The sequence below is a fragment of the Enterobacter sp. PI-10 genome, from assembly GCF_027947695.1.
Classification (GTDB): domain Bacteria; phylum Pseudomonadota; class Gammaproteobacteria; order Enterobacterales; family Enterobacteriaceae; genus Enterobacter; species Enterobacter vonholyi.
In genome coordinates this window covers 167806-225476 of record NZ_JAJNOG010000006.1, presented here as the reverse complement: position 1 = coordinate 225476, position 57671 = coordinate 167806, and the positions used below count along the sequence as shown (strand labels likewise).

The window sequence follows — 57671 nt, the reverse complement described above, 5'->3', positions numbered from 1 at the left end:
ACCTCACTGCGTTCAAAAGGCATGATGGCGGTCATTGCCGCGCAGTTCCTCTCTGCGTTCGGTGATAATGCGCTGCTGTTCGCCACGCTGGCGCTGCTGAAAGCCGAGTTTTATCCCGACTGGAGTCAGCCGATCCTGCAGATGGTGTTTGTGGGCGCTTACATTATCTTTGCTCCGTTCGTCGGGCAGGTAGCGGACAGCTTCCCGAAAGGCCGGGTGATGATGTTTGCCAACGGTCTCAAGCTGCTGGGTGCCGCCAGCATTTGCTTTGGCTTCAATCCGTTTATTGGCTACACGCTGGTGGGCATTGGCGCTGCCGCCTACTCCCCGGCAAAGTATGGCATCCTCGGCGAGCTGACCACGGGCGATAAGCTGGTGAAAGCCAACGGCCTGATGGAGTCGTCAACCATTGCCGCTATTCTGCTCGGATCCGTCGCGGGCGGCGTACTGGCCGACTGGCATGTCCTGGCGGCACTGGGCATCTGCGCGGTGGTGTATGGCGGGGCGGTCGTGGCAAACCTCTTTATTCCGAAGCTGCCAGTGGCTCGCCCGGGGCAATCCTGGCGCTTCAAACCGATGACCGGCAGTTTCTTCAACGCGTGCCGCGTGCTGTGGCGTAACGGGGAAACGCGTTTCTCCCTGATGGGGACCAGTATGTTCTGGGGGGCGGGCGTCACGCTGCGCTTCCTGCTGGTCCTGTGGGTGCCGGTGGCGCTGGGCATTACGGACAATGCGACGCCGACCTATCTTAATGCGATGGTGGCCATCGGCATTGTGGTTGGGGCGGGTGCAGCGGCGAAGCTGGTGACGCTCGAGACGGTCGCACGCTGCATGCCCGCAGGGATCCTGATTGGCGTCGTGGTACTTATCTTCTCGCTGCAGCATGCGTTATTGCCCGCGTATGTCCTCCTCATCCTGATTGGTATTCTGGGGGGCTTCTTCGTGGTGCCGCTGAACGCGTTGCTGCAGGAACGGGGTAAGCAGACCGTCGGGGCAGGCAATGCCATTGCGGTACAAAACCTGGGTGAAAACCTGGCAATGCTGTTAATGCTGGGGCTCTACTCGCTGGCGGTAAAAGTGGGTGTGCCGGTGGTGGGGATCGGCGTCGGGTTTGGTGGGCTGTTTGCGATTGCGATCGCGGGCTTGTGGATTTGGCAGCGTCGCCGTTGATATCTAGCCGGGTGTTGGCTTCGCCTTACCGGGCCTACGTTTGAGCACCTGTAGGCCCGGTAAGCGTAGCGCCACCGGGCAAAAGCGTCAGGCTATGGTGCAGGATAAGTATAAACCTGATGCACCGCTTCAATCTCTGCTAACACGTCTTCACTCAGGTTCAGGTGGAAACTCTCAATATTGGTTTTCAGCTGTTCCATCGTGGTCGCGCCCAGCAGGGTGCTGGCAACAAACGGCTGACGACGCACGAAGGCCAGCGCCATCTGAGCAGGGTCAAGACCGTGACGCTTTGCGATATTCACATAGGCAGCAACGGCTTTCTGCGTCTGCTCACCGCTGTAGCGGGTGAAGCGGCTAAAGAGGGTGTTTCGCGCCCCCGCCGGCTTCGCGCCGTTCAGGTATTTCCCCGTCAGCGTGCCGAAGCCGAGACAGGAATAGGCGAGCAGTTCCACTTCTTCATACTGCGTCACTTCGGCCAGACCCACCTCATAGCTGCGGTTAAGCAAGCTGTACGGGTTCTGGATAGTCACAATACGCGGAAGATCGTGCTTATCCGCCAGGTGTAGATAGCGCATGACCCCAAAGGCCGTTTCGTTAGATACGCCAATGTAGCGGATTTTTCCCGCGCGCTGGCACTCGGTCAGCGCTTCCAGCGTTTCCAGCAGCGTCACGGCGGGGGCGCTCTCATTCCAGCTGTATCCGAGCTTGCCAAAGCAGTTGGTTGGTCGCTGCGGCCAGTGCACCTGGTAGAGGTCGAGATAGTCGGTTTGCAGGCGCTTCAGGCTGGCATCCAGTGCGGCGCGGATATTCTTGCGATCGAGGATCTGGTTCGGACGGATCCCGGTATCGTTATTGCGCGCGGGGCCACTGACTTTTGAGGCAATCACCAGCTTTTCACGGTTGCCGCGCTTTGCCAGCCAGTTACCGACGTAAGTTTCGGTAAGTCCCTGCGTTTCAGGGCGTGGCGGAACTGGGTACATCTCTGCAACATCAATCAGGTTAATGCCCTGGCTGACGGCGTAATCGAGTTGTGCATGGGCATCGGCTTCGCTGTTTTGTTCACCAAATGTCATCGTGCCCAACCCCAGTTGGCTTATTTCCAGAGCGCTGTGGGGGATACGGTGATAATGCATAGCCGGCTTCCTCAGTAGACTTATAGACCGCGTCAGGGCGTGCCCGACAAAGGAATATAAACATGGCAGAGGGGAAGCAAAAGGGGAAGAAAAAAATCAAAAAGGCCAGCAAGCGACTGACCTCTCTCTGATTATCGCTCGATAATTTGCGATACTTCGTCGCGATTGATCTGCATTTTATTGCCTTCCTGGTCGCGGTAGCTGACCAGACCGGTATCATCGTCGACTTCGGGTTTGCCATCGGTCAGGATCATTCGACCATCTTTTGTCGCCATGACGTAATCGCTGCTACAGCCCGATACGGCAAACGCTAAACCGACTGCTGACACTAATACTGCCCATTTTTTCATCGTTATCGTCCTCATCTGGCTTGTATCAAATCATAATCTAGTATTAACCCGATAAGGCGACTTGAGGAAGCGGTAAAATCTTAAAAAGCAGTCGATTATGTTTGAGAGCTCGCAAAATAAGTAAAAAACTATGTTTTTAACAGGAAATGACGTGCCAGGAGTGCGCCGGTGAAATTCTTTTTGAGATAAAAACCGCGCGGCAACGTCAGTATCGGTTCACCCTGCGCGCCGATTGCCTCGGTAAGTGCTTTACTGTTGGCCGCTTTCGGACGCAGCTGTAACACTTCTCCGTGTCGGGCGGTGATGCGCTCTACCTGCCCAAGCACAATCATGTCCATCAGCTCTTCCCAGTCCAGGCGCAGTTGATGCTCTTCATCCTCGTCCGGGCTCCAGAGCAGCGGTGCGCCAACGCGACGGTCAGCCAGGGGGATCTGACGCTCACCTTCAACCGGTACCCATAATACGCGCTTCAGCTTGTGGCGAACGTGACTGGTTTCCCACGTCACGCCGGTATTGCCGGTTAATGGCGCAACGCAGACAAAAGTGGTCTCAAGCGGCTTGCCCTGGCTGTCTACAGGGATAGTTTTTAACTCCACGCCAAGTGCAGCAAAATCCTGCTCGGGTTTGCTCCCTGCGCTGGCACCCAGCCATAGTTCAAGCAGCATGCCGATCCAGCCTTTATCCCGCTTAAGATCCTTCGGGATCTGAAGCCCTGCCATTGCCGCCAGCTCGCCAAGCGAAAAGCCTGCAAGACGCTGTGCCTGCTGTAGCAACTGGCCCTCGCTGGACGGCGGTGAGAGCAAGGGTGTAAGCGGATGCATGATGGTAACCTTTTGATTAAAAAATAAACGAAGAAATTGTCCCCTGTGGATAGAGTTTAACTATTTCTGTACGAATATTCCATGTGCATGATTTATATGTTTTTTTACTGGTTTGAAATCGTTTCACCAGAGTTGGAAAACCGGTTGTTCAAATCTGGTCACTGACAATGAACAGGATCTTACACCATGTTATCCACAGAAAAATGGGATAACTGGGCATAACCCTGACTACTGTTTCAATTTACAGCCTTGACGTGCGAGGAAAATCGAAATTTCAAACAAATTGTGACTAACTTATTGGCACAATCTGTGGATAAAACCGACGCTGTTCGATCTTTCATCAGCACGATGATCCCTGATGTGACGATCGTCACGCTATTCTGTTTTGTGTTCATGAAAATACATTTAACTATATGAAAATAATTGCATTATTGAATTAAGCTAAAAAAGGGGGGACGGCATTGTTTGAGGTTGTTCATCGGTAATTAGACACTTCTTCACAACTATATCCACAGAAAAGGTGAATAAAATTCCTTTTAATGGCTCTCATCTGTTTATAACTCATCACTTATTTGTGAGTTATTCAAATGTTATTAGGTTGCAGCCCTGTAAGAGAGTGGTTTACCGCCTCCCTGTAGTGTGAAACAATCATTCATATATAAGGTTTAGTTTGGGGTAGTCCGGTGATTGATGACGATGGCTACCGCCCGAACGTAGGAATAGTAATTTGTAATCGTCAGGGCCAGGTAATGTGGGCCCGGCGATATGGTCAGCACTCCTGGCAGTTCCCGCAAGGCGGGATCAATCCGGGAGAGTCCCCAGAACAAGCGATGTACCGGGAGCTTTTTGAAGAGGTCGGTTTGAGCCGGAAAGATGTTCGCATCCTGGCTTCGACCCGCAACTGGTTGCGTTACAAGTTACCGAAACGTTTGGTGCGTTGGGACACAAAGCCGGTTTGTATCGGCCAGAAACAGAAGTGGTTTCTGTTGCAGTTGGTGGGCAACGATTCAGACATCAATATGCAAACCAGCAGTACGCCGGAGTTCGATGGCTGGCGCTGGGTGAGCTATTGGTATCCTGTTCGTCAGGTCGTGTCATTTAAACGCGATGTTTACCGTAGGGTGATGAAAGAGTTTGCAAGTGTGGTCATGCAGCTTCAGGAGATCCCGCCTAAGCCGCAGAGCGCACCTGCCTGGCGACGTAAAAGAGGTTAAGCTACGCAAATCATGCTCACCCGCTTGCGAGAAATAGTCGAGAAGGTGGCTAGCGCTCCGCGTCTGAACGAGGCGCTGAATATTCTGGTCACCGACATCTGTCTTGCGATGGAGACCGAGGTCTGTTCGGTATATCTGGCCGACCACGATCGGCGCTGCTATTACCTGATGGCGACCCGTGGTTTGAAGAAGCCACGTGGACGCACCGTAACGCTCGCATTTGATGAGGGTATCGTCGGTCTGGTTGGGCGGCTGGCTGAACCCATCAACCTTGCTGACGCGCAAAAACACCCCAGCTTTAAATACATCCCTTCCGTAAAAGAAGAGCGCTTCCGCGCTTTCCTTGGCGTACCGATTATCCAGCGTCGCCAGCTGCTCGGCGTACTGGTCGTCCAGCAGCGTGAGCTACGTCAGTATGACGAAAGCGAGGAGTCTTTCCTCGTCACGCTGGCCACGCAGATGGCGGCGATCCTCTCTCAGTCTCAGCTTGCCGCGCTCTTTGGCCAGTATCGCCATACGCGCATTCGTGCCCTTCCGGCATCGCCAGGCGTAGCGATTGCTGAAGGCTGGATGGACGCCACGCTGCCGTTAATGGAGCAGGTTTACGAAGCCTCAACGCTTGATGAAGCGCTTGAGCGCGAGCGTCTTACCGCCGCGCTGGAAGAGGCGGCGAATGAATTTCGTCGTTACAGCAAACGTTTTGCCGCAGGTGCGCAAAAAGAGACGGCGGCCATTTTCGACCTCTATTCGCACCTGCTTTCCGATGCGCGTCTGCGTCGTGAGCTTTTTGCTGAAGTGGATAAAGGCTCGGTCGCGGAGTGGGCCGTTAAGAAGGTTATCGAGAAATTTGCCGACCAATTTGCGGCATTGACCGACGGTTACCTGAAAGAGCGGGCTGGAGATCTCCGGGCCCTGGGACAACGCCTGCTGTTCCATCTTGATGACACCATTCAGGGGCCGAATGCCTGGCCTCAACGGTTTGTTCTGGTCGCCGATGAACTGTCGGCAACCACGCTGGCTGAACTGCCGCAGGACAGGCTGGCCGGTGTCGTGGTGCGCGATGGTGCCGCCAACTCACACGCCGCCATTATGGTGCGCGCGCTGGGTATCCCTACCGTTATGGGGGCGGACATTCAGCCGTCGGTACTGCACCGCCGTACGCTGGTGGTCGACGGCTATCGCGGTGAGCTGCTGGTCGATCCTGAGCCGGTTCTGCTCCAGGAATACCAGCGTCTTATCAGCGAAGAGAATGAATTAAGCAAGCTGGCGGAAGATGACGTTAACCTGCCCGCACAGCTTAAGAGCGGTGAGCGGATCAAAGTCATGCTCAACGCCGGTTTAAGCCCTGAGCATGAAGAAAAGCTTGGCAGCCGCATCGACGGCATTGGCCTATACCGTACTGAAATCCCGTTCATGCTGCAGAGCGGTTTCCCCTCCGAAGAGGAGCAGGTGGCGCAGTATCAGGGGATGCTGCAGATGTTTAACGACAAACCTGTCACCCTGCGAACCCTGGATGTCGGGGCGGATAAACAGCTCCCCTACATGCCGATCAGCGAAGAAAACCCGTGCCTGGGCTGGCGTGGGATCCGCATTACGCTCGATCAGCCGGAGATCTTCCTGATCCAGGTGCGCGCGATGCTGCGCGCCAACGCGGCGACGGGCAATCTCAGCATCCTGCTGCCGATGGTCACAAGCATTGATGAGATCGACGAGTCGCGGCGGCTGATCGAACGTGCCGGGCGTGAAGTGGAAGAGATGATCGGCTATGCGATCCCGAAACCGCGGATCGGCGTGATGCTAGAAGTGCCGTCCATGGTCTTTATGCTGCCGCAGCTGGCAAGCCGTGTTGATTTTATCTCTGTCGGCACCAACGACCTGACGCAATATATTCTGGCCGTCGACCGCAACAATACCCGCGTCGCCAGTATCTACGACAGCCTGCATCCGGCGATCATTCGCGCGTTAGCGATGATTGCCCGTGAAGCTGAGCAGTACGGCATTGATTTACGCCTGTGCGGTGAAATGGCCGGGGATTCCATGTGCGTTGCGATCCTTATTGGTCTGGGATACCGCCATCTGTCGATGAACGGTCGCGCTGTCGCCCGCGTGAAATACCTGCTGCGACATATCGACATCAATGATGCTCGCGAACTCGCAGAACGCAGCCTTGAGGCGCAGCTGGCTGCTGAGGTCCGTCACCAGGTCGCGGCGTTTATGGAACGACGCGGTATGGGCGGCCTGATCCGCGGCGGCCGCTAATCGTCTTTCTCCCTCTCCCGGTGGGAGAGGGCACCAGAGGGCATAACACCCTATACACATCTTTTACATCTCGGGCGCATCCTCCGCGCCCGCCTTATGCTATGATTCGCAACTTTGGAGCCTCTGCTTACGGCAGAATCGCATTTCTACCGCTGTCCACTTTCAGCGGAATAACAACATCTTGTGGTGACAGATGAACAGTGGTTATCTGCATTTTCCGGAATTTGATCCGGTCATTTTCTCAGTAGGACCTGTTTCGCTTCACTGGTACGGTCTGATGTACCTGGTGGGCTTCATTTTTGCCATGTGGCTCGCTGGCCGTCGCGCCAGTCGTCCCGGCAGCGGCTGGACGAAAAACGAAGTTGAAAACCTGCTCTATGCGGGCTTCCTCGGCGTGTTCCTCGGTGGCCGTATTGGGTACGTGCTGTTCTATAACTTCCCTGTATTCCTGAACGATCCCCTCTACCTGTTCCGCGTCTGGGACGGCGGCATGTCCTTCCACGGCGGCCTGATTGGGGTGATCCTGGTGATGGTGATTTTTGCCAAACGCACCAAACGCAACTTCTTCCAGGTTTCGGATTTTATCGCGCCGCTGATCCCGTTTGGTCTGGGTGCCGGTCGTCTGGGTAACTTTATCAACGGTGAGCTGTGGGGCCGCGTCGACCCGAGCGTGCCTTATACGATGCTGTTCCCGGGCTCCCGCGCGGAAGATATCGCGCTGCTGCCATCACATCCGGAGTGGCAGTCCATTTTCGATACCTACGGCGTTCTGCCGCGCCATATGTCTCAGCTGTACGAGCTGGCGCTGGAAGGCGTTGTGCTGTTTATCATTCTCAACCTGTTTATCCGCAAACCGCGTCCGATGGGCGCTGTCTCCGGCCTGTTCCTTATTGGCTACGGCGCATTCCGTATTATCGTCGAGTTCTTCCGTCAGCCAGACGCACAGTTTACCGGCGAATGGGTACAGTACATCAGCATGGGGCAGATCCTCTCCATACCGATGATTGTCGCGGGTACCATTATGATGATTTGGGCTTATCGTCGTCGTCCACAGCAACAAATTTCCTGAGGAACCATGAAACAGTATCTTGAATTGATGAAAAAAGTGCTCGACGAGGGCACGCCGAAAAACGACCGCACCGGCACCGGTACGCTCTCCATTTTTGGCCACCAGATGCGCTTCAACCTGCAAGAAGGCTTCCCTCTGGTGACGACAAAGCGCTGCCACCTGCGCTCGATCATTCATGAACTGCTCTGGTTCCTGCAAGGCGATACCAACATAGCGTATCTGCACGAAAATAACGTCTCAATCTGGGACGAATGGGCAGATGAAAATGGCAACCTGGGCCCGGTTTACGGCAAGCAGTGGCGCGCATGGCCAACGCCTGATGGCCGCCATATTGACCAGATCACCACCGTGATGAACCAGCTGAAAAACGATCCGGACTCGCGCCGCATCATCGTTTCCGCCTGGAACGTCGGCGAGCTGGATAAAATGGCGCTGGCACCGTGCCATGCGTTCTTCCAGTTCTATGTGGCGGATGGGAAGCTCTCCTGCCAGCTCTACCAGCGCTCCTGTGACGTGTTCCTCGGCCTGCCGTTTAACATTGCCAGCTATGCGCTGTTGGTCCACATGATGGCGCAGCAGTGCGATCTGGAAGTGGGGGATTTTGTCTGGACCGGAGGGGATACCCATCTTTACAGCAACCATATGGAACAGACGCATCTCCAGCTGACGCGCGAACCGCGTGCGCTGCCGAAGCTGGTTATCAAGCGCAAACCGGCATCAATCTTCGATTACCGCTTTGATGATTTCGAAATTGAGGGCTACGACCCACATCCGGGCATCAAAGCGCCCGTCGCTATCTGATGCGATAAAGCGTGACACAACCGGTGCTGTTTAGCGCCGGTTTTTTTTCGCCTATATCCCGTTTCCCGAAGCGCTATCCAGAAAGCGTGCAACGCGCTGCAACTCTTCCAATTCTCCGGATAACGCCTCGTAAAACGATATTTCGATGCTCGTCATGTTCACGGTGCTTCGCCACACTCCCGGTATGAAAAAAGAGAACGGTTTTACGCTTATCGAAACGCTGGTCGCCATATCGCTTGTCGTTATTCTTAGTGCCTCAGGGCTGTACGGATGGGACAGCTGGCAGCGGCAGCAGCGGCTGTGGCAAACCGCCAGTCAGGTGCGAGATTACCTGCTTTTTCTACGCAATCATGCCAACCGCTACAACCGCGACCATCAAATTACCCATCAGCGGGTGGGAGGCCGGGACTGTCTGGTGAGCTCTGCCGCCCAAGGCTGTGAGAAGGGCAGTCCCTTTGTGCTGATACCACTCTGGCCTGAAGTCGCGATCGGCGAGGTAACGCCGTCGCTCGCGTTCTATGGATTAAGGGATACGGCGTGGGCAGGGCGGATACGCGTTCAAAGCCGTGCAGGAGAGTGGTTGATTATTGTCTCAAATGGAGGACGCATCAGGATGTGTAAGGTCATTGGGGGAGGTTCATGTCGATGAGGCAGCGTGGTTTCTCGCTGACTGAAGTTCTGATTGCTACGGCGATTAGCAGCCTTTTGCTGATAAGCGCATCGCGATTTTTACCCGGCTTGCAGCGAGCGGTCTTAGTGCAATCCGGCCAGAGAGAACTAGAGGAAGAGGTCTGGCATCATCTGTTTTCCGTGGGCAAACAGCTTCAGCGTGCGGGGTACTGCGCGGGAAACTGTCAGGGGCAGGCGCTGGTGACCGCGAGGCTTGGAAGTTGCGTCATTGTGCGGTCGGACGCCAACAGTAACGGCAGCTGGGATAACAGCGCATCAGAAAATGACAGCACCGGTTTTCGTCTGGAGTCGGGGGCGCTGGAAACCCTGCGTGGAGCGACCTCATGTGAAGGAAAAGGATGGGAAAAGCTTACTGACCCGAGCAGGCTTACGATCGCGCATTTTGTGGTAAGAACAGTGGAGCATGCCGGTTTTGCGCCTGAGGTGAATATCGAAATGGCGGCGATTCGCAAAGGCGAGAAGGGGGAGCCCTGGCAGGCGTGGTATACGGTCACGGGATACAACCTTTGAATCGTCAACGCGGCATATCTTCGCTGGCGCTGGTTCTGCTTTTACTGGTGCTCGGGACACTGATCCTCACGGGTCTCAATCAGCAGCTCATAACGTTTAGCGCGCTCGTTGGCGGCGAGAGCCGCTCGCTTCAGCAGCAGGCGACGGTACAGTCAGCGCTTGAGTGGGGACGGGTTCAGAGCTGGTCGTCAGAGCCCCAGATTCAGTGCAAAAAGACACCTGCGTGGCGAGTGTGTTTGCGCCAGCTGAGTGAGGGGCGCGCGTTACTGATTGCCGGAGACAGCGGCCTGCTGCTCTGGCGCGCAGCAGAGATTGTCGACGGGGAAGTTCGCTTTTTGCCTCACGGCTGGAGTGATTTTTGTCCCCTTAAGGAGAGCGCGTTATGCCAGCTGCCGTGAGCAAAGAAAAAGGGTTTAGCATGGTGGAAGTCCTGCTGGCGATGATGCTGCTGGTGATCGTCGTGACGGCTTTGTCGGGTTATCACCGGGCGCTGGCGGCGCGGTTTACCCTGTTTAACCAGTATCGCCAGCTCTGGCACCATGCCTGGAATCAGTCTCAGCTCTCAACAAATGTTCTCCCTGCAGGCTGGCAGGCCAGTCGGGGGCAGACAACGCACGCAGGATGTGTCAGCATCACGGTTACACTTATTTCTCCTCTGGGGCGGCGCGGTGAGTTAACGCGTCTGCATTGCCCGGTTAGCCAGTAGTCGGGAGCGTCTATGTTAAGGGTCTACCACTCAAATCGTCTGGATGTGCTGGAAGCGCTGATGGAGTTTATCGTTGAGCGCGAGCGGCTTGACGATCCTTTTGAGCCTGAAATGGTGCTGGTGCAGAGCACCGGTATGGCACAGTGGCTGCAAATGTCGCTTTCCCGTAAATTTGGCATAGCCGCAAATATTGATTTCCCGCTGCCCGCGAGCTTTATCTGGGAGATGTTTGTACGCGTGTTGCCGGACATACCGGAGCAGAGCGCCTTCAACAAGCAGGCCATGAGCTGGAAGCTCATGGCGCTGCTGCCGGAAATGCTGCAGCATGATGAATTCGCCATGCTGCGCCACTACCTCAATGACGATACCGACAAGCGCAAGCTATTCCAGCTGGCGTCGCGTACTGCCGATCTCTACGACCAATACCTTGTTTACCGTTCTGACTGGTTAATTCGTTGGGAAGCGGGCGAGCTGGTTGAAGGTCTGCCGGAGGCGCAAATATGGCAGGCACCGCTGTGGAAAGCGCTGGTAGAGCATACGGAGAAACTTGGGCAGCCTAAGTGGCACCGTGCCAACCTGTACGATCGGTTTATTTCAATACTCGAAAATGCGACAGAGCGTCCAGCAAGACTACCGTCACGCGTTTTTATCTGCGGAATATCCGCATTACCCCCTGTCTATCTAAAGGCGTTGAATGCGCTGGGTAGACATATTGATATTCATATTTTGTTCACCAACCCTTGCCGACAGTATTGGGGGGATATCCTCGATGAACGCTGGCTTGCGCGTCTGGTAACTCGCCAACGAAAGCGCCTTTTTGAAGAACGGTCCGTCCCGCTGTTTAAGGACGGCTCGACTGCCGGGCAGCTTTTTGACGAAGATGGTATCCAGAACCTGCCCAATCCGCTGCTTGCCTCATGGGGGAAGCTGGGGCGTGACTACATTCACATGCTTTCAGACATCACTTCCTCAGGCGAAGGTGACGTGGATGCCTTTGTCGAGATCGCTCCGGACAGCCTGCTGCATAATATTCAGTTAGATATTCTGGATCTGGAAAACCGTGCCGTCATGGGCGTGACGGCGAACGAGTTCGAACGCAGCGACAGCAAGCGTAAGCTGGACGCTGACGATCGCAGCATCACGATCCATGTTTGCCATAGCCCTCAGCGTGAGGTCGAAGTGCTTCACGACCAGCTGCTGGCGATGCTGCAGGACGATCCCGAACTGACGCCACGTGATATCGTGGTAATGGTGGCGGATATCGACAGCTACAGTCCCTTTATTCAGGCCGTCTTTGGCAGCGCGACGGGCGAGCGATATCTTCCTTATGCTATTTCTGACCGTCGTGCCCGTCAGTCGCATCCGGCATTGCAGGCGTTTATCACTTTACTCTCACTGCCGGATAGCCGCTTTATCTCCGAAGATGTCCTGGCGTTACTGGATGTCCCCGTTCTGTCTGAACGCTTCAACATCAATGAAGAGGGGCTTCGCTACCTTCGCCAGTGGGTGAATGAGTCTGGCGTTCGCTGGGGTATCGATGACGATAACGTTCAGGAGTTCGAACTTCCTCCAACCGGGCAGCACACCTGGCGATTTGGCCTGACGCGTATGCTGCTGGGCTACGCCATGGAGAGCAGTCAGGGCGAGTGGAATGAGGTGCTGCCTTACGATGAGTCCAGCGGGTTAATTGCTGAACTGGTGGGGCATTTAGCATCGCTCCTGATGCAGCTTAACCGCTGGCGACACGAGCTGCTACAGCCGCGTCCACTTGAAGAATGGCTCCCGGTTTGCAGAGCGTTGCTTAATGATTTCTTCCTGCCGGACAATGACACCGAAGCGGCGATGGCGCTCATTGAAACGCAGTGGCAGGCTATCATCGACGAAGGCGTCAATTCCCACTATCAGGAGGCCATTCCGCTGTCGCTGTTGAGGGATGAGTTGACGCAGCGGCTTGACCAGGAGCGAATCAGCCAGCGTTTCCTGGCAGGCCCCATCAATATTTGCACCCTGATGCCAATGCGTTCTATCCCGTTTAAAGTGGTCTGTTTACTTGGCATGAACGACGGCGTTTATCCTCGCGCGCTCGCGCCGTTGGGGTTCGATTTGATGAGCGCAAATCCAAAACGGGGCGACCGTAGCCGCCGTGATGATGACCGATATCTCTTCCTTGAGGCGCTTATTTCCGCCCAGAGTAAGCTCTATATCAGCTATATCGGCCGTTCGATTCAGGACAACAGCGAGCGTTTCCCCTCCGTTCTGGTGCAGGAACTGGTGGATTATATCGGTCAGAGCCACTACCTGCCGGGGGATGAAGAGCGCAACTGCGATGAAAGCGAGAAGAGGGTGAAAGACCATATCACCTGTTTCCACAGCCGCATGCCGTTTGACCCGGTGAACTATACGGCCAGCGAGCGCCAGAGCTATGCGCAGGAGTGGCTGCCAGCGGCGAAAAAAGAGGGGAATGCGCATACCGATTTTATTCAGGAACTCGACCCTCGCCCTGTCGACACCCTGACCTTCGAGCAGCTTCAGCGGTTTTGGGCGCATCCGGTGCGCGCTTTCTTCCAGCAGCGACTACAGGTCAATTTCCGTTCTGAAGAGAGTGAAATTCCTGATGCAGAGCCGTTTACGCTGGAAGGTCTGGAGCGCTACCAGTTAAACCTGCAGCTGTTGAATGCGCTGGTTGAAGAGGAAGATGCTGAAAAACTTTACCGCCGCTACCGCGCTGCGGGACAGTTGCCTTATGGGGCGTTCGGGGAGATCGTCTGGGAGGCGCAGTGTCAGGAGATGACCGCTCTGGCAGAGCGCGTAAGAGCGTGCCGACAGCCAGGGAATAGTATTGAAATCGATCTCAACTGCAACGGGGTACAGCTCACAGGCTGGTTAACCCAGGTTCAGCAGGATGGGCTGCTTCGCTGGCGGCCTTCAATGCTTAGCGTTTCACAGGGTTTGCAACTCTGGCTGGAACATCTTGTCTACAGTGCGGGTGGGCATAAAGGCGAAAGCCGCATTTTCGTGCGCAAAGAGGGCGAATGGCGCTTCCCGCCAATGGAGTCTGATCAGGCGTTACGGTATCTGTCTTTGTACATTGATGGCTACCGCCAGGGAATGAACAAACCCCTCCTGCTACTGCCGGAAAGTGGCGGCGCCTGGATAAAAGCCTGTTATGACGCGCAGAATGATGCGATGTTAACGGATGAGGCTTCGCTGCAGAAAGCCCGCAGTAAGTTTATGCAGGCCTACGAAGGTAACATGATGGTGCGTGGCGAAGGTGAAGATGTCTGGTATCAGCGCTTATGGCGAACGCTTGAGCCAGAGTACTTTGAGGCTATTACGGAAGAGGCGCAGCGCTACCTGCTGCCGTTGTTTAAATTTAATCAGTCCTGAGCGCTGTATAAAAATTGCGCAGCTAAGGGTGTTCATTTATGATGCACTTCTTATCACGGACTGATGTACCCAAAGAAAGAGATGTTGGCGTGTCCAGCACGCAGTTTGTTAATGATGTAGCCGTGATAAAGAGGTCGTAATGCCAGGCAGCACCTTGTTTAAAGCGTTTGTTTTGTTTATTGCCCTTTGGGCGCCCGTCACTCACGCAGACTACGGTTGGCAACCCGTTCAGGAAACTATCCGTAAGAGCGAAAAAGATACCCGTCAATATCAGGCTATTCGTCTTGATAACGGCATGACCGTGCTGCTGGTTTCCGACCCGCAGGCGGTGAAATCCCTGTCGGCATTAGTGGTGCCGGTTGGGTCGCTGGAAGATCCTGACGCTCATCCTGGACTTGCACACTATCTGGAACATATGACGCTGATGGGGTCAAAAAAATACCCACAGCCAGATAGCCTGTCCGAATTTCTCAAGATGCATGGCGGTAGCCACAATGCCAGTACGGCACCGTACCGCACGGCCTTTTATCTCGAAGTCGAAAATGATGCGCTGGAAGGGGCAGTCGACCGTCTGGCTGATTCCATCGCCGCGCCGTTGCTGGATAAAAAATACGCCGATCGTGAACGCAATGCGGTGAATGCCGAGCTGACCATGGCCCGCACGCGAGACGGTATGCGCATGGCGCAGGTCAGCGCCGAGACCATCAACCCGGCGCACCCGGGTTCGCGCTTCTCCGGCGGTAACCTCGAAACCTTGAGCGACAAACCGAATAGCCCGGTGCTGGATGCCCTGCACGCGTTTCGCGATAAATACTACTCCGCCAACCTGATGAAAGCGGTCATCTACAGCAATAAACCTTTGCCTGAGCTGGCAGACATGGCGGCCAAAACGTTTGGCCGGGTGCCGAATAAAAATATCGACCTGCCGCAAATAACCGTTCCGGTGGTCACGGACGCGCAAAAAGGTATCGTGATCCACTACGTTCCTGCCATGCCGCGCAAAGTGCTGCGCGTCGAATTCCGCATTGATAACAACACGGCTCAGTTTCGCAGTAAAACCGATGAGCTGGTGACCTACCTGATAGGTAACCGTAGCCTGGGTACGCTGTCTGACTGGCTGCAAAAGCAGGGGCTGGCGGAAGGTATTCGCGCCGATTCCGATCCGGTAGTGAACGGTAATAGCGGCGTACTGGCGATCTCCGCCACCCTGACCGACAAAGGGCTGGCCAACCGCGATGAAGTCGTGGCGGCTATCTTTAGCTACCTCGCTTTGCTGCGCGAGAGAGGCGTCGATAAGCGCTATTTTGATGAACTCGCGCACGTGCTGGATCTCGACTTCCGCTACCCATCCATAACCCGCGACATGGACTATGTGGAGTGGCTGGCGGATACCATGATCCGCGTGCCGGTGGAACATACCCTCGACGCGGTAAATATTGCCGACCAGTATGATGCCGGGGCGGTAAAAGCCCGCCTGGCGATGATGACGCCGGAGAATGCCCGCATCTGGTACATCAGCCCGAACGAACCGCATAACAAGACGGCGTACTTTGTCGATGCCCCTTATCAGGTGGATAAAGTCAGCGCCCAGACCTTCGCCGACTGGCAGAAGAAGGCCGGGGAGATTGCGTTGAAGCTGCCGGAGCTGAACCCCTATATTCCGGATGATTTTTCGCTTATCAAAACGACGAAAGATTATCCGCATCCAGAACTCATCATTGATGAGCCAACGCTGCGCGTTGTGTATACCCCAAGCCGCTATTTTGCCAGTGAGCCAAAAGCCGATGTCAGCGTGGTGCTGCGTAACCCGAAAGCAATGAACAGCGCCAAAAATCAGGTGATGTTCGCACTCAATGACTATCTCGCCGGTATCGCTCTCGATCAGCTCAGCAACCAGGCCGCCGTGGGCGGGATCAGCTTCTCCACCAACGCCAATAACGGTTTGATGCTTAATGCAAACGGCTATACCCAGCGCTTGCCTCAGCTGTTCCAGGCCTTGCTGGAGGGCTACTTCAGCTACACGCCGACGGAAGAGCAGCTTGAGCAGGCTAAATCCTGGTATGCCCAGATGATGGATTCTGCCGAGAAGGGCAAGGCCTACGATCTTGCGCTTATGCCGGCGCAAATGCTGTCGCAGGTTCCTTATTTCCAGCGAGAGGAGCGCCGCGCGCTGCTGCCTTCCATCTCCTTAAAAGACGTGCTGGCGTACCGTGACGCGCTGAAAACCAACACGCGTCCGGAGTTCCTGATTATCGGCAACATGAGTGAGGAGCAGGCTAAAACCCTGGCGCAGAATGTTCGCACTCAGCTCGGCTCTAAAGGTGACGAATGGTGCCGCAACCAGGACGTGCTGGTTGAGAAAAAGCAAAATGTGATTTTTGAAAAGGCGGGTAACAGCACGGACTCCGCGCTGGCCGCGGTATTTGTGCCAACGGGCTATGATGAATTCGCCAGCTCGGCGCAGAGTGCCGTGCTGGGACAGATTATTCAGCCGTGGTTCTATAACCAGTTACGCACCGAGGAGCAGCTTGGCTACGCGGTATTTGCCTTCTCCATGAACGTCGGTCGTCAGTGGGGGCTGGGTTTCCTGCTGCAAAGCAGTGATAAACAACCGGCGTATCTCTGGCAGCGTTACCAGGCCTTCTTCCCGCAGGTGGAAGCAAAACTGCGTGCCATGAAGCCGGAAGAGTTTGCTCAGATCCAGCAGGCCGTCATCGCGCAGGTGATGCAGCCGCCGCAGACGCTGGGTGAAGAAGCCTCTCAGCTGAGCAAAGATTTCGATCGCGGTAATCTGAAATTTGATTCGCGTGATAAAGTAGTGGCCGAGATAAAACAGCTGACGCCGCAGAGGGTTGCCGACTTCTTCCATCAGGCGGTCATTAAGCCGCAGGGAATCACCATCCTGTCTCAGGTTTCCGGTAGCCAGAACGGGAAAACGGAGTACGTGAACCCGAAAGGCTGGAAAGTCTGGAATAGCGTCAGCGCGCTGCAGCAATCTATGCCCTGGAGTAAGAAAGAATGACCGATACCGCTGAGTCCCTTGATCCCTTACGTTTACCTCTGCAGGGTGAACGATTGATTGAAGCCTCAGCGGGAACGGGAAAAACCTTCACCATTGCCGCCCTCTATCTGCGCCTGCTGTTAGGGCTTGGCGGCAACGCAGCTTTTCCACGCCCTTTGAGCGTGGAAGAGCTGCTGGTGGTCACCTTCACCGAGGCCGCTACCGCGGAGCTGCGGGGCCGTATTCGTACCAATATCCACGAGCTGCGCATCGCCTGTCTGCGTCAGAGCACGGATAACCCTCTCTACGCCAGCCTTCTGGAAGAGATTGCCGATAAGCAGCAGGCAGCCCAGTGGCTGCTGCTCGCTGAACGGCAGATGGACGAAGCGTCCGTCTTTACCATTCACGGTTTTTGTCAGCGCATGCTGAGCCTGAATGCGTTCGAGTCCGGAATGCTGTTCGAACAGCAGCTCATTGAAGATGAATCCGTGCTTCGCTATCAGGCCTGCGCGGATTTCTGGCGTCGCCACTGCTATCCCTTACAGCGTGATATTGCCGAAGCGGTACACGCGCTCTGGAAAGGCCCGGAAGCGCTGCTGCGCGCGATCGATCGTTATCTGCAGGGCGAAGCGCCGGTAATCAAATCCCCGCCGCCGGCAGATGAAACCCTGGCCTCGCGGCATGAAAAAATTATCGCGAAAATTGCGGATATCAAGCAAAAATGGATGGAGTCAGTCGGTGAGATTGACGCCATCATCGAAAATTCCGGCATCGATCGTCGCAAGTTCAACCGCGGCAATCAGGGGAAATGGATCGACAAGATCAGCGTCTGGGCGCAAGAAGAGACGCGGGGCTATCAGCTCCCGGACGCGCTGGAGAAATTCTCCCAGCGTTTCCTGGCTGAGCGGACCAAAGCCGACGGCATTGTGCCTGAGCATACCCTGTTTGTGGCAATAGAAACCCTGCTGGCGGATAACCTTACGCTCAACGATCTGATGATCGCTCGCGCCATGACCGAAATTCGCGAAGCCGTGGCGCGCGAGAAACGCCGCCGGGGTGAACTGGGTTTCGACGATATGCTGAGCCGCCTTGATGCGGCGCTGTGCAGTGAAAACGGCGAAGCGCTTGCCGCCGCGATTCGCACCCGCTTCCCGGTTGCGATGATAGACGAATTTCAGGACACCGACCCTCAGCAGTACCGCATTTTCCGCCGTATCTGGCGCCAGCAGCCCGGCACCGCGCTACTGTTAATCGGCGATCCGAAACAGGCCATTTACGCCTTCCGCGGGGCGGATATTTTCACCTATATGAAAGCCCGCAGCGAGGTTGACGCGCACTACACGCTCGATACTAACTGGCGATCCTCTCCAGGCATGGTGGAGAGCGTCAACGCGCTCTTTAGCCGCATGGATATGGCGTTTATGTTCCGGGAGATCCCGTTTCAGCCGGTAAAATTTGCCCCGAAAAATGCCTCGCTGCGCTTCGAGTTTAACGGCGTGACGCAGCCTGCCATGAACTTCTGGCTGCTGAATGGGGAAGGCTGCGGCGTTGCCGACTATCAAAATGCCATGGCCCAGCACTGTGCTGCGCAAATCCGTGACTGGCTCAGTGCCGGGGCGAGGGGCGAGGCGCTGCTGTGGAAGGGGGATAACCCCACCCCGGTAAAGGCATCGGATATTACGGTGCTGGTGCGCAGCCGTCAGGAGGCCGCATTAATCCGAGACGCCCTGACGTTACTGAATATTCCCTCCGTCTATCTATCGAACCGTGACAGCGTCTTTGAAACGCTTGAGGCGCAAGAGATGTTATGGCTGCTCCAGGCCGTGCTGGCCCCGGAGCGGGAAAGTACATTGCGTAGCGCATTAGCCAGCGCGATGCTCGGACTGAACGCGCGGGATATAGATGCGCTCAACAATGACGAAGCCGCGTGGGATGCTGTGGTAGAGGAGTTTGTGCGCTACCGCGAAAAATGGCAGAAGCGTGGAGTTATGGCGATGGTGCGCGAGCTCATGGCACAGCGCCACATTGCGGAGAATATGCTGGCTACCGCAGGCGGCGAGCGCCGTTTGACCGATATTTTGCACATCAGCGAACTCTTGCAGGAAGCGGGTACGCAGCTGGAGAGCGAGCACGCCCTGGTGCGCTGGCTGGCGCAGCAGATTGCCGATCCGAACAGCAATTCATCCAGCCAGCAGATGCGCCTCGAGAGTGATAAACATCTGGTGCAGATCGTCACCATTCACAAGTCGAAAGGCCTGGAATATCCGCTGGTCTGGCTGCCGTTTATCGCCAATTACCGCGTGCAGGATCAGGCTTTTTACCACGATCGCGAGTCATTCGAGGCGGTGCTCGATCTCAGCAACGCGGAGTCCAGCGTTGAGCTGGCCGAAGCCGAGCGTCTGGCGGAAGACCTGCGCCTGCTTTACGTGGCGCTGACCCGTTCGGTATGGCACTGCAGCCTGGGCGTTGCGCCGCTGTTCCGTCGCCGTGGCGAAAAGACCGGGGAGAGCGATTTTCATCTGAGCGCGCTGGGGCGGCTTATTCAACAGGGTGAGCCCAAAGACGCGGCGGGCCTGCGCCAGTGCATCGAATCGCTTTGCACTGAGCATGTTGCCCTGCATATTCCATCGCTGCCCGATAACAGCCGCTGGCACATGCCGGATCCGCACGAGTCAGATCTCCATGCCCGTCAGGTGGTACGTACCATTGCCGACGACTGGCGCGTTACCAGCTACTCCGGCTTACAGCAGCACGGGCAGAGTATTGCGCAGGATCTGATGCCAAAACTGGACGTGGATGCCGCAGGCGCCGGTAGCGTGCCGGCTGAGCCTGTGTTGACGCCGCACCAGTTCCCTCGCGGCGCTTCTCCGGGCACGTTTTTGCACAGCCTGTTTGAAGAGCTGGATTTCACCCAGCCGGTTTCCGAAGAGTGGGTGCTGAAGATGTTACAGAGCGGTGGTTACGACGCACAGTGGCAGCCGGTTCTCACCGACTGGATCCGCGCGGTTCTGCACGCGCCGCTCACGACGCAGGGTATTTCGCTGAATCAGTTGACCGCCAAAGATAAGCAGGTGGAGATGGAGTTTTATCTCCCCATCGCCAGCCCGCTCAGGGCCGAGGCGCTTGATGCGCTGATCCGCGAGTACGATCCGCTATCTGTCGGATGCCCGCCGCTGAATTTCCGCCAGGTGCAGGGGATGCTCAAAGGCTTTATCGACCTGGTTTTCCGCCACGAAGGACGCTACTACCTGCTGGATTACAAATCGAACTGGCTCGGTGACAGCAGCGAAGCCTATACCCAACAGGCGATGGCGTCGGCAATGCAACTGCATCGCTACGATCTGCAGTACCAGCTTTACACCCTGGCGCTGCACCGTTACCTGCGCCATCGCATGGCCAATTACCGTTACGAAGCGCATTTTGGCGGCGTGATTTACCTGTTCCTGCGCGGCGTGGATGCTAACGACCCGCGTTCCGGCATCTTTAGCACGCGTCCGGCTGAGGAACTGATTGAAAAAATGGATAACCTGTTTGCTGCGAGCACGGAGGAGGTGGCATGACGATGCAGGCGCTACTGCTGGACGCGGTTGAACAACGATTACTGCGCCACCTGGACGTGCAGTTTGCCATGATGGTGGCAGGTGAGGAGCCTGCCGTCATGCTTGCCGCAGCCATTCTTAGCAAAGACGCGGGGGAAGGGCACGTGTGCCTGCCGCTGTCGCGTCTGGCGGTGGATGAGAAAATGCCGCCAGCTTTACAGGCGTGTTTCGCGCAGCTCGGTGACGCCGTTGACTGGCAGGAGATATTACTCGGCTCGCCTGCCGTAAGCGGAGCCGATACCGGGACGCCGATGATCCTTGTCGGCGAACGTTTGTATCTTAACCGGCTGTGGCGTAACGAACTGACGGTGGCGCGCTTCTTCAGCGAGAGCAACGCGCCGCTTCCCTGCGATGAAACGCAGCTCCGGCAAACGCTGGATACGCTGTTTATATCTGACGATGCGACAGACTGGCAGAAAGTGGCAGCTGCCGTGGCGTTAACGCGTCGGATCTCGGTCATTTCTGGCGGTCCGGGCACCGGGAAAACGACCACCGTGGCAAAACTGCTCGCCGCGCTGATTCAGTTATCGGGGGAGCAAAAGTGCCGTATTCGCCTGGCGGCCCCAACCGGTAAAGCCGCTGCGCGTCTTACGGAGTCGTTAGGCGGCGCGCTGCAAAAGCTGCCGCTTACCGGGGAGCAGCTTGCGCTTTTTCCCAATGAAGCCAGCACGCTGCACCGTTTGCTTGGCGCACAGCCTGGCAGCCAGCGTCTGCGCTACCATGCCGGTAACCCGCTGCACCTGGATGTGCTGGTGGTGGATGAAGCCTCAATGATTGATCTGACGATGATGTCGCGTTTGATTGATGCGCTACCGCCGCACGCGCGCGTCATTTTCCTCGGCGATCGTGACCAGCTTGCCTCCGTAGAGGCGGGGGCAGTGCTGGGCGATATTTGCACCTATGCCAGCCTGGGATATACCGCTGAACGCGCTCAGGAGTTAGCCCGTCTTACCGGATGTACGCTCACCTCTGAAAGCCACTCTCTTGCAGGCGCGCTGCGCGACAGCCTGTGTCTGCTGCAGAAAAGCTACCGTTTCGGCAGCGATTCCGGAATCGGCCAGCTTGCGGCGGCCGTAAACCGGGGAGACAGACACGCCACCTCAGCGGTGTTTGCCGGAACCTTTACGGATATTGAGAAAAAATCGCTGCAAAACGGGGAAGAGTATCAGGCGATGCTGGACGACGCTCTGCAGGGGTATCAGCACTTTCTGACAAGCGTACAAAAGCAAAGTGCGCCTGAGCAGATCATTGCCGCGTTTGGCGAATACCAGCTGCTCTGTGCGCTGAGGGAAGGCCCCTTTGGCGTCCGGGGTCTCAACGACAGGCTGGAACAGCTGCTGGCGCAAAAACGCAAAATTAACCGTACCCCGCATTCGCGCTGGTATGAAGGGCGACCGGTGATGATCTCCCGTAACGACAGCGCGCTGGGGTTGTTTAACGGGGATATCGGGATTGCGCTCGACTGCGGTCAGGGACTACGCGTCTGGTTCCAGATGCCGGACGGGAGCGTGAAGTCCTTCCAGCCGAGCCGTTTGCCCGAGCATGAAACCGCCTGGGCGATGACGGTGCATAAATCCCAGGGCTCCGAATTTAACCATGCGGCGCTGATCCTGCCTACGCAGCTTTCACCCGTTATTACCCGCGAACTGATCTATACCGCCATTACGCGCGCGCGTCAGCGCCTGTCGCTTTATGCCGATGAACGGGTGCTGGTGCAGGCGATCGCCACCCGTACGGAACGCCGAAGCGGGCTGAGCGCGATATTTGAGTCCCTCTGAACGAAAGCCCTCGCCGGACGGTGAGGGCGTAGTATCATCCAAGGTCCGCCATCAGCACTTTTGAACGACGCTGATAGTTGTACATTTCTTTCTTTGTTTCCGGCAGGGAATCAATATCCACCGGCGTGAAGCCGCGCTCCTGGAACCAGTGAATGCTGCGCGTCGTCAGGACGAACAGCTTGCTCAGCCCCATCTGGCGCGCCTGTGCCGCCACGCGCTCAAGCAGCATTTCACCGCGTGAAGAGCTACGGTAATCAGGATGCACCGCCACGCAGGCCATTTCACCGATCTTCTCTTCCGGGAACGGATAGAGCGCGGCGCAGGCGATGGTCAGGTTATCGCGCTGAATAATGGTGAATTTGTCGATCTCCATCTCCAGCTGCTCGCGTGAACGACGCACCAGGATACCCTGCTGTTCCAGCGGGCGGATCAGCTCCAGAATGCCGCCGATGTCGTTGATGGTGGCGCGGCGGATCTGCTCCGCACTCTCCATCACAATCTGTGTACCAATACCGTCGCGGGAGAACAGCTCCTGCAGCAGGGCCCCGTCTTCCTGATAGCTGATAAGGTGGCTGCGGCGCACGCCGCTGCGGCAGGCCTTCACGGCGCCACGCAGGAACCGGACGGTGCCGGAGTGATAATCGCCTTCAGCTTCCAGCGCTTCCACGCGAGCCTGGGCTTCGTTCGGGAAGAGTTCCGGCACGATCGTTCCCTCATCGTTCACGACGCCCTGGGAGGAGCAGAACCCAATCATTTTTTCCGCCTTCAGCTTGATTGCCAGCTGCGTGGCAATCTCCTCGGACGTCAGGTTAAAGCTTTCGCCAGTCACGGAAACGGCGACCGGGCCCATCAGGACGATGGCTCCGCTGTCCAGCTGGCGGTGAATAGCTTCTTCATCAATACGACGAATGCGACCGCTGTGGCAGTAATCCACGCCATCGTCCACGCCGAGCGGCTGGGCAATGATAAAGTTGCCGCTCACGACGTTGATATGCGCGCCCTGCAGCGGCGTGTTGTTCAGGCTCATGGACAGGCGAGCGGTAATATCCAGCTGCAGCAGACCTGCCGCCTGTTTCACCAGCTCAAGGGTTTTGGCATCCGTGACGCGGGTATGTTTGTGGTAAATCGGCTCGTGGTGATGAGCGGCCAGGTTGGCGTCGATCTGCGGACGGGCGCCATAAACCACCACCAGGCGGATCCCGAGGCTGTGCAGCAGGCCAATGTCATTGACGATGCTGGAAAAATTTTCATGCTCAATGGCTTCGCCGCCAAGCATGATGACAAACGTTTTTCCCCGATGGGCGTTGATATAGGGAACAGAATGGCGGAATCCCTGGACCAGTTCGGTTCTACGTTCCTTCACCATGGCACAACCCTTAATGAATGTTTATTCGTAATTTATGTATTTTTATTCGATTGTGACCGCGTGTGCAAGCGCAAATTTTCCACGACCCACAGAATTTGGTAAGTAATCCGTGCGTTAGCGTATGATTGTTTACCCTTTTATAGATGACAGTTTATGCGTCATTCGTTAAAGTTTTCGGTCAATCTGGACATTTTGTATATCAGTCAGTGTTCTTGCTCGGGAGAAGCATGTCGGGATCCAATTCAGCAATAAGCCGCCGCCGTTTGTTAAAAGGGGCCGGGGCAATGTGGTTGCTTAGCGTCAGTCAGGTCGGTCTTGCCGCAACCAGTCAGGTGGTAGCGGTGCGCGTCTGGCCATCGTCGACCTATACGCGCGTGACGGTCGAATCCAATCGCGTGCTGAAATATAAGCAATTTGCCCTCAGCAACCCGGAACGCGTGGTGGTGGATCTCGAAGGCGTTAACCTCAACTCCGTGCTGAAAGGGATGGCGGCGCAGATCCGCGGCGACGATCCGTTTATTAAATCGGCGCGCGTCGGGCAGTTCGATCCGCAAACCGTGCGCATGGTGTTTGAGCTTAAGCAGAACGTGAAGCCGCAGCTGTTCGCCCTGGCGCCCGTCGCGACGTTTAAAGAGCGACTGGTCATGGATCTCTACCCGGCCAATGCGACGGATATTCAGGATCCGCTTCTCGCCCTGCTGGAGGATTACAACAAAGGCGATCTTCAGCGTCAGGTGCCGCCCGCGCAAAGTGGTCCGCAGCCGGGGAAAGCAGGGCGCGATCGTCCGATTGTGATCATGCTCGATCCTGGCCACGGCGGCGAAGACTCCGGCGCGGTGGGAAAATACCGTACGCGTGAAAAAGACGTGGTGCTGCAAATTGCCCGTCGCCTGAAGGCGTTGATTGATAAAGAAGGCAATATGCGCGCCTATATGACGCGCAATGAAGATATCTTTATTCCGCTGAAGGTCCGGGTGGCGAAAGCACAGAAGCAGCGCGCAGATTTGTTCGTGTCGATCCATGCGGATGCGTTTACCAGCCGCCAGCCAAGCGGTTCGTCCGTGTTCGCGCTCTCAACCAAAGGCGCGACCAGTACCGCCGCGAGATACCTTGCGGACACCCAGAACGCCTCGGACCTGATTGGTGGCGTAAGCAAAAGCGGCGATCGCTACGTCGACCACACCATGTTCGATATGGTGCAGTCGCTGACCATTAACGACAGCCTGAAGTTTGGTAAAGCGGTGCTGGGCAAGCTGGGGAACATCAATAAGCTGCATAAGAACAGCGTTGAACAGGCCGGATTTGCGGTACTCAAGGCGCCGGATATTCCGTCCATCCTGGTTGAAACCGCGTTTATCAGTAACGTGGAAGAGGAGCGTAAGCTCAAGACGGCAAAATTCCAGCAGGAGGTTGCAGAGTCGATTCTGGCAGGGATCCGTGCGTATTTCTCTGACGGGGCGACGCTGGCGCGGCGCGGATAACGCTTTCAGCCGGGTACACGCCCGGCAAATTCACAAACGACAGATACAAAAAAACACCCTTCAGGGTGTTTATTGTTTTAGAAGTGTTGGTTGCGGGGGCCGGATTTGAACCGACGACCTTCGGGTTATGAGCCCGACGAGCTACCAGGCTGCTCCACCCCGCGTCCGTCTTTCTACTCTTGTAGAAACTTACTTCTTCAAATTTGATTGGTTGCGGGGGCCGGATTTGAACCGACGACCTTCGGGTTATGAGCCCGACGAGCTACCAGGCTGCTCCACCCCGCGTCCGTCTTTCTACTGGTCGTAGAAGATACTTCATCAAATTTTAATTGGTTGCGGGGGCCGGATTTGAACCGACGACCTTCGGGTTATGAGCCCGACGAGCTACCAGGCTGCTCCACCCCGCGTCCGTGGATGCGCACTATACTCGGATAGACTTGTGATGCAACCCCTTTTTCACATTTATCATGATTTTGTATGTAAATTGAACGACATGGCGTTGTTTGGACTATTTTTTGCGCAAAATTTGCCAAAGGGCATGCGATCGCATTTCATTAGCCCTGGCGGTTTGTTATCTTCATCACGCGGAAATGGGCAACTTAAAGACGAGATATAATGAAAGGACGTTGGGCGAAGTATCTGATGACGGGCGCAATGGTAGCGATTCTTGCGGCCTGTTCTTCCAAACCGACCGATCGCGGTCAACAGTATAAAGACGGGAAGTTATCCCAGCCTTTCTCTTTAGTTAATCAGCCTGATGCTGTCGGCGCACCGATTAATGCCGGTGATTTCTCCGAGCAGGTCTACCAGATCCGCAACGCGTCGCCGCGTCTGTATGGCGCCCAGAGTAGCGTATATAACGCGGTCCAGGACTGGCTGAAAGCAGGCGGCGATACGCGCAATATGCGCCAGTTTGGTATCGACGCCTGGCAGATGGAAGGGGCCGATAACTACGGCAACGTCCAGTTTACCGGCTATTACACCCCAGTTATCCAGGCACGACACTCGCGTCAGGGCGAGTTCCAGTATCCTATCTACCGTATGCCGCCAAAACGCGGTCGCCTCCCGTCGCGCGCCGAGATCTACGCCGGTGCGCTGAGCGAAAACTACGTTCTGGCCTACAGCAACTCCCTGATGGATAACTTCATCATGGACGTTCAGGGCAGCGGCTACATTGATTTTGGCGACGGTTCGCCACTTAACTTCTTCAGCTATTCCGGTAAAAACGGCCATGCCTATCGCAGTATCGGCAAGGTGCTGATCGACCGCGGCGAAGTGAAGAAAGAAGATATGTCGATGCAGGCGATCCGCGAGTGGGGCGAGAAGCACAGCGAAGCCGAGGTGCGCGAGCTGCTTGAGCAGAACCCGTCGTTCGTCTTCTTTAAACCGCAAAACTTCGCGCCGGTGAAAGGGGCGAGCGCAGTTCCGCTGATTGGCCGCGCGTCGGTAGCATCCGATCGTTCGATTATTCCTGCAGGCACCACGCTGCTTGCTGAGGTCCCGCTGCTGGACAACAACGGCAAGTTCAACGGCCAGTATGAGCTGCGTCTGATGGTGGCGCTGGACGTCGGCGGGGCGATTAAAGGCCAGCACTTCGACATCTATCAGGGTATTGGCCCTGACGCAGGTCATCGCGCGGGCTGGTATAATCACTACGGACGCGTGTGGGTACTGAAGGCGGCGCCAGGTGCCGGAAACGTATTCAGCGGCTGATTGTGGTATTCTGAGCGCAATACGGATTACTGTTCAGGGTGAGGATAACCTCACCCTTTTTACATCTGAGGTTTTATGTCTGTGGTAATCAGCGACGCCTGGCGCCAGCGTTTTGGCGGGACGGCACGTTTATATGGTGAAAAAGCCCTGCAGCTGTTTGCGGATGCGCATGTCTGCGTCGTGGGCATTGGTGGTGTGGGGTCGTGGGCGGCAGAAGCGCTGGCAAGAACCGGTATTGGCGCAATCACCCTGATTGACATGGATGACGTTTGCGTCACCAACACCAACCGTCAAATCCACGCCCTGCTCGATAACGTCGGTCTGGCGAAGTCTGAGGTCATGGCGGAGCGTATCCGCCTGATCAACCCGGAATGTCAGGTTACGGTGATCGACGACTTTGTGACGGCAGATAACGTCGCGGAGTATATGAGCAAAGGCTACAGCTATGTGATTGACGCCATCGACAGCGTGCGGCCAAAAGCGGCGCTGATCGCCTACTGTCGTCGTTACAAGGTTCCCCTGGTGACGACGGGCGGCGCGGGCGGGCAAATCGACCCTACGCAGATCCAGGTAGCCGATCTGGCGAAAACCATTCAGGATCCGCTGGCGGCTAAGCTGCGTGAGCGCCTGAAGAGCGACTTTAACGTGGTGAAGAACAGCAAAGGCAAGCTGGGCGTTGACTGCGTGTTCTCGACCGAAGCGCTGGTCTACCCGCAGGCGGACGGCTCCGTGTGCGCGATGAAAAGCACGGCGGAAGGCCCAAAGAGAATGGATTGCGCCTCAGGCTTTGGCGCGGCCACGATGGTGACCGCTTCCTTTGGCTTTGTGGCGGTGTCACACGCCCTGAAGAAGATGATGGCGAAAGCGGAGCGTCAGGCCTGAGCCTGGCGTGCGGCGTCCTGCACGGCTTCGCTTAGCGCGATCAGCCCCTGACCGCGCGAGGCGCTGAGCTGCGCGCGCAGTCCCAGCTCATCAAATAATGCCAGCGGCGAATGGGCCAGCAGTTCCGCCGCGCTTTTTCCTTCAACAGCGGTCAACAATACGGCCAGCAGGCCCCGGACAATCCGGCCCTCGCTGTCGCCGAAGAAGTGCAGCTTTTCGCCGGAGACGCTCACGCCCAGCCAGACTCGGTTCTCACAGCCCGCAATCTCTTTCGCCTGCGCTTTGAGATCGTCTGAAAGGGCAGGGAGCTGTTTACCCAGCAGGATCAGCTGTCGATATTTATCTTCCCACTGCTGGAGCGGGGCGAAGGTCTGTTTCAAGGTCTCTTCTGTGATGACGGTGCCAAACGGATGTCCGGCTAAAGCAGCGCTAGTCATTAATCCACCAGTATTTCAAGGGCACGGTCAACGGCGGCAACCAGCGCGTCGACATCGCTTTGGGTATTATACGGCGCAAACGAGGCGCGCAGCGTACCGTTAACGCCAAGCGCCGCCAGCAGCGGCTGGGCGCAGTGCTGTCCGGCACGCAGGGCAATGCCATACCCGGCCAGCAGCGTCACCATGTCGCTGTGATGTACGCCCGCAAAATCAAAGGCGAGCAGGCTTGAGTCCTGAACGCGGAACGAGCGGAAGCCCGGGCGCTTTTTGAGTTCTTCCTCTGCCAGCGTCGCCAGCCCCCGGCTCCAGCTTTCAGCCTGAACAATGTCGATTTCAGCCAGCCACTCCAGCGCCGCGCTTAAGCCAATCACCCCCGCCACGTTCGGCGTACCGGCTTCCAGACGATAGGGGACGTCCTGCGTTTTGAAGCCCTCGAACGACACTTCGGTAATCATTTTGCCGCCACCAAGCCACGGCGTCATTTTTGCCAGCAGTTCTGGCTTGCCGTACAGCGCCCCAATACCGGTTGGCCCATAAAGTTTATGTGCTGAGAAGGCATAGAAGTCGATATCCAGCGCCTGCACGTCGGCGGGGAAGTGCACCACGCCCTGAGCGCCGTCGACCATCACCACCATCCCGCTGGCATGGGCTATGCGAATGGCCTGAGCCAGATCCGGGCAACCTCCCGTGACGTTCGACATCTGTCCGAGCGCCAGAATGCGGCTGCGGGAGGTAATCAGCTCGGGGAGGCGGGCCACATTTGGCAGAAGGTTTGCCCCCAGCGGAAGCTTCACCACGCGTGCGCCCGTCTGCTCGGCCACCATCAGCCACGGCACCAGGTTGGCGTGATGTTCCGCCTCGCTGACGACGATCTCATCGCCCGGCTGAAGCAGCGGGCGCGCGTAGCACTGGGCCACCATGTTGATGGCCTCGGTCGTGCCGCGTGTCCAGACGATGTTTTTCCCGCTTTCGGCATTGATCAGGCGAGCGACCTGATCGCGTGCCGCTTCATAGCGCGCGGTTAACCGCTGCGCTTCGGCAAACTGGCTGCGATGCACGTTCCCGGCGCTCAGGCTGTAGAACTGCTGCGTGGCCTCAATCACCGCCTGGGGCTTAAGGGCGGTGGCGGCGCTATCCAGATAAATACCGGCATCGGCCAGGGCCGGAAACTGTGCGCGGAACTGCGCAGGGCTGAAAGCGTTCATGGGATTCCTCATTTCAATATAGCGATCGTCGCGCAATTTCAGCTGCAGGGCAAGGAGGTTGATATCTATCAGAATTGTCTGCTTATCCTGATGACCCTAAAAAAGCAGGTTATGCTAAATAGTGTTAGGCGGATGTTTTAGCCTGTTATAAATCGAGGTTTGAATAGCATTAATTGCTAAAGGAGAATAATCATGAATAAGACAGCTGCAATCATTTCTGCCTGTGCGTTTACTTTTGCCCTGAGCGCCTGTTCTGGTAATAACTACGTGATGCACACCAACGATGGTCGTTCTATCGTTTCGGAAGGGAAACCGACTACCGATAATGATACCGGGATGATTTCGTACAAAGATGCTAACGGGAACAAGCAGCAGATCAACCGCACGGACGTGAAAGAGATGAAAGAGATCGAGCATTAACAGATCGCAAGCGAAAAAAAAGCACCGCAAATTGGCGGTGCTACATTAATCACTATGGACAGACAGGGTAAATGTACAGGAAGTGAAAAATTGGTAGCGTTGCTACCGTGGTCTGAATCGCAGACCAATTGCAAACACAACAACACAACATCACAACCGTAAGCCAAAAGCCCTTCAGAACACGCATTCCGAAAAAAGCTCTTCGTTCCGGCTCAGGAAGTGCCGCCACTATAGGTATTTGCTGGTAGTTCCTCAACGGACAAATTATAATGGCTCAGATAAAAAAAACTAATAGGTTAAACGTTGTTTCCTGTTTGTTAAAATCCGTTAACATCTAAGCCAGATAACCATGTCAAAGCGATTGCCACCTCTTAATGCATTACGTGTTTTTGATGCAGCAGCACGTCACCTGAGCTTTACCCGCGCAGCAGATGAGCTTTTTGTGACACAGGCCGCAGTAAGTCACCAAATCAAGTCTCTGGAGGATTTTCTGGGCCTTAAGCTGTTTCGTCGACGCAACCGTTCGTTGCTGTTGACCGAAGAGGGGCAGAGCTATTTTCAGGATATTAAAGAGATTTTTTCCCAGCTTACGGAAGCCACGCGTAAGCTGCAGGCTCGCAGTGCAAAAGGTGCCCTGACTGTCAGTTTATTGCCCAGTTTTGCGATCCAATGGCTGGTGCCCAGACTCTCAAGCTTTAACTCAGCTTATCCGGGGATCGACGTTCGAATCCAGGCGGTAGATCGTCAGGAGGACAAGCTGGCCGATGACGTGGATGTCGCCATTTTTTATGGTCGCGGTAACTGGCCGGGCTTGCGTGTTGAGAAATTATACGCAGAATATCTCCTGCCGGTCTGTTCTCCCCTGCTGTTAACGGGCGACAAGGCGCTGAAGTCTCCCGCTGATCTGGCGCAGCATACGCTTTTGCATGATGCCTCTCGCCGCGACTGGCAAACTTATACCCGTCAATTAGGTCTTACTCATATAAACGTGCAGCAGGGACCCATCTTTAGCCACAGTGCGATGGTGTTACAGGCTGCCATTCACGGACAAGGCGTGGCGTTGGCGAACAACGTCATGGCGCAGTCTGAAATTGAGGCAGGCCGCCTGGTCTGCCCTTTTAATGATGTACTGGTCAGCAAGAATGCGTTTTATCTGGTTTGTCATGACAGTCAGGCAGAACTGGGTAAAATAGCCGCCTTCCGGCAGTGGATACTGGCGAAAGCGGCAACCGAGCAAGAAAAATTCCGCTTCAGGTATGAACAATAACGTTTGTGTGCCGGGCACGCATCAACTCAGGACTTAAACATGACCAGCCGATTCATGCTGATTTTTGCCGCGGTGAGTGGCTTTATTTTTGTTGCACTGGGCGCCTTTGGCGCACATGTATTAAGCAAGTCTTTGGGCGCTGTAGAGATGGGCTGGATCCAGACCGGCCTTGAATATCAGGCATTCCACACGCTGGCTATTTTTGGGCTGGCGGTGGCGATGCAGCGTCGTATCAGTATCTGGTTTTACTGGAGCAGCGTGTTTATGGCGCTAGGTACCGTGTTATTCAGCGGTAGCCTGTACTGCCTTGCGCTCTCACATCTGCGCCTGTGGGCGTTCGTTACACCCGTCGGTGGCTTCAGCTTCCTGGCGGGTTGGGTATTAATGTTTATCGGAGCTATCCGTCTGAAACGCAAGGGCGTTGTTCATGAATAAGGTTGTTTTATATTGTCGCCCGGGGTTTGAGAAAGAGTGCGCCGCGGAAATTACCGATAAAGCGGCGAAGCGCGAAGTCTTCGGCTTTGCCCGCGTAAAAGAGAACGCGGGCTATGTGGTATTCGAGTGCTACCAGCCCGAAGACGCAGACAAGCTGGCACGCGAGCTGCCGTTCAGCTCGCTGATCTTTGCTCGCCAGATGTTTGTTGCGGGTGAGCTGCTGAAGGATCTTCCGCCGGAAGACCGCATCACGCCAATTGTCGGCATGCTGCAGGGCGTGGTGGAAAAGGGCGGCGATCTGCGCGTTGAAGTGGCGGATACCAACGAAAGTAAAGAGCTGATGAAGTTCTGCCGTAAGTTCACCGTGCCGCTGCGTGCGGCGCTGCGTGATGCGGGCGTGCTGACGAACTACGAAACGCCGAAGCGTCCGGTGGTGCATATCTTCTTTATCGCACCGGGCTGCTGCTATGCAGGCTATTCGTACACCACCAACAACTCTCCCTTCTTTATGGGCATCCCGCGTTTGCGCTTCCCGGCCGATGCGCCAAGCCGTTCCACGCTCAAGCTGGAAGAGGCGTTCCACGTCTTTATCCCGGCGGATGAGTGGGATGAGCGTCTGGCAAACGGCATGTACGCCGTCGACCTTGGCGCGTGCCCGGGCGGCTGGACCTATCAGCTGGTGAAACGCAACATGTGGGTATCGTCCGTTGATAACGGCCCAATGGCGCAAAGCCTGATGGACACCGGGCAGGTCACCTGGCTGCGTGAAGACGGTTTCCGCTATCGCCCGAACCGTAACAACATCTCGTGGATGGTGTGCGATATGGTTGAGAAGCCGGCAAAAGTCGCCGCGCTGATGGCCTCCTGGCTTGTCAACGGCTGGTGTCGTGAGACCATTTTCAACCTCAAGCTGCCGATGAAAAAGCGCTATGAGGAAGTGTCGCAGAACCTGGCCTACATTCAGGAGCAGATGGATGAACACGGTATTAACGTGGAGATCCAGGCGCGTCAGCTGTATCACGACCGCGAAGAGGTGACGGTGCACATTCGTCGCTGGTGGGCAGCGGTCGGCGGACGTCGCGACGAGCGATAGTGCGTGCTTTGTTTTGCCCGGTGGCGCTGCGCTTACCGGGCAAAAAACTGTGTAGTGGTTTTAACGTTCTAAACGCAGCTGCTGTAAATTCCCGTCGAGCTGTAAATCCGTCTGTAGCGTTGCGATTTCCCGGCAGATAAACGCCATCTCTTTATGCGCCTCCAGCTTCTTGCGCCACTTTTCCGGCACCTCATCCAGACGGGCGTAAATCCCTTCCAGACTCTGAAAATCGTCCAGCAGCTGCGCGGCGCTTTTCGGCCCAATACCGGCGACACCCGGAACCTTAGAGCTGCTGATGCCTGCCAGCCCCCAGTAATCCGGCAGTTGTCCGGGCGAGACGCCGAACTCGCTGGCAATAAACGGCGCGTCCAGCCAGCGTTTTTGAAAATAGTCGCGAATGCGGATAGTTGGGGAGAGCAGCTGACAGTAGCCTTTGTCAGTTGAAACGATAGTGGCCTGATGCCCGGCGCTGGCTACCTTTACGGCCAGAGTGGCTGCGAGATCGTCGGCTTCATTTCCCTGTGCGCCCCAGCAGGGGACGCCCCGCTGTTCAAATGCAGCGCGCAGCATGGGCAATTCAGCGTGAAGATCGTCCGGCATCGGTGCGCGTCCGGCTTTGTAGTCGGGCAAACGCTGGTGTCGCCAGCCCGTGTTGCGGTCTTCGTCATCAAAAACCGCGACCGCATGGGTGGGCTCGCTGTGGCGGATAAGCTGTTCCAGAGCGTGCAGGCAGGTGTCTTTACAAGGCGTCCCCTGTACCGCATGGATACGGCGAATCAGGTTTAGTGCATCGACGATAAGTAAATGAACGGCCACAGATAATCTCCCTTCTATCTCATACGTGAAGGGTAACACTGTCAGCAGCGTGAAACTATGAATGGTGGGGAAAACAGGAAGAAGCCTCGCAAAACGAGGCTTCCTGAGAGGCTTAATCGCAGGTTACGATCTTCATCGCCAGGCCGCCGCGAGAGGTTTCGCGGTATTTGGCGTTCATATCTTTACCGGTTTCGTACATGGTTTCGATAACCTTATCGAGACAGACGCGCGGCTCGCTGGTGCGGCGCAGCGCCATACGTGCCGCGTTAACCGCCTTCACGGAGGCAATCGCGTTACGCTCGATGCACGGAACCTGTACCTGGCCGGCAACCGGGTCACAGGTCAGCCCCAGGTTATGTTCCATGCCGATTTCCGCTGCGATGCACACCTGCGTCGGGCTTGCGCCCAAGAGTTCCGCCAGACCCGCCGCCGCCATAGAGCACGCCACGCCGACTTCACCCTGACAGCCCACTTCCGCACCGGAAATAGACGCGTTCATCTTATACAGCGAACCAATTGCACTGGCCACCAGCAGGTAGCGCGCCAGCGAGTTCGCGTTCACTTCACGGATAAACTTGTCGTAGTACGCCAGCACCGCCGGAACGATACCGCAGGCACCGTTGGTCGGCGCGGTGACCACACGGCCCCCTGCGGCGTTCTCTTCGTTTACCGCCAGGGCGAACATGTTGATCCAGTCCACCACGGCCATCGGGTCCGTGGTCGTTTTGTCGGTGCTCACCAGCATACGGCGCAGCGCTGCAGCACGACGCGGCACGCGAAGTTTGCCCGGCAGAACGCCTTCGGTGGTGATCCCGCGCTCAATACCGCCGCGCATCACTTCCCAAACGTTTGTGAAGTGCTGTTCGAGCTCCTCTTTGCTGTGAAGTGCCAGCTCGTTTTTCATCATCAGGCCGGAGAGGGAAAGGCCCGTCTCCTGGCAGTGGCGCTGGAGGTCTGCCGCCGTTTTGTACGGATACGGCACCTCGACAGAAGAGGTACTGGTTTGACCAAAGTGGTCTTCGTCGACGATAAAACCGCCGCCGATAGAGTAATACGTCTGGCTGTATACCGCTTTTTCGCCGGCCAGCGCGGTAATGCGCATGCCGTTTTCGTGCAGCGACAGGTTGTCCGCATGGAAATTCATGCAATGGTCAACCGGGAATTCAACCTCGTGCTCGCCGTTCGCCAGCAGCAGGCGCCCGTGGGTATTAACGTCCTGGATGAAACCAGGGATCGCATCAATATCAACGGTATCCGGCAGGTTTCCCGCCAGGCCCATGATAATCGCGATATCGGTATGGTGGCCTTTCCCGGTCAGGGAAAGCGAGCCGTACACATCTACAACCACGCGCGTAATGTCGTGCAAGATGCCGCGTGCAATCAAGTCATCCGTGAACTGCTTACCGGCTTTCATCGGTCCGACGGTATGAGAGCTGGAAGGACCAATACCGATTTTGAAGATATCGAATACGCTAATCATGATGCGTCCATTGCTTTCAGTCAGAGAGGGAGGAGTGCGCCGTCCGAAAACGGCGCGGGTGGTAATCAGAACATGGTGTACAGGGAGTAGAAGATCGCAGAGATTGCGATAAGACCCATGATGACCACAAACACGTTGCTCACATGACCGCTGTACTTACGCATAGCAGGGACTTTCTGAATCGCGTACATCGGCATCAGGAACAGAATCATCGCGATGACCGGGCCGCCCAGGGTTTCAATCATGCCCAGGATGCTTGGGTTCAGGGTCGCTACTGCCCAGGTGGTGAGCAGCATGAACAGCGCGGTGATTTTGTTCAGCTTGTTGATTTCAATGCTCTTGCCTTTACCGCGCAGAGATTTAATCACCATACCGTTGAAGCCTTCACGTGCGCCGAGGTAGTGGCCCAGGAAGGATTTGGTGATGGCGATAATCGCGATGATCGGTGCCATCCACGCAATCAGCGGTGCGTTAAAGTGGTTCGCCAGGTAAGACAGGATAGAGATGTTCTGCTCTTTCGCTGCAGCCAGATCCGCCGGGGAAAGGCTCAGTACGCAGCTGAAGACGAAGAACATAACGGTCAGAACCATCATGATGTGAGCGCGTGCCAGGATGCTGGAGCACTTCTTCTCTGCGCCGTTACCGTACTCTTCACGTTTCGCAACGGCGAAGGAAGAGATGATTGGAGAGTGGTTGAAGGAGAAGACCATTACCGGAATCGCCAGCCAGAGGGTCATCAGCAGGCCGTTACCGGTCGCCGATGCGCTGCTCAGGGACAGGGTTTCCAGCGCTGCACCGTTCCACTGTGGGATCAGGTAGCAGGCCAGCAGCATCAGTGCAGCCACAAACGGGAACACCAGCACGCTCATCGCCTTCACAATCATCTGCTCACCGAAGCGCACGATGGTCATCATGCCGACAATCAGGATCAGAGACAGGATGGCACGCGGAGGCGGCGTCATGTGCAGCTGGTGCAGCATGAAGCTTTCAACGGTGTTGGTAATCGCCACGCTGTAAACCAGCAGGATAGGGTAAATCGCGAAGAAGTAGAGCAGGGTAATCAGCTTACCTGCGCCCACGCCGAAATGCTCTTCAACCACTTCAGTGATGTCTTCGCCCGGGTTTTTACCGGACAGCACGAAGCGGGTCAAACCGCGGTGTGCAAAGAAGGTCATCGGGAAAGCAATGATAGCCATAATGATCAGCGGAATCAGACCGCCGACGCCTGCGTTGATAGGAAGGAACAGTACACCAGCGCCGATTGCCGTGCCGTAAAGGCCAAGCATCCACATGGTATCCGTTTTGCGCCAACCACTTCGGGATTCAATCGAAGCAACGGTGCTGGTTTGAGTGGTTTCCATCTGTATCTCCTGGAGGAAGCGAATTGTCAGGTTTTTAGTCAAATCCGATGAAAAAGTGCCTGACGGTAATATGAAATTCGTTCAGTGACGGTTTTTTAATAATTTTTGCCCGTAACTATTGGCGGGCGGAAAGATACATTCTAGTTATGAATCTATCAGTGATCCTGATCCCAAATGCAATAATCCACTTATGATGTGGGCATCTTTAGACCATTTATCTGTTAAAAAAACACCAAAGAGAATTTACGGGCGCGAAGGCTACCACCAACGACATGTGAGCTGAAAGACTGGCCCGTGATATAGGTGTCTTTAGCTGTAAAGAAAGGGGTTTTTAGTATTTTCTGACGGGTAATTTAGTTTAAGGCTGATAATTTACGGTTGAGAAAACAAGGTAATCGTTTGCGTTTGGGCATAGTTTGTTAAAGACATAAGTGATTCGTATGAATTACATCAGGAATAAAAAAAGCCGGGACGCGCAACAGGGCGACCCGGCTTTGATGAGATATCGCTAAGCGTTATGTGCAGATTTCGTAGCAAGGAATGTAGGCTGAGCCTGGCAGCTTCATGCGGTGCTGGGCGACAAAGCCCTGCAGCATGTCGTCCATGCGGCGCATCATCTCCGGGTCGCCGTGGATCTTGTACGGACCGTACTGTTCAATGGCGCGGATGCCCATCTCTTTCACGTTGCCCGCGACAATACCGGAGAAGGCGCGACGCAGATCGGCAGCCAGCACTTCCACCGGCTGGTCCGGGTAGAGTTTCAGGTTCGCCATATTTTCGTGCGTTGGCTCGAACGGGATCTGCAGGTCTGGCGCAATACGGATTGACCAGTTAAAGCTGTACGCATCGCCGGTATCGCGACGGTTCTCCTTCACCAGCGGCATCGCTTTTTTCATCTGGCGCGCCACTTCCGCGGCATCGTCAATGATGATGCGATAGTGACGACGCGCGGCTTCACCCAGCGTGTGCACGATAAACTCGTCCAGCACGCGGAAGTAGTCGGCGCTCTCTTTTGGCCCGGTCAGGATCAGCGGCAGAACCTGATCCTTGTTGGCCGGGTTCATCAGAATACCCAGCAGATAGAGCAGCTCTTCCGCTGTCCCCACGCCGCCCGGGAAGATGATAATGCCGTGGGCGATACGGACAAACGCTTCAAGACGCTTCTCAATATCCGGCATGATAATCAGCTCATTAACCAGCGGGTTAGGTGGCTCAGCGGCGATGATGGACGGTTCGGTCATGCCGATAAACCGTCCCTCTTTATAACGCTGTTGCGCATGCCCAACCGCCGCTCCTTTCATTGGTGCTTCCATCGCACCCGGACCGCAGCCGGTACAGATATTCAGCTCACGCAGGCCGAGTTGCGTTCCAACCCGACGGGCATAAAGGTATTCGGTTTCGTTAATGGAGTGGCCGCCCCAGCAGACAACCATGTTCGGCGCTTCGCCGACGTGCAGGGCACGGGCGTTACGCAAAATGGAGAACACCAGGTTGGTGATATGGACCGAGCTTTCCAGATCGAGATGCTGGAAACGACCTGCGTTGTGGATCTGCCCGTTAACAAACAGGATGTCACGCAGCACGGCAAACAGGTTAGCCTGAAGTGAACGAATGATACGCCCGTCAACAAAGGCCTCTTCCGGCGGGTTGATGACTTCAAGCTTCACGCCACGCTCGCGGCGCAGCACGTTGATATCAAAGCTTTCGAAGCGGGACAGCAGTTCTTTACTGTTATCTGTCAGGCTTCCGGAGTTCAGTACGGCAAGTGAACAGTTACGAAACAGTTGATAAAGATCGCTGCTGGCCGTGCGCTTAAGCATGTCCACTTCCAGCTGCGACAACATATCCATTGAGCCAAGCGGGCTAATATGTGTAATCAAGTGAGCTCCTTACGGGACGATTATCGTCTTTCCCTGTTGATTACAATAGCCCTGGCGCGTGACGTTTCACAACCTAAAGCGCGGAAGATACCGCGCATATTGTGAAAATATTTATATTATTGACGCACCAGCCGTCCGGTCGCCGGCACAAAATCGGTGTTGGTGCGCCACGGGTTGATGTCCAGACCGCCGCGGCGGGTATAGCGCGCATAAACGCTCAGTTTTTCTGGCTGGCAGAAGCGCTGAATATCGCTAAAGATGCGCTCCACGCACTGCTCGTGGAATTCGTTGTGATGTCGGAATGACACCAGGTAGCGCAGCAATTTTTCCCGGTCAATTTTCGGGCCGCGGTACTGGATCTGCACCGAGCCCCAGTCCGGCTGGTGGGTGATCAGGCAGTTGGATTTCAGCAGATGGCTGACCAGCGTCTCTTCGACCACCTTGCCACTCGCCGCGTTTTCGAGGTAATCGGCGCTAAATTCATAATTCTCCACCTCAATATCCTGATCGTCGATGCAGGTCCCGTTGAAGTGGGCGATTGGCTGCCCTTCCAGCTCGTGCAGGCGATACAGTGAAACGCTCACCTTTCCCTGCGCGCAGGCGCTTAAATCACGTTCCAGCGTGTGCTGAACGTCGTCCCAGCTGTTAAATTTTGTCTGGTTAAAGCTGTTGAGATAGAGCTTAAAGCTTTTAGACTCGACGAGATTCACGCTGGCATAGTCCAGCTCAACGTGGCCCACCGCCACCTGCGGCAGGCCGCGTGCGTTGAGCCACGAGAGTTCGTACAGCGTCCAGATATCGCCACCCACGAACGGCAGCGCGTCTGCGTGCAGACCCAGAGGATCGCGGTTCAGGCTGCGCGGCACGCCCTGCAGCAGGCTTGCATCGTAGGTATCGCGGTAATCGGTCGATTTACCCAGCGTTAAGCCGGTTAACGCCTGATGATTTTCGTAAGACATGTTTCATAGCCACTTTACAGGTACACTTATGGCCTGAGTTTATCCTGTCTGACAAGAAGAGAGAAATCGGTGGACATCGAAACTGCAAATGCCCTCACTACCTTTACGACCCGCTACTGCGACGCATGGCATGAAAAGCAGGGCTCGTGGCCGCAAAGTTCTGATTTATATGGCGTACCTTCACCGTGTATTATCTCTTCGCTCGACGGTTACGTTATCTGGCAACCAAAACCCTTCGACGGCGAGCAAAATGTAAATGCGGTTGAGCGGGCAATGGACATTGTGGTACAACCAGCGGTTCACGCATTTTATACCGCGCAGTTTGCAGGGGATATGCCCGCGCGCTTTGCCGATATCACGCTGACGCTGTTGCAGACCTGGAGCGAAGACGATCTGCAGCGTGTTCAGGAAAACCTGATTGGTCATCTTGTCACGCAAAAACGCCTTAAGCTTTCTCCAACGCTCTTTATTGCCACGCTGGACAGCGAACTGGATGTGTTATCCGTCTGTAACCTGTCAGGTGAAGTGGTTAAAGAGACTATCGGTACCCGCAATCGCGAGACTCTCGCCCCCTCTCTTGCGGATTTCCTCACCCGACTTGAGCCACTTCTGTAATCCCTGATGCTATATCGCGTGTGAGAGATCTCTTACAACGTTTGTGAGAGATCGCTGGAACATTCAGTCTTACCTCATTTAATTCAGATTAATATCAATCTATTTTTCAATAGATTAGTGGTTCGTCCTATTATTTTTAGGGAGTCCCTGCGTCTTACAACGCTGGCTGAGTGGGTTGTAAGACGAAGCGGAATAGCGGATTCTATCTCCGTCGACAGGAAGCCGACACGAGAAACGAACATCAGGATGATGGCGTTTCTCAGTCAGGACTCGTCAGGATGGCGCTGCAGGAAGGCTTCAGGATGAAGCGAAGCGGATAACGCAGGATGCGTAAGGGACACCTCCAGGAAGGAGAATGAGAGCCGGTCAGGATGGTCGGTGGGTCAGGAAGGCCAGGACGTTTCAGGATGAAACAAACACGTCAGGAAGATGTGTGAAGGATGCAAAAGGTAGACGGATGACCAGGCCTTCGGGCTTCAGGAAAAGTTGTCACGGATGAGCAGGGAGCACGAATTGTAGCTGGAATGCTGCGAAACGAACCGGGAGCACTGTTTTTACAGTGCTCCCTTTTTTTATTTCTGCCTTCCGCAATGCTATGCTGCGCGCCGTTCACTTTTTCAGTTGAGGTTACTATGACGCAACACGATAGCGTTCGTGCTCAGTTGCACGCCATCGAAGCCCTTTTGCGCCAACATCAGCTGTGGCAGGAGACCGCGCCGCAGCCAGAAGCGTTCGCGAGCACCCAGCCTTTCTGCCTGGATACGCTGGCCCCGTTTGAGTGGCTGCAGTGGGTGTTAATTCCGCGCATGCACGCCCTGCTTGAGGGCGGTCATCCGCTGCCGCAGGCGTTTGCTGTCTCTCCCTATTATGAAATGGCGCTCGAAGCGACGCATCCTGCGCGCGACGTCATGCTGGTCGAACTGGAAAAACTGGATTCCCTGTTTGCCGGTGAAGATGCATGACGCTTGAGATCCTCTATCAGGACGAGTGGCTGGTGGCGGTGAATAAACCGTCCGGCTGGCTGGTACACCGCAGCTGGCTCGATCGTGATGAGAAAGTGGTGGTGATGCAGACCGTTCGCGATCAGATTGGTCAGCATGTTTTTACCGCCCATCGTCTCGACCGGCCGACCTCCGGCGTGCTGCTGATGGGGCTTTCCAGCGAGGCGGGGCGTCTGCTGGCGCAGCAGTTTGAACAACATCAGATCCAGAAGCGCTACCACGCGATCGTGCGGGGCTGGTTGACCGAGTCCGCCACGCTGGACTACCCGCTGGTGGAGGAGCTGGACAAAATCGCCGATAAATTTGCCCGCGATGACAAAGGCCCGCAGCCCGCCGTGACTGATTATCGCGGTATGGCGACGACGGAAATGCCGGTGGCAACCAGCAAATTTCCGACCACGCGCTACAGCCTGGTTGAGCTTCTGCCCAAAACCGGGCGTAAGCACCAGCTGCGACGCCACCTTGCGCATCTGCGCCACCCGATTATTGGCGACAGCAAACACGGTGATTTACGCCAGAACCGCAGCGCGGCCGAACACTTTGGCTGCCATCGTCTGATGCTGCACGCGAGCGAGCTCAGCCTGACGCACCCGTTTACCGGCGAGCCGCTGACTATCCGTGCGCGGCTGGACGACGTCTGGATGCAGGCGCTGTCACAGTTTGGCTGGCTGGGACAACTCCCCGAAAATGAAAGGGTTGAGTTTGTATCGGGCAACGTTCAGGATGAAGAGTAAGCGCATTCAATATGGGAAAATAGCATGGCTGAAGTAGGCATTTTTGTCGGCACAATGTACGGCAACTCGCTGCTGGTAGCGGAAGAGGCTGAGGCAATACTCGCCAGCCAGGGCCATAAAGCCACGGTCTATGAAGATCCGGAGCTGGCGGACTGGGAAAAGTATAAAGATAAATACATTCTGGTGGTGACCTCCACCACCGGGCAGGGCGACCTGCCGGACAGCATCGTGCCGCTGTTCCAGGGCATTAAAGACCAGCTTGGCTATCAGCCAGATGTTCACTACGGCATCATCGCCCTCGGCGACAGCTCTTACGCTAACTTCTGCGGCGGCGGCAAGCAGTTCGATGCGCTCCTGCAGGAACAGAGCGCACAGCGCGTCGGCGAGATGCTGCTGATTGACGCGGGCGAGCACCCGGAGCCAGAAAGCGAATCAAACCCGTGGGTCGAACACTGGGCAACGCTGCTTAAATAGTTCTCCAGGCCGGGTAAGGCTTAACCGCCACCCGGCAACGAAGCCGCACCAAATCCTCGATTCCGTGAAGCATCTTCCACTGCTTTGGGCTTATGCCCCAAACCACGTTCCCTACTCCTTTCAATGTTGTGTTTTTGCACGGTGAGGAGAAGAGGCTCTCCTTCATATACTTTCCCGGTCACTATAAAACGGCTTCAGGCCGTACTAAAACGACAAAAACCAATCTCATTCTGATTACCCTACCGGTGCTGTACAGAATGAACCAGGCGAAAGCTATGTTTCAGGAGTGCAACAATGAGTACATTAAGCCACGCAGCGAGCAGCGCTGAAAAGCGCACCAATGCCCGCTACTGGATAGTGGTGATGCTGTTTATCGTCACGTCCTTTAACTATGGTGACCGCGCCACGCTGTCGATTGCCGGTTCGGAAATGGCAAAAGATATCGGCCTTGATCCGGTGGGGATGGGTTACGTTTTCTCCGCATTCTCATGGGCCTACGTCATCGGGCAAATTCCTGGCGGCTGGCTGCTGGACCGTTTTGGCTCGAAACGCGTCTATTTCTGGTCCATCTTCATCTGGTCTGCCTTTACCCTGCTGCAGGGCTTCGTTGATATCTTCAGCGGCTTCGGCATTATCGTGGCGCTCTTCACGCTGCGCTTCCTGGTGGGGCTAGCGGAAGCACCTTCCTTCCCGGGCAACAGCCGCATTGTGGCGGCCTGGTTCCCGGCGCAGGAGAGGGGAACGGCGGTGGCGATTTTCAACTCCGCACAGTACTTCGCGACGGTGATCTTTGCGCCCATTATGGGCTGGCTGACCCATGAGGTGGGCTGGTCACACGTCTTCTTCTTCATGGGCGGGCTTGGGATCGTCATCAGCTTTATCTGGCTGAAAGTGATCCACGAACCCAACCAGCATCCTGGCGTAAACAAAAAAGAGCTGGAGTACATCGCAGAAGGCGGCGCGCTGATCAACATGGATCAGAAATCCTCGACGGCGAAAGTGCCGTTCAGCCAGAAATGGGCGCAGATCAGGCAGCTCGTCGGCTCGCGCATGATGATCGGGATCTATCTGGGCCAGTACTGTATCAACGCCTTGACCTACTTTTTCATCACCTGGTTCCCGGTATACCTGGTGCAGGCACGCGGCATGTCGATTCTGAAAGCGGGATTTGTTGCCTCGGTCCCGGCCATCTGCGGCTTCGTGGGGGGCGTGCTCGGCGGGGTGATTTCCGACTGGCTGATGCGCCGCACCGGTTCCCTGAACATCGCGCGTAAAACGCCTATCGTGCTCGGCATGCTGCTCTCCATGACCATGGTGTTTTGTAACTATGTTAATGCCGAGTGGATGATTATCGGCTTTATGGCGATGGCCTTCTTCGGCAAAGGCATTGGCGCGCTGGGCTGGGCGGTGATGGCGGATACGGCACCGAAAGAGATCAGCGGCCTGAGCGGCGGTCTGTTCAACATGTTCGGCAACATCTCCGGGATTGTTACGCCCATCGCTATCGGCTACATCGTCGGCACCACCGGCTCCTTTAACGGTGCGCTGATTTACGTAGGTGTGCATGCGCTGGTGGCGGTGCTGAGTTACCTGGTGCTGGTGGGGGATATCAAACGCGTCGAACTTAAACCTGTAGCGGAGCGTGGATGATGACAACGCAATCGAGTCCAACCATCACGGAGATGAAGGTCATCCCGGTGGCCGGACAGGACAGCATGCTGCTCAATATAGGCGGTGCACATAACGCATGGTTTACCCGTAATATCGTCGTGCTGAAAGACAGCGCAGGGAACACCGGCGTGGGCGAGGCTCCTGGTGGAGAGGTGATTTACCAGACGCTGGTTGATGCCATTCCGCAGGTCGTGGGCCAGGAGGTCGCTCGTCTGAATAAGGTGGTTCAGCGGGTGCATAAGGGCAATCAGTCGGCGGATTTTGATACGTTCGGTAAAGGTGCCTGGACGTTTGAACTGCGGGTCAACGCCGTCGCCGCCCTGGAGGCCGCCCTGCTCGATTTACTGGGTAAGGCGCTCAATGTTCCGGTTTGCGAGCTGCTGGGGCCCGGCAAACAGCGCGAAGCTGTTACCGTGCTGGGCTATCTGTTTTACGTTGGTGATCGTAATAAAACCGATCTCCCCTATCTGGCCCGAACCGCGGGCGATCACGACTGGTATCAGCTGCGCCATCAGGAAGCGCTCTCCAGCGACGCGGTGGTACGGCTGGCCGAGGCGGCGCAGGATCGCTACGGCTTTAAGGATTTCAAGCTGAAGGGCGGCGTGCTGCCCGGCGAGCGGGAGATTGAAACGGCCCGGGCGCTGAAAAAACGCTTCCCTGATGCACGGATCACCGTCGATCCCAACGGCGCATGGCTGCTGGATGAAGCCATTAGCCTGTGCAAAGGGCTGGGCGATGTCCTGACCTATGCAGAAGACCCCTGTGGCGCGGAGCAAGGATTCTCGGGTCGTGAAGTCATGGCTGAGTTCCGTCGCGCCACCGGGCTGCCGGTCGCGACCAATATGATCGCCACCAACTGGCGCGAAATGGGTCACGCGGTGATGCTTAACGCCGTCGACATACCGCTGGCGGACCCGCACTTCTGGACGCTCTCAGGCGCAGTTCGCGTGGCCCAGCTGTGCGATGAGTGGGGGCTCACCTGGGGCTGTCACTCGAACAATCACTTTGATATTTCGCTGGCGATGTTTACCCACGTTGGCGCGGCGGCGCCGGGTAACCCGACCGCCATCGATACCCACTGGATTTGGCAGGAAGGTGAAGCCCGACTGACGAAAAATCCGCTGGAAATCATAGATGGCAAAATTGCCGTACCGGATGCGCCGGGTCTGGGCGTGGAGCTGGACTGGGATCGGATCCATAAAGCCCATGAGGCGTATAAAAAGCTACCGGGCGGCGCGCGTAACGACGCGGGCCCGATGCAGTACCTTATCCCCGGCTGGACATTTGACCGTAAGCGCCCTGTTTTTGGACGTCACTGATAAAAGGATTACACGATGAGTACCTTTACGACCCCTGTCGTCACTTCCATGCAAATCATTCCGGTTGCGGGCCATGACAGCATGCTGATGAACCTGAGCGGCGCGCATGCGCCATTCTTTACCCGCAATATTGTCATTATCAAAGACAATTCCGGCCATACGGGCGTGGGCGAAATTCCGGGCGGGGAGAAGATCCGCCAGACGCTGGAAGATGCCATTCCGCTGGTCGTGGGCAAAACGCTGGGTGAGTACAAAAATGTCCTGAACACCGTGCGCAACACCTTTGCCGATCGCGATGCCGGGGGACGAGGCCTGCAGACCTTCGATCTGCGTACCACCATTCACGTGGTGACCGGGATTGAATCCGCGATGCTGGATCTGTTGGGTCAGCATTTGGGGGTCAACGTCGCGTCGCTGTTGGGTGAAGGACAGCAGCGCAGCGAAGTGGAAATGCTGGGCTATCTGTTCTTTGTCGGCGACCGCAGGCTGACACCGCTGCCGTATCAGAGCCAGCCGGATGAACAATGCGACTGGTACCGACTCCGCCACGACGAGGCGATGAACCCGGATGCGGTGGTGCGCCTGGCGGAAGCCGCGTACGAAAAATATGGCTTTAATGATTTCAAACTGAAGGGCGGCGTGCTGGCCGGGGAACAAGAGGCGGAAGCCGTCACCGCACTGGCAAAACGTTTTCCACAGGCGCGCGTGACGCTGGATCCTAACGGAGCATGGTCGCTTGATGAAGCGATCAAAATTGGTAAACAGCTGAAAGGCGTGCTGGCGTATGCGGAAGATCCGTGCGGGGCTGAACAAGGTTTCTCGGGCCGTGAAGTGATGGCGGAATTCCGCCGAGCAACGGGGCTACCAACCGCGACCAATATGATTGCTACCGACTGGCGTCAGATGGGACACACGCTGTCATTGCAGTCTGTCGACATTCCGCTGGCGGACCCGCACTTCTGGACGATGCAGGGCTCGGTGCGCGTGGCGCAGATGTGTCATGAGTTTGGCCTGACCTGGGGTTCGCACTCTAACAACCACTTCGACGTGTCGCTGGCAATGTTCACGCACGTTGCCGCTGCCGCTCCGGGGACGATTACCGCTATCGACACGCACTGGATCTGGCAGGAGGGTAATCAGCGTCTGACTAAGCAGCCGTTTGAAATCAAAGGTGGCATGGTGCAGGTGCCTTCCACTCCGGGGCTGGGGGTTGAGCTGGATATGGACCAGGTGATGAAGGCCCATGAGCTGTACCAGAAACACGGTTTGGGCGCGCGCGATGACGCGATGGCGATGCAGTATCTGATCCCCGACTGGACATTCGACAATAAATGCCCGTGCATGGTACGATAAACGCATTGGGACCGCTCCCATGAACGGTCTTTTACGTGGTGTATGCTTAACGTAACGACTATGCGTAAGGATGGCTTATGAAAATTGTTATCGCACCGGACTCGTATAAGGAAAGTTTGAGTGCGCTTGAGGTTGCGACAGCGATAGAACGTGGTTTTCGCGAGATCTTTCCCGAGGCGGTTTACGTCAAACTGCCGGTTGCGGACGGCGGCGAAGGGACGGTTGAGGCGATGATCGCGGCAACGCAGGGACGCATTGTGCATGTTCCGGTGACCGGCCCGCTGGGTGAGCGGGTGGACGGGTTTTATGGCTTATCCGGTGACGAGCAGAGCGCCTTTATTGAAATGGCGGCGGCAAGCGGCCTGGAGCTGGTCGTCCCTTCACAGCGTAATCCCCTGAAAACCACCTCCTGGGGCACGGGCGAACTGATTCGGCATGCGCTGGATGCGGGTGTTAAGCATATCATCATTGGCATTGGCGGCAGCGCCACCAATGACGGCGGAGCAGGGATGGTGCAGGCGCTGGGCGCTAAATTGCTCGACGCGAGCGAACAACCTCTTAGGCAGGGCGGAGGCGAACTGGGAAAACTCGCGCGTATCGACCTGAGCGGGCTGGACAGACGTCTGGCGGAGTGTCGGATAGAAGTCGCCTGTGATGTCACGAATCCACTCACCGGAAAGGACGGTGCGTCAGCCGTATTTGGACCGCAAAAGGGTGCCACACCCGAGATGATCGTCACCCTGGACAACGCGCTGGCGCAGTATGCGAGAGTCATTGCCCGGGATCTGGATATCGACGTGCTAAACCTTGCTGGCGGCGGAGCGGCAGGTGGCATGGGGGCTGGGCTGTACGCCTTTTGCGGCGCGCAGCTGCGCCAGGGCATTGAGATCGTGACCGATGCGCTACACCTGGCCGACCAGGTGGCCGATGCGGATTTGGTGATCACCGGGGAAGGCCGCATTGACAGCCAGACGATCCACGGCAAAGTCCCGGTGGGGGTGGCGAAGGTGGCGAAACGCTTTAACAAACCCGTTATTGGCATTGCTGGCAGCCTGACGGCGGACGTTGGCGTAGTACACGATCACGGCATTGATGCAGTGTTTAGCGTGATCTACACCATCTGCTCCCTGGAAGACGCGCTGGAAAATGCCAGCGAGAACGTCAGGATGACCGCAAGGAATATCGCTGCGGTGCTGAAAGTGGGGAAGGCATTTTAGCTGTGGTTGCCGGGTGGCGGCTTCGCTTTAACCGGCCTACGTTAGTGCACCTGTAGGCCCGGTAAGCGTAGCGCCACCGGGCATTTACCTCAGCTCCCCAACACCTTCATCGCTTCCCGCGTCACATTATCCATTTCATCCAGCAGCTCCAGGAACTCCGGTTCAAGCTCCGATTCCGGCGTACCGGCACGCAGCTGCTGCTCCAGCAGCTGGCAGAGGTTTTTCAGCCGCGGCACGCCGCTGTACCCGCAGCTGCCGTGCAGCTTGTGGATCGCGTCCAGCAGATCTTCCGGATTTTCACCCACCAGCTGCTCTTCCACCTTATTGCGAATTTCAGGCAAAAACGCGACCAGCATTTGCAGCATGTCGCGGGCGAGATCGGGTTTACCTGCCGCCTGGCGCAGCGCAAGCTGCCAGTCAAAGGTGGCGTTCTGATTAACGCTTACCTCAGCCTGCTCGCTGGAAACCGTGTACGTCCCGCCGATATGACCCGGCTTATATCGCAGCAGCAGGCTATGAAGTTTCTCTTCATCGATGGGCTTTGCCAGGTAATCGTTCATTCCGGCGCTCAGCAGCTTCTCCTTCTGGCCCGCCATCGCATGTGCGGTGACCGCAATGACCGGCGTTTGCTGCTGATGCGGCAGCTGGTGGATCAGCTCGCAGGCCCGGATGCCGTCCATGCCCGGCATCTGAATATCCATCAGGATTAAATCGAACTGCATCTGCTTAGCCTGTTCAACCGCCTGCGCGCCGCTGGTGCACAGCTCAACATGCTGAACCTGGTCCTCAAGCAATGCGCCTATCAGCTTCAGGTTGGCCGGATTATCATCCACCGCCATCACGCTCATCGGCAATTTTTGCTCATCGTTAATCAGCGGAAGGGCATGCTGGCTAAGACGGCAATACTCCGTGAGCGCGGGCAGGAGACGGGTCGCGGTGAGCGGTTTTAGCAGACACGCGGCGGCTCCGTCATTTTTTAACTCTTCTGCATTCAGCTGAGCGTGGCAAGGCAGCGCCAGCAGCAGATAGTCGGTCATCGACGCGGCTTTCGCCAGCCGCTCCTGCTGCATGGTCAGCTCGCCGGTAAAGGTGACCGGGATCCCCATCAGCAGGATGTCGTAATGCTCAACGGCCAGGGCGGAGAAGGTTGGGCTGTAGACCACCTCCAGCGGCGTGGTGCTTAATATGTCGAGCGTACATTGCGCCGCCGCGGCGTTAGGCTCAACGTAGGCCAGTCGCTTGCCCTTCAGGCAGTCCGTCATCGGACCGTCGGTCAGCACGTTCGGATTGAGGTCCAGATTAATGTGGAACCAGAAGGTTGAACCGCGGTTTGGCTGGCTGTGGAAAGAGATATCGCCGCCCATCTCGTTCACCAGACGCTGGGTGATCACCAGCCCCAGACCGGTGCCGCCATGACGGCGGGAGATACTGGCGTCCGCCTGACGGAACGCCTGGAACAGACGCGACTGGTCGCGCTCCGGAATACCGATGCCGGTATCGCGGATCTGGACTTCAATCTGGACCTTATTGCTGCTGATCGAGCGTTTCTCTACCAGGACGTCGATATTACCGCTTTCGGTGAATTTAATGGCATTCCCGACAAGGTTGGTAATGACCTGCTGCAGGCGCAGCGGATCGCCAATAACGTTATCCGGCACGTCATTTTTAATATTAAGCGTCAGCTCCAGGCCTTTATCGTGCGACGAGTGCGCGAGCAGCGTCACCACTTCATCAAGCGTGCTGCGCAGCGGGAAGGGAATGCTTTCCAGGATCAGCTTGCCCGCTTCCAGCTTGGAGAAGTCCAGCACGTCGTTGATGATCGCCAGCAGGTTGTTGGCCGAGCGTTCAATGGTGTGCAGGTGATCGCGCTGAGTGGGGTTGAGCTCGCTTTTGAGCGTCAGGCGGGTAAAGCCGATCACGCCATTGAGCGGCGTGCGCAGCTCGTGCGACATATTGGCAAGGAATTCCGACTTGATACGCGCCGCTTCCTGGGCGCGCTTTTTCGCCAGATCCAGCTCAACGTTCTGGATCTCCATCTGCTCCAGCGTTTCGCGCAGGTCGGACGTCGCCTGGTCAACGTTGTGCTGCATCTCTTCGTGATAGGCCGCCAGCGACATCGCCATCGAGTTGATGCCGTTTTTCAGCATGTCCAGCTCGCCCAGCATAAACCCTTCCACACGGCTGTCGAGCTGTCCCCGGCGGATGCGGTCAACCGTGTTAACCATGTTGCGGATGGGGCCCGTCACGTCGCGCATCAGGCGCCAGCCGAAGATCAGCGCAATGCCAATGCAGAACAGCATCATCACGCCAGAGATGAAGATTTCTTTGTACTGCTGTAGCCGTACCGACTTGAGATCCAGCTCCAGCGCCACATATCCCAGCATATTATTGCTGGATTTGGCGTCGGATTGCGCGGACTCATCGGGGGAATAGCTTTCCGACACGATCGGCGTGCGCAGGATCATGATATCGCCGCGCCGCAATACGGTGAGGTGGCGCGGGAACGGCGTACCGTCCGGGATCTTCAGGGCCGCCGGATCGAGATGAAAGTTCGAGGTGACAAACAGCCGGTTATGTTCGTCGTACACGGAAATGGCGCGTACGATGTCCGAGTGGCGGCGGTGGAGTACGCTGATTAACTGCCCAATGGATTCGCGGTTTTGCAGGTTCATGCCGTACTCGCTGGATACGGCCAGCGGTTCGATGATGCTGGCGCCTGCATCCTCCAGCTGCCGCTGCAAATCGTTATAGCGGTGCACCACAAAGAAGATACTCAGCAGCAAACCGATAAGAACGGTGGGGGCGAGGATCAAAATCATCATGCGCGCGCGCAGGCTGTAGTTGGTCATGGCGTTCCGTTATGGGACAATTAAGATAATTATGTTTATGTGAGAAAAATCTCGGCGATGGCGCAATTCTACTCTGCAAAGCGACGCGTGACGACGCGTGAAATCATTACTGTTGAAGCCACGGACCTCGATCCGTTTGGTCAGGGAGTAGCACGTCACAATGGTAAGGCTCTGTTTATAACAGGTTTACTGCCAGCAGAACGAGCAGAAATTACGCTGACGGAAGATAAACGTCAGTTCGCGCGCGGACAGGTTAAGCGTCGTCTCAACGATAGCCCGGAGCGCGAGAAGCCCCGCTGCCCGCATTTTGGCGTTTGCGGCGGCTGCCAGCAACAGCATGCGAGCACAGAATTACAGCAAAAAAGTAAAAGCCGCGCGCTGGCGCGTCTGCTCAAATATGACGTTAACGAAATTGTTGCCGACGAGCCCTGGGGCTATCGTCGTCGCGCGCGCCTGAGCCTTAGCTATCAGCAAAAAACGGAACGTCTGGAGATGGGGTTTCGCAAGGCCGGCTCCAGCGACATCGTTGACGTGAAGCAGTGCCCCATTTTGGTGCCCCATCTTGAGGCGTTGCTTCCGGAAGTGCGCATCTGCCTCTCCGGGCTGGACGGCGTACGCCATCTCGGGCACGTCGAACTGGTCATGGCAAACAATGGCCCGCTGATGGTGCTGCGCCACACCGCACCGCTGTCGAAAAAAGATCGCGAAAAACTGGAACGCTTTTCGCATTCCCACGACCTGGCGCTTTTCCTGGCACCACAAAGCGAGATACTTGAGCAGGTTACCGGTGAGGCGCCCTGGTATGCGTCAAACGGGCTACGCTTAACGTTTAGCCCGCGGGATTTCATTCAGGTCAATGATGGCGTTAACCAGCAGATGGTGGCGAAAGCGCTGGCGTGGCTGGATGTCCAGAAAAGCGATCGGGTGCTCGATCTGTTCTGCGGAATGGGCAACTTCACGCTGCCGCTGGCGCGAGAAGCGGCCAGCGTCGTCGGCGTGGAAGGCGTTGAGGCGCTGGTGGCGAAAGGGCAGGAGAACGCGCGGCAGAACGGCTTGCAAAATGTGACATTCTTTCATCAAAATCTTGAGGAAGATGTCACTCAACAGCCGTGGGCAAAGCAGGGCTTTGATAAAATTTTGCTCGACCCGGCACGTGCCGGTGCCCCGGGCGTGATGGCACATATTATTAAACTCGCGCCAAAGCGTGTGGTCTATGTTTCCTGTAACCCGGCAACGCTTGCCCGGGACAGCGAGGCATTACTCAGCGCGGGTTACCAGATTCAGCGTCTGGCAATGCTGGACATGTTCCCGCACACTGGGCATCTGGAATCGATGGTGTTGTTCGAGCACATCTAATTTGTTTGGCTTGTCGACTTCGACAGGCCCTGGTCCCTAAAGGAGAGGACAATGGTTGCGGTAAGAAGTGCACATCTCAATAAAGCTGGGGAGTTTGACCCACAAAAATGGATCGCAAGTCTGGGAATTTCCAGCCAGCAGTCGTGTGAACGCTTAACCGAAACCTGGGCCTATTGTCTGCGCACCACGCAGGGGCATCCCGACGCGGATCTTCTCCTGTGGCGCGGCGTTGAGATGGTTGAAATCCTGTCCATGCTGAACATGGACATCGAAACGCTGCAGGCCGCGCTACTCTTCCCCCTCGCGGATGCGGACGTGGTCAGCGAAGACGTGCTGCGCGACAGCGTCGGAAAATCCGTCGTCGCGCTGATCCACGGCGTGCGCGATATGGCGGCCATTCGTCAGCTTAAAGCCGCGCATACCGATTCCGTCTCCTCAGAGCAGGTTGATAACGTTCGCCGGATGCTGCTGGCCATGGTGGATGATTTCCGCTGCGTGGTCATCAAGCTGGCCGAGCGTATTGCCCACCTGCGAGAGGTGAAGGATGCGCCGGAAGACGAGCGCGTGCTGGCTGCCAAAGAGTGTACAAACATCTATGCGCCGCTGGCGAACCGCTTAGGGATTGGTCAGCTGAAGTGGGAGCTGGAAGATTACTGCTTCCGCTATCTGCACCCGGCGGAATATAAACGGATTGCCAAACTCCTGCACGAGCGCCGTATCGACCGCGAGCACTATATCGAGGAGTTTGTCGGCGGCCTGCGCCAGGCGATGAAAGAAGAGAACGTGCGCGCCGAAGTCTACGGTCGGCCTAAGCATATCTACAGCATCTGGCGCAAAATGCAGAAGAAACACCTCGCCTTTGACGAGCTGTTTGACGTGCGCGCCGTGCGCATCGTGGCGGAGCGTCTGCAGGACTGCTACGCCGCGCTGGGGATAGTACACACTCACTTCCGTCATCTGCCCGATGAGTTCGACGACTATGTCGCCAACCCAAAACCGAACGGCTACCAGTCTATCCATACCGTGGTGCTTGGCCCTGGCGGTAAAACGGTTGAGATTCAGATCCGCACCAAACAGATGCATGAAGACGCCGAGCTGGGCGTTGCCGCGCACTGGAAATACAAAGAAGGCACCTCCGGCGGTGCGCGTTCTGGCCACGAAGACCGCATTGCCTGGCTGCGCAAGCTGATTGCGTGGCAGGAAGAGATGGCCGATTCCGGCGAGATGCTCGACGAAGTGCGCAGCCAGGTCTTTGACGATCGGGTGTATGTCTTTACGCCGAAAGGGGACGTTGTCGACCTGCCGGCCGGCTCTACGCCGCTCGATTTTGCCTACCACATCCACAGCGATGTGGGACACCGATGCATCGGGGCGAAAATCGGCGGGCGTATTGTACCGTTCACCTATCAGCTGCAGATGGGTGACCAGATTGAAATCATTACCCAGAAGCAGCCCAACCCGAGCCGGGACTGGCTTAACCCGAACCTGGGGTATGTTACCACCAGCCGCGGGCGCTCGAAGATTCACGCCTGGTTCCGTAAGCAGGATCGTGACAAGAACATCCTTGCCGGTCGCCAGATCCTCGACGACGAGCTGGAGCATATCGGGATAAGCCTGAAAGAGGCGGAAAAATTCCTGCTGCCGCGCTACAACTTCAACGAGCTTGACGAGCTGTTAGCGGCCATTGGCGGCGGTGATATTCGTCTGAATCAGATGGTGAATTTCCTGCAGGCGCAGTTCAATAAGCCAAGCGCGGAAGAGCAAGATGCGGCGGCGCTGAAGCAGCTGCAGCAGAAAACCTACGCGCCGCAGCAGCGCAGCAAAGACAACGGCCGCGTGGTGGTCGAGGGTGTCGGTAACCTGATGCACCACATTGCCCGCTGCTGCCAGCCAATTCCAGGGGACGATATCGTCGGCTTTATCACCCAGGGGCGCGGGATTTCAATTCACCGTTCCGACTGCGACCAGCTTGCCGAGCTTCAGTCCCATGCGCCTGAGCGCATCGTGGAAGCGGTCTGGGGTGAAAGCTATTCCGCTGGCTACTCGCTGGTGGTGCGCGTAACCGCCAACGACCGCAGCGGCCTGCTGCGCGACATCACGACCATTCTTGCCAACGAGAAGGTCAACGTGCTGGGCGTCGCCAGCCGCAGCGATACCCGCGAGCAGCTTGCCACCATCGATATGACTATCGAAATCTACAACCTGCAGGTGCTGGGCCGCGTGCTTGGCAAGCTGAATCAGGTGCCGGATGTGATTGACGCGCGTCGTCTGCACGGCGGCTAAACATCCTCTTCCGTAGGCCGGGTTAGGCAACGCCGCCACCCGGCATTTTTTTATCAGGACATAACCATGACTCAAATCGACCGCCTGCTCGGCATCATGAAACGCCTGCGCGACCCGGAAAACGGCTGCCCGTGGGACAAAGAGCAGACTTTCGCTACCATTGCCCCGTACACCCTTGAAGAGACCTATGAGGTGCTGGACGCCATTTCCCGTGAAGATTTTGACGACCTGCGCGGCGAGCTGGGCGATCTGCTGTTCCAGGTGGTGTTCTATGCCCAAATGGCGCAGGAAGAAGGGCGCTTTAACTTTGACGATATCTGCGCAGCAATCAGCGACAAGCTTGAGCGCCGTCATCCACATATTTTCGGTGACGCTACCGCAGAAACCAGCACCGAAGTCCTTGCCCGCTGGGAGCAAATCAAAAGCGCCGAGCGGGCAGAAAAATCCCAGCACTCCGCGCTGGACGACATTCCGCTGAGCTTGCCCGCACTGATGCGTGCGCACAAAATCCAGAAACGCTGCTCCGCGGTGGGGTTTGACTGGACCTCTCTCGGCCCGGTGCTGGATAAAGTGCACGAAGAGATTGACGAGGTCATGCATGAAGCGCAGCAGGCGGTGGTGGATGAAGCAAAGCTTGAGGAAGAGATGGGCGACCTGCTGTTTGCGACCGTCAACCTTTCTCGCCACCTGGGTGTAAAAGCGGAAACGGCGCTGCAAAAAGCCAACCTGAAATTCGAACGCCGCTTCCGCGAAGTAGAGCGGATTGTCGCCTCGCGCGGCCTGGAAATGAGCGGTATTGACCTCGACGCGATGGAAGAAGTCTGGCAGGAAGTAAAGCGCCAGGAATCTGATCTCTAACGAAATTTTGCGATCAAGCGCAATTTGTGTGATTTTTTAAATGACAAGCGCTTGATTTGCGTCAAAAACATTTACCCAAAAGGGGCTATTTTCTCACTCCTTATGTTTGTCATGGCCTGGAATGGAGACGGAGAATGAAAGTTTGTGGCGCTCGCCGTGTTCGGGTATACTACTTTCCCGTCCTGGTTATTCCATCGTTTCACCCTAACTTCTCAGGTTCAGCATGACAACGAACTATATTTTTGTGACCGGCGGGGTCGTATCCTCTCTGGGTAAAGGCATTGCCGCAGCCTCCCTCGCAGCCATTCTTGAAGCCCGTGGCCTCAATGTGACCATGATGAAACTGGATCCGTACATCAACGTCGATCCGGGCACCATGAGCCCAATCCAACACGGGGAAGTGTTCGTTACTGAAGACGGCGCTGAAACCGATCTGGATCTTGGCCACTACGAGCGTTTCATCCGCACCAAAATGACCCGTCGTAACAACTTCACGACCGGCCGCATCTACTCCGACGTTCTGCGTAAAGAGCGCCGTGGTGACTACCTGGGTGCAACCGTTCAGGTTATCCCGCACATTACTAACGCCATCAAAGAACGCATTGTGGCGGGTGGCGAAGGCCACGACGTGGTGCTGGTTGAAATCGGCGGTACCGTGGGTGATATCGAATCCCTGCCATTCCTGGAAGCGATTCGTCAGCTGGCGGTAGACATTGGCCGTGAACACGCGCTGTTCATGCACCTGACGCTGGTGCCGTACATGGCCGCTGCAGGTGAAGTGAAAACCAAACCGACTCAGCACTCTGTTAAAGAGCTGCTTTCTATTGGTATTCAGCCAGACATCCTGGTTTGCCGCTCCGATCGCGCGGTTCCGGCGAACGAACGTGCGAAAATTGCATTGTTCTGTAACGTGCCTGAAAAAGCCGTTATTTCAATGAAAGATGTCGATTCCATTTATAAAATCCCGGGCCTGTTGAAATCTCAGGGCCTGGACGATTATATTTGTAAACGATTCAGCTTGAACTGTCCGGAAGCTAACCTGTCTGAATGGGAACAGGTTATTTATGAAGAAGCCAACCCGGCAGGCGAAGTGACTATCGGTATGGTCGGCAAGTATATCGAGCTGCCGGATGCCTATAAGTCAGTGATCGAAGCGCTGAAACACGGTGGTCTGAAGAACCGTGTCTCCGTGAACATCAAGCTGATTGATTCGCAGGATGTTGAAACGCGTGGCGTTGAAATCCTGAAAGATCTGGATGCTATCCTTATCCCTGGCGGCTTCGGCTACCGTGGTGTAGAAGGCAAGATCGCCACCGCGCGCTATGCGCGTGAAAACAATATTCCATACCTCGGCATCTGTCTGGGTATGCAGGTTGCGCTGATCGAATTTGCGCGCAACGTAGCGGGAATGGAAAACGCGAACTCTACGGAATTTGTGCCAGACTGTAAGTACCCTGTTGTGGCGCTTATCACCGAATGGCGTGACGAAGAAGGTAACGTCGAAGTCCGTACCGAGAAGAGCGATCTGGGTGGCACCATGCGTCTTGGCGCACAGGCCTGCCAGCTGACTGACGATAGCGTGGTTCGCAAGCTGTATGGCGAGCCGGTCATCACCGAGCGCCATCGTCACCGCTATGAAGTCAACAACATGTTGTTGAAACCTATTGAAGCCGCGGGCCTGCGTGTTGCGGGACGCTCCGGGGATGATCAGTTAGTCGAGATCATTGAAGTGCCAAACCATCCGTGGTTTGTCGCCTGCCAGTTCCACCCGGAATTTACTTCAACGCCACGTGACGGGCATCCGCTGTTTGCAGGCTTCGTTAAAGCCGCCAGCGACTACCAGAAGCGTCAGGCGAAGTAAAAAAAGTTAGAACGGCAACGCGTACCTTTGGTACGCGTTGTTTGTCTGGAGTTTTAGTTTAACTTGTACTGAGGAAAATCTAATGTCCAAAATCGTTAAAGTCATCGGTCGTGAAATCATCGACTCCCGTGGTAACCCGACCGTTGAAGCCGAAGTTCACCTGGAAGGTGGTTTCGTTGGTATGGCTGCTGCTCCATCAGGTGCTTCTACCGGTTCTCGCGAAGCGCTGGAACTGCGCGATGGCGACAAATCTCGCTTCCTGGGTAAAGGCGTACTGAAAGCGGTTGGCGCTGTAAACGGTCCTATTGCTCAGGCAATCATTGGCAAAGACGCCAAAGACCAGGCTGGCATCGACAAGATCATGATCGATCTGGACGGTACTGAAAACAAATCTAACTTCGGTGCGAACGCAATCCTGGCTGTTTCCCTGGCGAACGCCAAAGCGGCTGCGGCTGCTAAAGGTATGCCACTGTTCGAGCACATCGCTGAACTGAACGGCACCCCAGGCAAATACTCCATGCCTGTACCAATGATGAACATCATCAACGGTGGTGAGCACGCAGACAACAACGTTGATATTCAGGAATTCATGATTCAGCCAGTTGGCGCGAAATCCCTGAAAGAAGCGGTACGTATGGGTTCTGAAGTGTTCCACAACCTGGCTAAAGTTCTGAAAGCTAAAGGCATGAACACTGCTGTTGGTGACGAAGGTGGCTATGCGCCAAACCTGGGTTCTAACGCAGAAGCACTGGCTGTTATCGCAGAAGCAGTTAAAGCTGCTGGCTACGAGCTGGGCA

At 56.1% G+C, this 57671-nt stretch carries 45 protein-coding genes and 3 tRNA genes (2 of these 48 only partly in view); 33 read left to right on the top strand and 15 right to left on the bottom strand.

Features of this window, described 5'->3' with window-relative positions:
• Positions 1-1170, top strand: partial view of a lysophospholipid transporter LplT gene (lplT, locus tag LRM19_RS14990; RefSeq protein WP_111966085.1) — the 3' portion only. Its footprint begins 24 nt before the window's first position; 1170 of the gene's 1194 nt are visible here — the last part of the coding sequence; its start codon lies beyond the left edge, outside the window; the stop codon is at positions 1168-1170.
• 92 nt (positions 1171-1262) lie between these two features.
• Here lplT and LRM19_RS14985 read toward each other — a convergent pair whose 3' ends face one another.
• From LRM19_RS14985 to mutH, 3 genes are all read right to left on the bottom strand, one after another.
• Positions 1263-2303 carry an NADP(H)-dependent aldo-keto reductase gene (locus LRM19_RS14985; protein WP_133295085.1) on the bottom strand — a complete coding sequence of 347 codons (1041 nt, stop codon included), beginning with the start codon at positions 2301-2303 and terminating at the stop codon, positions 1263-1265.
• A gap of 131 nt (positions 2304-2434) precedes the next feature.
• Entirely contained in the window at positions 2435-2653 is a 219-nt protein-coding gene (locus LRM19_RS14980) for a YgdI/YgdR family lipoprotein (protein ID WP_008499668.1), read from the bottom strand.
• Between the two features lie 128 nt (positions 2654-2781).
• Positions 2782-3474 (bottom strand): DNA mismatch repair endonuclease MutH, encoded by a 693-nt coding sequence (gene mutH / locus LRM19_RS14975; RefSeq protein ID WP_111966083.1) that lies wholly within the window; start codon positions 3472-3474, stop codon positions 2782-2784.
• Positions 3475-4157: 683 nt separating this feature from the next.
• Between mutH and rppH the strand changes: the two genes are divergently transcribed.
• The 12 genes from rppH (at position 4158) to recD (ending at position 22488) form a co-directional block, all read left to right on the top strand.
• Positions 4158-4688, top strand: a complete 531-nt coding sequence (gene rppH / locus LRM19_RS14970; RefSeq protein ID WP_013098553.1) for an RNA pyrophosphohydrolase — start codon at positions 4158-4160, stop codon at positions 4686-4688.
• Between the two features lie 12 nt (positions 4689-4700).
• Positions 4701-6947, top strand: a complete 2247-nt coding sequence (gene ptsP / locus LRM19_RS14965) for a phosphoenolpyruvate--protein phosphotransferase (RefSeq protein WP_111966082.1) — start codon at positions 4701-4703, stop codon at positions 6945-6947.
• Positions 6948-7140: 193 nt separating this feature from the next.
• Entirely contained in the window at positions 7141-8016 is an 876-nt protein-coding gene (gene lgt, locus LRM19_RS14960; RefSeq protein ID WP_127732210.1) for a prolipoprotein diacylglyceryl transferase, read from the top strand.
• A gap of 6 nt (positions 8017-8022) precedes the next feature.
• Positions 8023-8817 carry a thymidylate synthase gene (gene thyA, locus LRM19_RS14955; protein WP_111966081.1) on the top strand — a complete coding sequence of 265 codons (795 nt, stop codon included), beginning with the start codon at positions 8023-8025 and terminating at the stop codon, positions 8815-8817.
• A 184-nt stretch (positions 8818-9001) separates the two neighbouring features.
• On the top strand, positions 9002-9466 hold the full coding sequence (locus tag LRM19_RS14950) for a prepilin peptidase-dependent protein (protein ID WP_111966104.1): 465 nt from the start codon (positions 9002-9004) through the stop codon (positions 9464-9466).
• Positions 9457-10017 carry a prepilin peptidase-dependent protein gene (locus LRM19_RS14945; protein WP_271369240.1) on the top strand — a complete coding sequence of 187 codons (561 nt, stop codon included), beginning with the start codon at positions 9457-9459 and terminating at the stop codon, positions 10015-10017. The genes LRM19_RS14950 and LRM19_RS14945 overlap by 10 nt, the downstream gene beginning before the upstream one ends.
• The gene (locus LRM19_RS14940; protein WP_127732206.1) at positions 10014-10415 is read left to right on the top strand and encodes a DUF2509 family protein; all 402 of its coding nucleotides are present in this window, start codon (positions 10014-10016) and stop codon (positions 10413-10415) included. Before LRM19_RS14945 ends, LRM19_RS14940 begins: the two co-directional genes overlap by 4 nt.
• Positions 10400-10723, top strand: coding sequence for a prepilin-type N-terminal cleavage/methylation domain-containing protein (locus LRM19_RS14935; protein ID WP_133295081.1), 324 nt, complete (start codon positions 10400-10402; stop codon positions 10721-10723). The genes LRM19_RS14940 and LRM19_RS14935 overlap by 16 nt, the downstream gene beginning before the upstream one ends.
• A 12-nt stretch (positions 10724-10735) precedes the next feature.
• Positions 10736-14110, top strand: a complete 3375-nt coding sequence (recC, locus tag LRM19_RS14930; RefSeq protein ID WP_271369239.1) for an exodeoxyribonuclease V subunit gamma — start codon at positions 10736-10738, stop codon at positions 14108-14110.
• A 139-nt stretch (positions 14111-14249) separates the two neighbouring features.
• Positions 14250-17132, top strand: a complete 2883-nt coding sequence (ptrA, locus tag LRM19_RS14925; protein WP_271369238.1) for a pitrilysin — start codon at positions 14250-14252, stop codon at positions 17130-17132.
• Positions 17129-20671, top strand: coding sequence for an exodeoxyribonuclease V subunit beta (recB, locus tag LRM19_RS14920; protein WP_271369237.1), 3543 nt, complete (start codon positions 17129-17131; stop codon positions 20669-20671). Before ptrA ends, recB begins: the two co-directional genes overlap by 4 nt.
• Complete coding sequence (gene recD / locus LRM19_RS14915) at positions 20668-22488, top strand: exodeoxyribonuclease V subunit alpha (protein WP_271369236.1); 1821 nt, start codon at positions 20668-20670, stop codon at positions 22486-22488. Before recB ends, recD begins: the two co-directional genes overlap by 4 nt.
• Positions 22489-22522: 34 nt before the next feature.
• Here recD and argA read toward each other — a convergent pair whose 3' ends face one another.
• Positions 22523-23854: an amino-acid N-acetyltransferase gene (gene argA, locus LRM19_RS14910; protein WP_008499655.1), complete on the bottom strand. Its 1332-nt coding sequence runs from the start codon at positions 23852-23854 to the stop codon at positions 22523-22525.
• 227 nt (positions 23855-24081) lie between these two features.
• On the opposite strand from argA, the gene amiC reads away from it, so the two are divergent.
• Positions 24082-25335 carry an N-acetylmuramoyl-L-alanine amidase AmiC gene (gene amiC, locus LRM19_RS14905; protein ID WP_023309036.1) on the top strand — a complete coding sequence of 418 codons (1254 nt, stop codon included), beginning with the start codon at positions 24082-24084 and terminating at the stop codon, positions 25333-25335.
• An 87-nt stretch (positions 25336-25422) separates the two neighbouring features.
• On the opposite strand, the gene LRM19_RS14900 is transcribed toward amiC, so the two are convergent.
• The 3 genes from LRM19_RS14900 to LRM19_RS14890 form a co-directional block, all read right to left on the bottom strand.
• Positions 25423-25499, bottom strand: a tRNA-Met gene (locus tag LRM19_RS14900).
• A 44-nt stretch (positions 25500-25543) separates the two neighbouring features.
• Positions 25544-25620, bottom strand: a tRNA-Met gene (locus LRM19_RS14895).
• Between the two features lie 45 nt (positions 25621-25665).
• Positions 25666-25742: transfer RNA gene (locus tag LRM19_RS14890), tRNA-Met, on the bottom strand.
• Positions 25743-25950: 208 nt separating this feature from the next.
• Between LRM19_RS14890 and mltA the strand changes: the two genes are divergently transcribed.
• The gene (gene mltA, locus LRM19_RS14885) at positions 25951-27048 is read left to right on the top strand and encodes a murein transglycosylase A (RefSeq protein WP_111965423.1); all 1098 of its coding nucleotides are present in this window, start codon (positions 25951-25953) and stop codon (positions 27046-27048) included.
• A gap of 75 nt (positions 27049-27123) precedes the next feature.
• Positions 27124-27930: a tRNA cyclic N6-threonylcarbamoyladenosine(37) synthase TcdA gene (tcdA, locus tag LRM19_RS14880; protein ID WP_271369235.1), complete on the top strand. Its 807-nt coding sequence runs from the start codon at positions 27124-27126 to the stop codon at positions 27928-27930.
• Here tcdA and csdE read toward each other — a convergent pair.
• Both csdE and csdA read right to left on the bottom strand, forming a co-directional pair.
• Positions 27921-28367: a cysteine desulfurase sulfur acceptor subunit CsdE gene (gene csdE / locus LRM19_RS14875; protein WP_115876194.1), complete on the bottom strand. Its 447-nt coding sequence runs from the start codon at positions 28365-28367 to the stop codon at positions 27921-27923. The genes tcdA and csdE overlap by 10 nt on opposite strands.
• Positions 28367-29572, bottom strand: a complete 1206-nt coding sequence (gene csdA / locus LRM19_RS14870; protein WP_271369234.1) for a cysteine desulfurase CsdA — start codon at positions 29570-29572, stop codon at positions 28367-28369. Before csdA ends, csdE begins: the two co-directional genes overlap by 1 nt.
• 192 nt (positions 29573-29764) lie before the next feature.
• Here csdA and LRM19_RS14865 point away from each other — a divergent pair, with 192 nt between their 5' ends.
• From LRM19_RS14865 to rlmM, 4 genes are all read left to right on the top strand, one after another.
• Positions 29765-29992, top strand: a complete 228-nt coding sequence (locus tag LRM19_RS14865) for a YgdI/YgdR family lipoprotein (protein ID WP_008499648.1) — start codon at positions 29765-29767, stop codon at positions 29990-29992.
• Between the two features lie 349 nt (positions 29993-30341).
• Entirely contained in the window at positions 30342-31259 is a 918-nt protein-coding gene (gene gcvA, locus LRM19_RS14860; protein ID WP_032643156.1) for a glycine cleavage system transcriptional regulator GcvA, read from the top strand.
• A 39-nt stretch (positions 31260-31298) separates the two neighbouring features.
• Positions 31299-31694, top strand: a complete 396-nt coding sequence (locus LRM19_RS14855) for a DUF423 domain-containing protein (protein WP_023309031.1) — start codon at positions 31299-31301, stop codon at positions 31692-31694.
• Complete coding sequence (gene rlmM, locus LRM19_RS14850) at positions 31687-32787, top strand: 23S rRNA (cytidine(2498)-2'-O)-methyltransferase RlmM (protein ID WP_111965427.1); 1101 nt, start codon at positions 31687-31689, stop codon at positions 32785-32787. The genes LRM19_RS14855 and rlmM overlap by 8 nt, the downstream gene beginning before the upstream one ends.
• 60 nt (positions 32788-32847) lie before the next feature.
• Here rlmM and xni read toward each other — a convergent pair whose 3' ends face one another.
• From xni to queF, 5 genes are all read right to left on the bottom strand, one after another.
• The gene (xni, locus tag LRM19_RS14845; protein WP_271369233.1) at positions 32848-33603 is read right to left on the bottom strand and encodes a flap endonuclease Xni; all 756 of its coding nucleotides are present in this window, start codon (positions 33601-33603) and stop codon (positions 32848-32850) included.
• A 112-nt stretch (positions 33604-33715) separates the two neighbouring features.
• The gene (locus LRM19_RS14840) at positions 33716-35083 is read right to left on the bottom strand and encodes an L-serine ammonia-lyase (RefSeq protein WP_271369232.1); all 1368 of its coding nucleotides are present in this window, start codon (positions 35081-35083) and stop codon (positions 33716-33718) included.
• Positions 35084-35148: 65 nt separating this feature from the next.
• Positions 35149-36444 (bottom strand): HAAAP family serine/threonine permease, encoded by a 1296-nt coding sequence (locus tag LRM19_RS14835; protein ID WP_111965430.1) that lies wholly within the window; start codon positions 36442-36444, stop codon positions 35149-35151.
• Between the two features lie 515 nt (positions 36445-36959).
• Positions 36960-38324: a nucleotide 5'-monophosphate nucleosidase PpnN gene (gene ppnN, locus LRM19_RS14830; RefSeq protein WP_023309027.1), complete on the bottom strand. Its 1365-nt coding sequence runs from the start codon at positions 38322-38324 to the stop codon at positions 36960-36962.
• Positions 38325-38440: 116 nt separating this feature from the next.
• The gene (gene queF, locus LRM19_RS14825; protein WP_127732188.1) at positions 38441-39283 is read right to left on the bottom strand and encodes an NADPH-dependent 7-cyano-7-deazaguanine reductase QueF; all 843 of its coding nucleotides are present in this window, start codon (positions 39281-39283) and stop codon (positions 38441-38443) included.
• A gap of 69 nt (positions 39284-39352) precedes the next feature.
• Between queF and syd the strand changes: the two genes are divergently transcribed.
• The 8 genes from syd to LRM19_RS14785 all read left to right on the top strand — a co-directional run bounded on the left by syd (position 39353) and on the right by LRM19_RS14785 (position 47667).
• Complete coding sequence (gene syd, locus LRM19_RS14820; RefSeq protein WP_115876189.1) at positions 39353-39898, top strand: SecY-interacting protein; 546 nt, start codon at positions 39353-39355, stop codon at positions 39896-39898.
• A 632-nt stretch (positions 39899-40530) separates the two neighbouring features.
• Complete coding sequence (locus tag LRM19_RS14815; RefSeq protein WP_047173524.1) at positions 40531-40860, top strand: YqcC family protein; 330 nt, start codon at positions 40531-40533, stop codon at positions 40858-40860.
• On the top strand, positions 40857-41633 hold the full coding sequence (gene truC, locus LRM19_RS14810) for a tRNA pseudouridine(65) synthase TruC (RefSeq protein WP_047173523.1): 777 nt from the start codon (positions 40857-40859) through the stop codon (positions 41631-41633). Before LRM19_RS14815 ends, truC begins: the two co-directional genes overlap by 4 nt.
• Before the next feature lie 24 nt (positions 41634-41657).
• Entirely contained in the window at positions 41658-42107 is a 450-nt protein-coding gene (locus tag LRM19_RS14805) for a flavodoxin (protein WP_029741558.1), read from the top strand.
• A gap of 294 nt (positions 42108-42401) precedes the next feature.
• Entirely contained in the window at positions 42402-43757 is a 1356-nt protein-coding gene (gene gudP, locus LRM19_RS14800) for a galactarate/glucarate/glycerate transporter GudP (RefSeq protein WP_090418491.1), read from the top strand.
• Positions 43757-45097 (top strand): enolase C-terminal domain-like protein, encoded by a 1341-nt coding sequence (locus LRM19_RS14795; protein WP_271369257.1) that lies wholly within the window; start codon positions 43757-43759, stop codon positions 45095-45097. Before gudP ends, LRM19_RS14795 begins: the two co-directional genes overlap by 1 nt.
• 15 nt (positions 45098-45112) lie before the next feature.
• Positions 45113-46450, top strand: coding sequence for a glucarate dehydratase (gene gudD / locus LRM19_RS14790; RefSeq protein WP_271369230.1), 1338 nt, complete (start codon positions 45113-45115; stop codon positions 46448-46450).
• Between the two features lie 77 nt (positions 46451-46527).
• On the top strand, positions 46528-47667 hold the full coding sequence (locus tag LRM19_RS14785; protein ID WP_271369229.1) for a glycerate kinase: 1140 nt from the start codon (positions 46528-46530) through the stop codon (positions 47665-47667).
• Between the two features lie 89 nt (positions 47668-47756).
• Here LRM19_RS14785 and barA read toward each other — a convergent pair whose 3' ends face one another.
• Entirely contained in the window at positions 47757-50516 is a 2760-nt protein-coding gene (gene barA, locus LRM19_RS14780) for a two-component sensor histidine kinase BarA (RefSeq protein WP_111965439.1), read from the bottom strand.
• A gap of 57 nt (positions 50517-50573) precedes the next feature.
• On the opposite strand from barA, the gene rlmD reads away from it, so the two are divergent.
• From rlmD to eno, 5 genes are all read left to right on the top strand, one after another.
• Complete coding sequence (rlmD, locus tag LRM19_RS14775) at positions 50574-51872, top strand: 23S rRNA (uracil(1939)-C(5))-methyltransferase RlmD (protein ID WP_271369228.1); 1299 nt, start codon at positions 50574-50576, stop codon at positions 51870-51872.
• A gap of 51 nt (positions 51873-51923) precedes the next feature.
• Positions 51924-54155, top strand: coding sequence for a GTP diphosphokinase (gene relA, locus LRM19_RS14770; protein ID WP_008499628.1), 2232 nt, complete (start codon positions 51924-51926; stop codon positions 54153-54155).
• 66 nt (positions 54156-54221) lie between these two features.
• On the top strand, positions 54222-55013 hold the full coding sequence (gene mazG, locus LRM19_RS14765) for a nucleoside triphosphate pyrophosphohydrolase (protein ID WP_143345462.1): 792 nt from the start codon (positions 54222-54224) through the stop codon (positions 55011-55013).
• Positions 55014-55236: 223 nt separating this feature from the next.
• Positions 55237-56874, top strand: a complete 1638-nt coding sequence (gene pyrG / locus LRM19_RS14760) for a glutamine hydrolyzing CTP synthase (RefSeq protein WP_032648095.1) — start codon at positions 55237-55239, stop codon at positions 56872-56874.
• 82 nt (positions 56875-56956) lie between these two features.
• Positions 56957-57671, top strand: the 5' portion of a protein-coding gene (gene eno / locus LRM19_RS14755; RefSeq protein WP_024909267.1) for a phosphopyruvate hydratase. The gene runs 584 nt beyond the window's last position; the window shows 715 of its 1299 coding nt (coding positions 1-715); it begins with the start codon at positions 56957-56959; its stop codon lies off the right edge, out of view.

Coding starts and splice junctions, on each gene's coding strand:
- LRM19_RS14865 (WP_008499648.1), top strand. CDS start 29,765: ATGAATAAGACAGCTGCAATCATTTCTGCCTGTGCGTTTACTTTTGCC.
- LRM19_RS14815 (WP_047173524.1), top strand. CDS start 40,531: ATGACGCAACACGATAGCGTTCGTGCTCAGTTGCACGCCATCGAAGCC.
- truC (WP_047173523.1), top strand. CDS start 40,857: ATGACGCTTGAGATCCTCTATCAGGACGAGTGGCTGGTGGCGGTGAAT.
- argA (WP_008499655.1), bottom strand. CDS start 23,854: ATGGTGAAGGAACGTAGAACCGAACTGGTCCAGGGATTCCGCCATTCT.
- tcdA (WP_271369235.1), top strand. CDS start 27,124: ATGTCTGTGGTAATCAGCGACGCCTGGCGCCAGCGTTTTGGCGGGACG.
- csdE (WP_115876194.1), bottom strand. CDS start 28,367: ATGACTAGCGCTGCTTTAGCCGGACATCCGTTTGGCACCGTCATCACA.
- LRM19_RS14805 (WP_029741558.1), top strand. CDS start 41,658: ATGGCTGAAGTAGGCATTTTTGTCGGCACAATGTACGGCAACTCGCTG.
- LRM19_RS14785 (WP_271369229.1), top strand. CDS start 46,528: ATGAAAATTGTTATCGCACCGGACTCGTATAAGGAAAGTTTGAGTGCG.
- recD (WP_271369236.1), top strand. CDS start 20,668: ATGACGATGCAGGCGCTACTGCTGGACGCGGTTGAACAACGATTACTG.
- LRM19_RS14840 (WP_271369232.1), bottom strand. CDS start 35,083: ATGATTAGCGTATTCGATATCTTCAAAATCGGTATTGGTCCTTCCAGC.
- mltA (WP_111965423.1), top strand. CDS start 25,951: ATGAAAGGACGTTGGGCGAAGTATCTGATGACGGGCGCAATGGTAGCG.
- ptrA (WP_271369238.1), top strand. CDS start 14,250: ATGCCAGGCAGCACCTTGTTTAAAGCGTTTGTTTTGTTTATTGCCCTT.
- LRM19_RS14855 (WP_023309031.1), top strand. CDS start 31,299: ATGACCAGCCGATTCATGCTGATTTTTGCCGCGGTGAGTGGCTTTATT.
- thyA (WP_111966081.1), top strand. CDS start 8,023: ATGAAACAGTATCTTGAATTGATGAAAAAAGTGCTCGACGAGGGCACG.
- rlmD (WP_271369228.1), top strand. CDS start 50,574: ATGGCGCAATTCTACTCTGCAAAGCGACGCGTGACGACGCGTGAAATC.
- recB (WP_271369237.1), top strand. CDS start 17,129: ATGACCGATACCGCTGAGTCCCTTGATCCCTTACGTTTACCTCTGCAG.
- mutH (WP_111966083.1), bottom strand. CDS start 3,474: ATGCATCCGCTTACACCCTTGCTCTCACCGCCGTCCAGCGAGGGCCAG.
- pyrG (WP_032648095.1), top strand. CDS start 55,237: ATGACAACGAACTATATTTTTGTGACCGGCGGGGTCGTATCCTCTCTG.
- ptsP (WP_111966082.1), top strand. CDS start 4,701: ATGCTCACCCGCTTGCGAGAAATAGTCGAGAAGGTGGCTAGCGCTCCG.
- barA (WP_111965439.1), bottom strand. CDS start 50,516: ATGACCAACTACAGCCTGCGCGCGCGCATGATGATTTTGATCCTCGCC.
- LRM19_RS14935 (WP_133295081.1), top strand. CDS start 10,400: ATGCCAGCTGCCGTGAGCAAAGAAAAAGGGTTTAGCATGGTGGAAGTC.
- mazG (WP_143345462.1), top strand. CDS start 54,222: ATGACTCAAATCGACCGCCTGCTCGGCATCATGAAACGCCTGCGCGAC.
- relA (WP_008499628.1), top strand. CDS start 51,924: ATGGTTGCGGTAAGAAGTGCACATCTCAATAAAGCTGGGGAGTTTGAC.
- LRM19_RS14835 (WP_111965430.1), bottom strand. CDS start 36,444: ATGGAAACCACTCAAACCAGCACCGTTGCTTCGATTGAATCCCGAAGT.
- lgt (WP_127732210.1), top strand. CDS start 7,141: ATGAACAGTGGTTATCTGCATTTTCCGGAATTTGATCCGGTCATTTTC.
- LRM19_RS14950 (WP_111966104.1), top strand. CDS start 9,002: ATGAAAAAAGAGAACGGTTTTACGCTTATCGAAACGCTGGTCGCCATA.
- queF (WP_127732188.1), bottom strand. CDS start 39,283: ATGTCTTACGAAAATCATCAGGCGTTAACCGGCTTAACGCTGGGTAAA.
- gudP (WP_090418491.1), top strand. CDS start 42,402: ATGAGTACATTAAGCCACGCAGCGAGCAGCGCTGAAAAGCGCACCAAT.
- LRM19_RS14980 (WP_008499668.1), bottom strand. CDS start 2,653: ATGAAAAAATGGGCAGTATTAGTGTCAGCAGTCGGTTTAGCGTTTGCC.
- recC (WP_271369239.1), top strand. CDS start 10,736: ATGTTAAGGGTCTACCACTCAAATCGTCTGGATGTGCTGGAAGCGCTG.
- gcvA (WP_032643156.1), top strand. CDS start 30,342: ATGTCAAAGCGATTGCCACCTCTTAATGCATTACGTGTTTTTGATGCA.
- LRM19_RS14795 (WP_271369257.1), top strand. CDS start 43,757: ATGACAACGCAATCGAGTCCAACCATCACGGAGATGAAGGTCATCCCG.
- rlmM (WP_111965427.1), top strand. CDS start 31,687: ATGAATAAGGTTGTTTTATATTGTCGCCCGGGGTTTGAGAAAGAGTGC.
- gudD (WP_271369230.1), top strand. CDS start 45,113: ATGAGTACCTTTACGACCCCTGTCGTCACTTCCATGCAAATCATTCCG.
- csdA (WP_271369234.1), bottom strand. CDS start 29,572: ATGAACGCTTTCAGCCCTGCGCAGTTCCGCGCACAGTTTCCGGCCCTG.
- LRM19_RS14985 (WP_133295085.1), bottom strand. CDS start 2,303: ATGCATTATCACCGTATCCCCCACAGCGCTCTGGAAATAAGCCAACTG.
- LRM19_RS14945 (WP_271369240.1), top strand. CDS start 9,457: ATGTCGATGAGGCAGCGTGGTTTCTCGCTGACTGAAGTTCTGATTGCT.
- amiC (WP_023309036.1), top strand. CDS start 24,082: ATGTCGGGATCCAATTCAGCAATAAGCCGCCGCCGTTTGTTAAAAGGG.